Annotated in this window: 50 protein-coding genes (1 of these 50 cut by a window edge); 32 read left to right on the top strand and 18 right to left on the bottom strand. The window is 60.5% G+C overall.

Going from position 1 to position 57,080, the window contains the following annotated elements:
- Positions 1-610, bottom strand: partial view of a choline ABC transporter substrate-binding protein gene (locus tag BSY240_RS21070; RefSeq protein WP_371418488.1) — the 5' portion only. It extends 281 nt beyond the left edge of the window; the window shows 610 of its 891 coding nt (coding positions 1-610); its start codon is at positions 608-610; the stop codon falls past the left edge of the window.
- Between the two features lie 323 nt (positions 611-933).
- Between BSY240_RS21070 and BSY240_RS21075 the strand changes: the two genes are divergently transcribed.
- The 8 genes from BSY240_RS21075 (at position 934) to BSY240_RS21110 (ending at position 8,876) form a co-directional block, all read left to right on the top strand.
- Complete coding sequence (locus BSY240_RS21075; RefSeq protein ID WP_069043619.1) at positions 934-1,320, top strand: c-type cytochrome; 387 nt, start codon at positions 934-936, stop codon at positions 1,318-1,320.
- Positions 1,321-1,524: 204 nt separating this feature from the next.
- Positions 1,525-2,613, top strand: a complete 1,089-nt coding sequence (locus BSY240_RS21080) for a hypothetical protein (protein WP_069043620.1) — start codon at positions 1,525-1,527, stop codon at positions 2,611-2,613.
- 79 nt (positions 2,614-2,692) lie between these two features.
- Positions 2,693-3,844 (top strand): hypothetical protein, encoded by a 1,152-nt coding sequence (locus tag BSY240_RS21085; RefSeq protein WP_069043621.1) that lies wholly within the window; start codon positions 2,693-2,695, stop codon positions 3,842-3,844.
- Between the two features lie 2 nt (positions 3,845-3,846).
- Entirely contained in the window at positions 3,847-5,760 is a 1,914-nt protein-coding gene (locus tag BSY240_RS21090) for an AAA family ATPase (RefSeq protein ID WP_069043622.1), read from the top strand.
- A gap of 51 nt (positions 5,761-5,811) precedes the next feature.
- Complete coding sequence (locus tag BSY240_RS21095) at positions 5,812-6,072, top strand: type II toxin-antitoxin system RelE family toxin (protein WP_083229691.1); 261 nt, start codon at positions 5,812-5,814, stop codon at positions 6,070-6,072.
- On the top strand, positions 6,072-6,482 hold the full coding sequence (locus BSY240_RS21100) for a helix-turn-helix domain-containing protein (protein WP_054148478.1): 411 nt from the start codon (positions 6,072-6,074) through the stop codon (positions 6,480-6,482). The genes BSY240_RS21095 and BSY240_RS21100 overlap by 1 nt, the downstream gene beginning before the upstream one ends.
- Positions 6,479-7,774 (top strand): DUF6638 family protein, encoded by a 1,296-nt coding sequence (locus BSY240_RS21105; RefSeq protein WP_069043623.1) that lies wholly within the window; start codon positions 6,479-6,481, stop codon positions 7,772-7,774. The genes BSY240_RS21100 and BSY240_RS21105 overlap by 4 nt, the downstream gene beginning before the upstream one ends.
- Complete coding sequence (locus BSY240_RS21110) at positions 7,767-8,876, top strand: DUF2333 family protein (protein ID WP_069043624.1); 1,110 nt, start codon at positions 7,767-7,769, stop codon at positions 8,874-8,876. Before BSY240_RS21105 ends, BSY240_RS21110 begins: the two co-directional genes overlap by 8 nt.
- A gap of 37 nt (positions 8,877-8,913) precedes the next feature.
- Here BSY240_RS21110 and BSY240_RS21115 read toward each other — a convergent pair whose 3' ends face one another.
- Together BSY240_RS21115 and BSY240_RS21120 are read right to left on the bottom strand one after the other, a co-directional pair.
- The gene (locus tag BSY240_RS21115) at positions 8,914-9,606 is read right to left on the bottom strand and encodes a helix-turn-helix transcriptional regulator (RefSeq protein WP_054148539.1); all 693 of its coding nucleotides are present in this window, start codon (positions 9,604-9,606) and stop codon (positions 8,914-8,916) included.
- 179 nt (positions 9,607-9,785) lie between these two features.
- Positions 9,786-10,250 carry an Lrp/AsnC ligand binding domain-containing protein gene (locus tag BSY240_RS21120; protein WP_069043626.1) on the bottom strand — a complete coding sequence of 155 codons (465 nt, stop codon included), beginning with the start codon at positions 10,248-10,250 and terminating at the stop codon, positions 9,786-9,788.
- Positions 10,251-10,357: 107 nt separating this feature from the next.
- Here BSY240_RS21120 and putA point away from each other — a divergent pair, with 107 nt between their 5' ends.
- The 3 genes from putA to BSY240_RS21135 all read left to right on the top strand — a co-directional run bounded on the left by putA (position 10,358) and on the right by BSY240_RS21135 (position 17,963).
- Positions 10,358-13,477, top strand: a complete 3,120-nt coding sequence (gene putA / locus BSY240_RS21125) for a bifunctional proline dehydrogenase/L-glutamate gamma-semialdehyde dehydrogenase PutA (RefSeq protein WP_069043627.1) — start codon at positions 10,358-10,360, stop codon at positions 13,475-13,477.
- Positions 13,478-13,817: 340 nt separating this feature from the next.
- Entirely contained in the window at positions 13,818-15,491 is a 1,674-nt protein-coding gene (locus BSY240_RS21130) for a formate--tetrahydrofolate ligase (RefSeq protein WP_069043628.1), read from the top strand.
- Positions 15,492-15,725: 234 nt separating this feature from the next.
- Complete coding sequence (locus BSY240_RS21135) at positions 15,726-17,963, top strand: TonB-dependent hemoglobin/transferrin/lactoferrin family receptor (RefSeq protein WP_069043629.1); 2,238 nt, start codon at positions 15,726-15,728, stop codon at positions 17,961-17,963.
- A gap of 56 nt (positions 17,964-18,019) precedes the next feature.
- Here the strand turns inward: BSY240_RS21135 and BSY240_RS21140 are convergent, their stop codons facing one another.
- Entirely contained in the window at positions 18,020-18,925 is a 906-nt protein-coding gene (locus BSY240_RS21140) for an extensin family protein (protein ID WP_069043630.1), read from the bottom strand.
- Positions 18,926-19,211: 286 nt separating this feature from the next.
- Between BSY240_RS21140 and BSY240_RS21145 the strand changes: the two genes are divergently transcribed.
- From BSY240_RS21145 to BSY240_RS21185, 9 genes are all read left to right on the top strand, one after another.
- Positions 19,212-21,401, top strand: a complete 2,190-nt coding sequence (locus tag BSY240_RS21145) for an anthranilate synthase (RefSeq protein ID WP_069043631.1) — start codon at positions 19,212-19,214, stop codon at positions 21,399-21,401.
- A gap of 170 nt (positions 21,402-21,571) precedes the next feature.
- Positions 21,572-21,832, top strand: a complete 261-nt coding sequence (locus BSY240_RS21150; RefSeq protein WP_069043632.1) for a CopG family ribbon-helix-helix protein — start codon at positions 21,572-21,574, stop codon at positions 21,830-21,832.
- A gap of 50 nt (positions 21,833-21,882) precedes the next feature.
- Positions 21,883-22,212, top strand: a complete 330-nt coding sequence (locus tag BSY240_RS21155) for a hypothetical protein (protein WP_150127511.1) — start codon at positions 21,883-21,885, stop codon at positions 22,210-22,212.
- 275 nt (positions 22,213-22,487) lie between these two features.
- A complete protein-coding gene (locus tag BSY240_RS21160; RefSeq protein ID WP_069043634.1) occupies positions 22,488-24,749 on the top strand; it encodes a TonB-dependent receptor in 2,262 nt (753 codons plus the stop codon).
- A gap of 205 nt (positions 24,750-24,954) precedes the next feature.
- Entirely contained in the window at positions 24,955-25,863 is a 909-nt protein-coding gene (locus tag BSY240_RS21165) for a cation diffusion facilitator family transporter (RefSeq protein WP_069043635.1), read from the top strand.
- Positions 25,864-25,881: 18 nt separating this feature from the next.
- Positions 25,882-26,346 carry a preQ(1) synthase gene (gene queF / locus BSY240_RS21170; RefSeq protein ID WP_069043636.1) on the top strand — a complete coding sequence of 155 codons (465 nt, stop codon included), beginning with the start codon at positions 25,882-25,884 and terminating at the stop codon, positions 26,344-26,346.
- 76 nt (positions 26,347-26,422) lie between these two features.
- Positions 26,423-26,773, top strand: a complete 351-nt coding sequence (locus tag BSY240_RS21175; protein ID WP_069043637.1) for a hypothetical protein — start codon at positions 26,423-26,425, stop codon at positions 26,771-26,773.
- A 932-nt stretch (positions 26,774-27,705) separates the two neighbouring features.
- Entirely contained in the window at positions 27,706-28,383 is a 678-nt protein-coding gene (locus BSY240_RS21180; protein WP_069043638.1) for a hypothetical protein, read from the top strand.
- Positions 28,384-28,479: 96 nt separating this feature from the next.
- Positions 28,480-29,547, top strand: coding sequence for a hypothetical protein (locus BSY240_RS21185; protein WP_150127512.1), 1,068 nt, complete (start codon positions 28,480-28,482; stop codon positions 29,545-29,547).
- Between the two features lie 51 nt (positions 29,548-29,598).
- On the opposite strand, the gene BSY240_RS21190 is transcribed toward BSY240_RS21185, so the two are convergent.
- Positions 29,599-30,015 (bottom strand): hypothetical protein, encoded by a 417-nt coding sequence (locus BSY240_RS21190; RefSeq protein ID WP_069043640.1) that lies wholly within the window; start codon positions 30,013-30,015, stop codon positions 29,599-29,601.
- A gap of 249 nt (positions 30,016-30,264) precedes the next feature.
- Here BSY240_RS21190 and BSY240_RS21195 point away from each other — a divergent pair, with 249 nt between their 5' ends.
- Together BSY240_RS21195 and BSY240_RS21200 are read left to right on the top strand one after the other, a co-directional pair.
- On the top strand, positions 30,265-30,603 hold the full coding sequence (locus BSY240_RS21195) for a hypothetical protein (RefSeq protein ID WP_069043641.1): 339 nt from the start codon (positions 30,265-30,267) through the stop codon (positions 30,601-30,603).
- A gap of 10 nt (positions 30,604-30,613) precedes the next feature.
- A complete protein-coding gene (locus tag BSY240_RS21200; protein WP_054148495.1) occupies positions 30,614-31,492 on the top strand; it encodes a CsgG/HfaB family protein in 879 nt (292 codons plus the stop codon).
- Positions 31,493-31,616: 124 nt separating this feature from the next.
- On the opposite strand, the gene BSY240_RS21205 is transcribed toward BSY240_RS21200, so the two are convergent.
- Complete coding sequence (locus BSY240_RS21205) at positions 31,617-32,120, bottom strand: hypothetical protein (RefSeq protein WP_069043642.1); 504 nt, start codon at positions 32,118-32,120, stop codon at positions 31,617-31,619.
- Between the two features lie 449 nt (positions 32,121-32,569).
- On the opposite strand from BSY240_RS21205, the gene BSY240_RS21210 reads away from it, so the two are divergent.
- On the top strand, positions 32,570-34,066 hold the full coding sequence (locus tag BSY240_RS21210) for a protein adenylyltransferase SelO (RefSeq protein WP_069043643.1): 1,497 nt from the start codon (positions 32,570-32,572) through the stop codon (positions 34,064-34,066).
- A gap of 14 nt (positions 34,067-34,080) precedes the next feature.
- On the opposite strand, the gene BSY240_RS21215 is transcribed toward BSY240_RS21210, so the two are convergent.
- Positions 34,081-34,968 carry an SDR family oxidoreductase gene (locus BSY240_RS21215; RefSeq protein ID WP_069043644.1) on the bottom strand — a complete coding sequence of 296 codons (888 nt, stop codon included), beginning with the start codon at positions 34,966-34,968 and terminating at the stop codon, positions 34,081-34,083.
- A gap of 106 nt (positions 34,969-35,074) precedes the next feature.
- On the opposite strand from BSY240_RS21215, the gene BSY240_RS21220 reads away from it, so the two are divergent.
- Entirely contained in the window at positions 35,075-35,890 is an 816-nt protein-coding gene (locus BSY240_RS21220) for a helix-turn-helix transcriptional regulator (protein ID WP_069043645.1), read from the top strand.
- Between the two features lie 61 nt (positions 35,891-35,951).
- Here BSY240_RS21220 and BSY240_RS21225 read toward each other — a convergent pair whose 3' ends face one another.
- Positions 35,952-36,485: a DUF992 domain-containing protein gene (locus BSY240_RS21225; protein ID WP_069043646.1), complete on the bottom strand. Its 534-nt coding sequence runs from the start codon at positions 36,483-36,485 to the stop codon at positions 35,952-35,954.
- Positions 36,486-36,723: 238 nt separating this feature from the next.
- On the opposite strand from BSY240_RS21225, the gene BSY240_RS21230 reads away from it, so the two are divergent.
- Positions 36,724-37,155: a pyridoxamine 5'-phosphate oxidase family protein gene (locus tag BSY240_RS21230; protein WP_069043647.1), complete on the top strand. Its 432-nt coding sequence runs from the start codon at positions 36,724-36,726 to the stop codon at positions 37,153-37,155.
- Between the two features lie 228 nt (positions 37,156-37,383).
- Positions 37,384-39,945, top strand: coding sequence for a GcvT family protein (locus BSY240_RS21235; protein ID WP_069043648.1), 2,562 nt, complete (start codon positions 37,384-37,386; stop codon positions 39,943-39,945).
- 74 nt (positions 39,946-40,019) lie between these two features.
- On the opposite strand, the gene BSY240_RS21240 is transcribed toward BSY240_RS21235, so the two are convergent.
- Positions 40,020-41,801, bottom strand: coding sequence for an ATP-dependent nuclease (locus tag BSY240_RS21240; protein ID WP_069043649.1), 1,782 nt, complete (start codon positions 41,799-41,801; stop codon positions 40,020-40,022).
- Between the two features lie 1,609 nt (positions 41,802-43,410).
- On the opposite strand from BSY240_RS21240, the gene BSY240_RS21245 reads away from it, so the two are divergent.
- Positions 43,411-44,850 (top strand): coniferyl aldehyde dehydrogenase, encoded by a 1,440-nt coding sequence (locus BSY240_RS21245; RefSeq protein WP_083229692.1) that lies wholly within the window; start codon positions 43,411-43,413, stop codon positions 44,848-44,850.
- A gap of 17 nt (positions 44,851-44,867) precedes the next feature.
- On the opposite strand, the gene BSY240_RS21250 is transcribed toward BSY240_RS21245, so the two are convergent.
- Positions 44,868-46,238, bottom strand: coding sequence for a putative bifunctional diguanylate cyclase/phosphodiesterase (locus BSY240_RS21250; RefSeq protein WP_069043650.1), 1,371 nt, complete (start codon positions 46,236-46,238; stop codon positions 44,868-44,870).
- Positions 46,239-46,489: 251 nt separating this feature from the next.
- Positions 46,490-47,593 (bottom strand): saccharopine dehydrogenase family protein, encoded by a 1,104-nt coding sequence (locus BSY240_RS21255; RefSeq protein ID WP_069043651.1) that lies wholly within the window; start codon positions 47,591-47,593, stop codon positions 46,490-46,492.
- 146 nt (positions 47,594-47,739) lie between these two features.
- Between BSY240_RS21255 and BSY240_RS21260 the strand changes: the two genes are divergently transcribed.
- Positions 47,740-48,171, top strand: coding sequence for an Lrp/AsnC family transcriptional regulator (locus tag BSY240_RS21260; RefSeq protein ID WP_054151446.1), 432 nt, complete (start codon positions 47,740-47,742; stop codon positions 48,169-48,171).
- An 80-nt stretch (positions 48,172-48,251) separates the two neighbouring features.
- Positions 48,252-48,749: an avidin/streptavidin family protein gene (locus BSY240_RS21265; protein WP_069043652.1), complete on the top strand. Its 498-nt coding sequence runs from the start codon at positions 48,252-48,254 to the stop codon at positions 48,747-48,749.
- 11 nt (positions 48,750-48,760) lie between these two features.
- On the opposite strand, the gene BSY240_RS21270 is transcribed toward BSY240_RS21265, so the two are convergent.
- Positions 48,761-50,104, bottom strand: a complete 1,344-nt coding sequence (locus BSY240_RS21270; RefSeq protein WP_069043653.1) for an HD-GYP domain-containing protein — start codon at positions 50,102-50,104, stop codon at positions 48,761-48,763.
- Positions 50,105-50,275: 171 nt separating this feature from the next.
- Positions 50,276-51,622 (bottom strand): HD-GYP domain-containing protein, encoded by a 1,347-nt coding sequence (locus tag BSY240_RS21275; RefSeq protein WP_069043654.1) that lies wholly within the window; start codon positions 51,620-51,622, stop codon positions 50,276-50,278.
- 196 nt (positions 51,623-51,818) lie between these two features.
- Here BSY240_RS21275 and BSY240_RS21280 point away from each other — a divergent pair, with 196 nt between their 5' ends.
- Positions 51,819-52,403 (top strand): ATP-dependent Clp protease proteolytic subunit, encoded by a 585-nt coding sequence (locus BSY240_RS21280; RefSeq protein ID WP_054151449.1) that lies wholly within the window; start codon positions 51,819-51,821, stop codon positions 52,401-52,403.
- A gap of 72 nt (positions 52,404-52,475) precedes the next feature.
- Here BSY240_RS21280 and BSY240_RS21285 read toward each other — a convergent pair whose 3' ends face one another.
- The 4 genes from BSY240_RS21285 to BSY240_RS21300 form a co-directional block, all read right to left on the bottom strand.
- A complete protein-coding gene (locus BSY240_RS21285; protein WP_069043655.1) occupies positions 52,476-52,814 on the bottom strand; it encodes a hypothetical protein in 339 nt (112 codons plus the stop codon).
- Between the two features lie 81 nt (positions 52,815-52,895).
- Positions 52,896-53,399, bottom strand: a complete 504-nt coding sequence (locus BSY240_RS21290) for a hypothetical protein (protein WP_069043656.1) — start codon at positions 53,397-53,399, stop codon at positions 52,896-52,898.
- Positions 53,400-53,471: 72 nt separating this feature from the next.
- Positions 53,472-53,786, bottom strand: coding sequence for a helix-turn-helix domain-containing protein (locus BSY240_RS21295; RefSeq protein ID WP_069043657.1), 315 nt, complete (start codon positions 53,784-53,786; stop codon positions 53,472-53,474).
- The gene (locus BSY240_RS21300; protein WP_083229693.1) at positions 53,776-54,054 is read right to left on the bottom strand and encodes a type II toxin-antitoxin system RelE/ParE family toxin; all 279 of its coding nucleotides are present in this window, start codon (positions 54,052-54,054) and stop codon (positions 53,776-53,778) included. Before BSY240_RS21300 ends, BSY240_RS21295 begins: the two co-directional genes overlap by 11 nt.
- A 48-nt stretch (positions 54,055-54,102) precedes the next feature.
- On the opposite strand from BSY240_RS21300, the gene BSY240_RS21305 reads away from it, so the two are divergent.
- Entirely contained in the window at positions 54,103-54,918 is an 816-nt protein-coding gene (locus BSY240_RS21305) for a HipA family kinase (RefSeq protein ID WP_150127514.1), read from the top strand.
- A gap of 1 nt (position 54,919) precedes the next feature.
- Positions 54,920-55,702, top strand: coding sequence for a DUF3037 domain-containing protein (locus BSY240_RS21310; protein ID WP_069043659.1), 783 nt, complete (start codon positions 54,920-54,922; stop codon positions 55,700-55,702).
- Between the two features lie 119 nt (positions 55,703-55,821).
- Here the strand turns inward: BSY240_RS21310 and BSY240_RS21315 are convergent, their stop codons facing one another.
- Positions 55,822-57,060 (bottom strand): saccharopine dehydrogenase family protein, encoded by a 1,239-nt coding sequence (locus BSY240_RS21315; RefSeq protein WP_069043660.1) that lies wholly within the window; start codon positions 57,058-57,060, stop codon positions 55,822-55,824.
- Between the last annotated feature and the right edge of the window lie 20 nt (positions 57,061-57,080).

The following is a 57,080-nucleotide window of genomic DNA, read 5'->3' on the forward strand; positions in this document are numbered from 1 at the left end:
AGACGTCATCGCCGCCGGACAGATAGGTCAGCTTGAAGTTGGCGTTCATCGGGTGCGGTTCCCAGCCGAGGAAGACGACCGGCTGGCCATCCTTTTCGGCGCGGGCGACCTGGGCCAGCATGCCCTGTTCGGAGGATTCGACGACTTCGAAGTCACCGAGTTCGAACTTGTTGGCGTCGATCATGTCGAGGATCAGGCGGTTGCCGTCATTGCCCGGCTCGATGCCGTAGATCTTGCCTTCCAGCGCGTCGGCATGCTTGGCGATGTCGGCAAAATCCTTGATGCCGAGTTCGGCGCCCTTGGCATTGGTGGCGAGCGTGTATTTCGCGCCTTCGAGGTTCGGGCCGAAGACCTCGACCGACTTGTCTTCACGGTAGGGCGCAATGTCGGCTTCCATCGTCGGCATCCAGTTGCCGAGGAAGACGTCGATATCCTTGTTCTTCAGCGAGGAATAGGTGACCGGCACGGAGAGGACCGTTGTCGTCGGCTCATAGCCGAGCGCCTGCAGCAGAACGGAGGCGGTGGCTGTGGTGGCGGTGATGTCGGTCCAGCCGACATCCGAGAAGCGGACGGTCGAGCAGCTTTCGGCTTCCTGGGCGGAGACCGGCATGGCGCTGATGGCGATCAGCGATACAGCGGCCGCAAGGGTGCGGCGACAAATGAGAAGTGACGTCATTGAAAGGCTCCCGGTTTTCTTATTGATGTTCCCAAGTCAACATTCAATACCGGAGAATTGCAAGGATGCCCGCGCGTTTGCGTCGCACCACCGTCCCTGTTTGCGACCTCTAGCCCCTACAGGGCAGGGAACTCGGGCGGCGGAAAAAAGTTCGAGTGCTTGATGGGCGTCAAAGCAAGTGCTTGCCTGTTGTGCGATGAGGTGATGCCATGGCGGCGGCGCGCACTTGCGCCAATTGGATGCATACAGGAGTTTCGATGAAGACGTCTTCAATGATCATGCTGCTCGCGCTTGCGGCCTCTCCGTTTCCGGCTCTCGCCGATGGCGATCCGGTTGCCGGTGCCAAGGCGTTCAAGGCCTGCCAGGCCTGTCATGTCGCGACCGAGGCCAAGAACAAGGTCGGCCCGCATTTGCAGGGTATCGTCGGCCGCCCGGTCGCTTCGATCGGCGACTACAAGTATTCGCCGGCAATGACCGCATTCGGTGCGGGCAAGGTCTGGGACGAGGCTCTGCTTTCCGAATATCTGAAGGCGCCAAAGGCCGTCGTGAAAGGCACCAAGATGGCCTATGCCGGGGTGAAGAAGGACGATGACCTCGCCAACATCCTCGCCTATCTCAAGGATCCTGCCGCCGGCGGTCAGTAAGATCCTCGCAACTCCTTGATGCGGCGGCCGTTTCGCGGCTGTCGCATTTCTCTGATAGCGCCTCTTGTGTGGGCGTTCGGACCCTCCATATCGGGAGAGGGCGACCGGTGCTGTGCGCTGCGATACTTTCCCGCGTCGGGAAACGCGCTATGGTGGCAAGAGACGAGACCGGCGAGCCGCCGGCATGAGGGACAGGGAGACAACATGGCGACTTTGCAAGGCTTCGACACTGAGATCGAAAAGACGCGTAAGATCGTCTCGGAGATGCGTGGAAAGATCGACCAGTCGAGCGTGGTGCTGGATACGCTGGCCAAAAGCGATTCGAAGCTGGTTGGCCAGGATTTCGACATCGAGAACGCCCGGATCTCGGATGTCCTCAACCAGCAGAAGGTTATGGAGGCGAATATCGCCGACCTGATCATCGGGCTGGAGGACGCGACCAATGTCTTCGGCGCCGAGTTCGAGAGCATGAAGAGCTTTTCCGGCATGGAAAAGTTCATCGGCATCTTCTCCAAGCAGAGAGCGCAGCGCATGCGCACCGAGCGCGTCCGCAACATGTCGCTTGCCGGCAACCTGCAGGAACTGCTCGCCAAGTCCGACAGCATCGTCGGCATCCTGAAGGAACAGAAGACGGTTCTCGAAGAGCGCTACAAGACCTCGGAGGCGAGCCTCGTGCAGGTGATCGAGCGGCGCAAGCAGACGATCGCCAATCTCGAAGAGACGCAGACGAAGATCGAAACGCTCAATCCGGCGCTGCTCGACATCGAAAACAAGATTGCCGCTTCCACAGACACCTCGGAGCGCACCGAACTCGAAGCCCAGCGCTCGAAGCTTGCGACAGATTACAATCAGGCGCAGGCCCGCGAGCAGGAGCTGCTTGCCGAAAGCCAGACACTCGAACGCTATACCTCGATGTTCCAGACCTTCGTCGACAGTCTGAACAACCAGATTGCGGCGCAGAATACGCTGATCAACAAGCTGAGCATCGATACCGAGCAGCGCATCGTGCTCTACAAGGCGCTCGAGGATTCGCTGAAGACCGCTGCCCAGCAGGAGGTCGCACACCGGATCAACACCTTGGGCTCGCAGGTCGATACGGCGGCCGAAGAAACGATGGCCGGCATCGGTGCAGCCGCCCAGCGGCATATAGGCGATCTCTTGGAACTGCACGAGAAGAACATGCTCTCGACGCAGGACATCCAGCGCCGCAAGAAGCTTGCGGACGAGGCCTTCGCCCGGCGTTTCCAGGCGGTTCTCGACAAGCACAATTCGGCCGACTACGTGAAGCCTTGAGCATGTCGTTGATGTGGACGCGGCCATCTGGCCGCGTGCCGCGTTCGCGGTGCGCGGTCCTGTCGATGGGGGGAGGGGCATGAACGCCGTCGATCGCAACAGTGCCGTCACGCACTATTTCACCACTATGGCCTCTGCATTTGCGGGGCTCGAGCAGTTCTTCGGCCAGTCCGATCGCCGCTTCGGCGAGAAAGGGCCGCCGACGCTTCACCTGCTGCCCTATCTTGATCGCCTCCGGAACTCCTTCACTTCCTGGCAGAACCGAATCGGCTTTACCGGCCAATTCAAGATCGCCCAGGCCGAGAGCGGCTTTCCGATCTTCCAGAACGTGCTGGAGCTGGAAAACGATCGCGCGGGCGCCGCCACACGGCTTTCGACCATTCCCGCCGTATCCAAGCTGCGCGAGGAAATGGTCGACTTCATCCTGCGGCAGAAGGAGTTTCCGGCAGCATTGCAGCAGCAGATTGCCGAGCGGCTCTATCTGGAGCAGGTGAGTGCCGGCGAGATCTTCTCGCCCTTCGTCCTGCCGACCACCGTTGCCGTCAGCGTCAATCCGCAGTCGCGCCGGCCCTCCTATCTTGTCAGCTGGGCCGCCTTCGATGGCGTGAGCACGCTGCCGATGATCTATCTGGCGACGGTCGAGGATTCCTCCGAGAATGTCGCAAAGATCCTTGTGACGGCTGAGGGTAAGCTCAATGACGAGGTCGAGATCCCGCTTCCGGTGGGCGGTCTGCTCAATCCCGAGCTCGCCCGCACATTCGACGATTTCTGTGCCAGGAATTCCGCCTATTCGCTGACGCCTGCGACCATCGCCACCAACATGGACCGCGATTTCCCGACACTGCATCCGAAGTCGGTCCGCCGCATTGTGCTCGGCCCGCTCTATTCGACGGGGCTCACTCAGAATTCCGGGCGGGTCACCGAGATCCTCGATCGAGTGCGCAAGCCCGAAAACGCCTGGGTGATGACCTGGACGGTGCAGGAGGTGTTCTCCAAGCGCGAACAGCCCGCGGTGAAGGGCTTCTTCTCCTCGACGCCGGCTACCCAGGAGTTCCATATCGAAACGCATGATCTCGAAGCGGCGCGCATGGGTGTCTCCACCTATGAGAAACACGCGCTGGTGCCGCATGACGCCTATCAGGCGCTCTATGCCGCCGGCGAGATCAAACCGATCTTCGGCAATTTCAAGGTTCACGTGATTTCCGGCAATCAGGTCGTGAGCGAGGTCTGAGCATGAGTGAACTGACGGCAGGCCTTACGACGCTGCGGGAAGAAGATGTCGCCAAGCATCTGGCCGTCGCTCAGGGGCTGGTGACACGCATCGTGGTGCTCGATCAGGGCGAAGGTGTTTCGGGTGCCCCGATTGCTGGTACAGGGCGGCGTTTCGTCTCGACTGTTTCAACGGGCTCCGTGCGACGCACCCGCGAAATCGAACTTTCCAAGACCATTCAGGCGACCGGCGCTGCCGATCCGCTGTTGACGCCTGCCCAGCATACCGTGCTCTACCGCGTCAGGCGCGGCGCGCAGGTGGCGCTTGCGATATCGGATGTCTTTGCCCGGCAGAGCGAGCTGGAGCCTTTGCAGGCGCGGAACATCAGCGCGCCGTTGCAAAGCGAGGAAGCCGCCCGCTTCAAGGCGTTGCTCGCGTCCCAGGCCTATGTCGCGGCCTTTGCCTTTGCCGCTTATCTGAAATCCACCGTCGCGGGTGAAGGCGAGCAGCTCGACGGCATCCGCGCGCCGGATTTCCTCTTCGATACTGCTCAGGATGCGCTGAAAAGCATGGTCGCCGGCATTGACGCAGCCGTGCAGGGGGCGGGCGACGATGTGACGCTGATCGGCCGGGTGCGCGGTGTGGCTGATCTTGCGCTCAACGGGCTTCTGACCCGCAAGGCGCGTTTCGAACATCTCGGCGTTTTCGAAAACGCCCATATCCGCGTCGATCAGGACGATTTTACTCTGGATGGCTTCGATGCCGCGCCGGGCGTGAAATCGAAGCCGCTTTCGATGAGCTTCAAGAAGCCGGAAGAAATTGTTGGCAACCATATCGCCAAGTATCAGGCGCTGAAGCTCGCCAAGATGCTGATGGCCTATGATTTCGACCGGCAGATGAACCCCTTCGTCGATCTCGGCGGCTTTCTCTTCACCTTCATCGGTGATGGCATGCCGGGTACTGGCAAGACGATCCTGATCCAGATGCTGGCGGGTCTCCTCAACGACTACTGCCGGATGGCGGGCTATGCCTTCCATTACGAGAATTTCGGCGTCGACCAGATTTCGTCCTATCAGGGCAAGTCAGGCCAGAATGCCAAGAGTTTCGTCAACAACGTGCTCAACCCGCGCGTCATCGGTTTCGGCACGATCGACGATGTCGACCAGGTGACGGCCAAGCGCTCCGACGACCGGGCTTCGGCCGGGCAGCACGAGGTGACGGCGGTGCTGATGGAGAGTTTCGCCGGTGCCTCGACCGTTGTCCGCGGCAATGCCAGCTTCGGCATGTTCTCCAACTATCCTGAGAATGTCGACGATGCGCTTCGCCAGCGCGCCGGGGCCCGCTGGCTGGTCGACGGGCCGCAGAGCCGCGAGGACTATATCGACATCTTCTCGCTGCTCGTTGGCAAGAACCATCAGATCCCGCTTGGCGAACACCAGTTGTTCGCGGGTCAGCAGATCCAGCAGGCGGTCAGCCGCTCCTATGGCGAGCATGACCGCCCGAAGGAAGACGGGCTTGTTGCGGTCTGGGAACGCTACGAGAAGACCGAAGGCAGAATAGAGACGCTCGCCGATGTCGGCGGCTATCTGCATGCGATCAAGCTCGCCGAACCGCGCTTTACCGGCCGGGCGATCAAGAACATCACCGATGCGATCAAGATGCGGGCGATGGACGTCGAACTGCCCGACGCCTGGTTCGAAAAGCCTGACGCCTTCGTCCACAAGAGCTACGACGAGAAGAAGGCGATGATCTCCGAACTGCGCGGCCCGGTGACGATGGAGATGATCCTGCAGGAGATCAACCGCTACGCCGACTCGGAATTCCGCTACGCCGACAAGTCGGATGATGCTGCGGTTAAGGAGATCATCCGCCGCGAGCGCCAGCGGGAACGGGCGATCGGCGAGATAGAGAAGATGAAGGGCGAGGGGATGTGGTGAAATTCGCTATTTGCGAATTTGGTTGTCGGGACCGGAGTAGAGGGGTAGAATGTGCGGGACGTTGTTTACAGCAAGGATGCCATTCGTAGCTTGAACCGGATGCCGGCAAACGAGGCGCGACGTATCCGGTCTAAGGTTCTTCAGTATGCCGCCGACCCGGCTTCACTCGCCAACAATGTCAAAAAGTTACGTGACAGCCGTTACCATCGCCTGCGGATCGGGGACTGGCGCGTGATCTTCCGTGAAGACGGAACCGTCGTCGACGTGGTGCGTGTGGCAGCACGCGGTGAAGCCTATGAGGGAGAGCTCTGATGACGATCGCATCATCGTTTACGACGCCAAATGGCGAAGAGATGATCGTACTCAGCCGCAAAGACTACGAAGCACTGATCGAGCGCATCGAGGATCTGGAAGACAGTCTGGCTGTCGTTGGTTTCGAGAGGAAGCTAGCTGCGGGCGAGGAAGAGCTGATCCCTGCCGAGTACGTCAACCGGATGGGTGAAGGTGAAAGCCCGATCCGCGTCTGGCGCGATTTTCGCGGTATGGCGGCCAAGGACCTTGCTGCCGCTGCCGGAATCAGCACCGCTTATCTGTCCGAGATCGAAACAGGCAAGAAGGACGGCAGTGTCGCAACACTCAAAGCGATCGCCGATGTCTTGAAGCTCGACCTCGATGACCTTTACTGGCGGCACGAGGACAGGAAGGTCACAGATACCGCATGAACCGCCTCCTCGAAGCCGAACTCATCTATGGCCGCCTGCTTGCGATCCGCGAGCCGCATCTGGTCGCGCGCTACAACAAGGCACTTGCCGCCTTCGACCTGCCCGAGACCACGCTCGCCGAATTCGACATCGACATCACCGGTTTCTCGCCACAGGTGGCGGCAGAACTGGGCGATCCCGATTATCTGGATCCGTTGAAGGTCAACCGGCGCTTCATCATCCTGACCCCGGAGCAGGACAGTCTGCCGGTGGTGCATACGAGCTTTTCCAACACCGCCGGCCTGATGCACGAGTTCTTTTCGGCCAATGCCCGCGCGATCCATGCGATCACGCTCAAGGATACGCTTTATGGCGAGATCGAGGACAGTGTTTCCGAGGTGAAGACGCTCGACGACCTGCTGTCGATCAACGAGGTAAAGTTCAAGGTGCTGTCGGCCGAGGACCTGCTCGGCAAGGCGGGGCAACTGCGGCAACTCTGCGACGCGCTGGTAACGAGCCCGGATGGCTGGCGCGACGACGCGATGCTGGAGCGCATGGTGTCGCTGGCGAAAGAGACCGGCGATATCCGGCAGAACACGCTGGTGCCGGATAAACTCGTCTTCCGCCATGATGCCTTCTGGGCCGATCATTTCGGCGGTGTCTTCGTCTTTGTCGACGAGAAGATCACCACCGTCATCTGCGATCCCGAAGCCCCTGGTTTCCGGCGGTCGCGGCCCTGGCAGGTGAGCTACATCTCGATCGATGACACCGCCCAGGTCGCCGACTTCCTGGCCCGCACCGGCCGGCTCGAACTGCCCCGGGCCAGTTGGGTGGAAAGCTCGGGCCTCTTTGCGCACCGGCTGGAGATGGCGCTTCTGTCGGTCGCCGCCACGCTCGATCCTGTCCCGGATCTCGCGCGCATCGATGCGGTCTGGATGCAGACTTTTCTGCACCGGAACGCCAAGGTGATCGGCGATCGCGGCATTTATCCGCTCTTGCAAGAGGCGTTGCGGACGCTCGCGCGCACCGGAAACCTCAGAATGGCGGATATCGATCCGAAGCTGCGGCTGTGGCTGGTACGCGCCGAGCCGGACCATCCCGATCAGTGGCTGACAAACCGGCTGATCGCGCATCTGACGGCAGACGATTTCGTCTCGCGCTTCGTCTTCGACAAGCAGGGCTTCTACCGCGCTTACGAGCGCTATCCGGAAGCCTATCGCGATTATGTTGTATCCCGCCTGTCCGACACTTATCTGAAGGACAAGGCCGCCTTCCGCAAACGCCTTTATGGACTAGGAGATGACCATGCTTGATCCCATCATCGCGTTTTTCCAGCGCGTCTTCGCCGCCATAGGGCGCGGCATCGGCATGGTGGTCGCCTGGTTCCTCTGGCCGTTCCTCGCCGCCCATGGCTGGTATCGCGACCGCAGCTGGATCATCAAGGGACCGATCCTTGCCGTCCTCGTGCTGCTGGTGATCGTCTATGGACAGTTCATCTATCGCACCCAGGTGTGGCACGCCTTCGACCCGGCCTTCGTTCAAACCTACAAGTTTGAGGAGCGCACGGTTCCGGCCGGCTCGCCGCTGCCGGGGGAGGCCAATCGTTGCCAGGACTCGGCTGTGGTGATGATGAGTGCCGCGCTGACCGACCAGAATGTCAATCAGAACAGCTGGGTCTCCTCGACGCTTCTCTACAAGCTCGGCCTGTTCGGGCTTGACTGGGATACGACGCCGTTCATGGACAACAAGGCTTCGTTCCAGCGCGGCGTGAACCAGGTGGTGCGCCGGACCGCCATTCAGCTCGCCGACAACCTGGGCCGCGTGCGCGGCACCTCCGGCATCAACAACGATTTGCAGGATGCGCGCGGCAATATCCAGTTCGACGAGGGAACCTGGTATTTCGGCACCGATCCCTTCGGCTTCAAGACGCCGACCCCGAGCTACTACAGGGCTGCTGTCGAGAGCTGGAACCGCTTTAACACCTCGCTTGCCAATTGCGAATCCGTCTTCGATACCCGCTCCGACAACCTGCTGCAGCTGCTCGACGGCATGGCCAGCGACCTCGGCAATACCTCCGACATTCTTCGCCGCCGTTCGGAAGAGTTCAACGCCGGCTGGTTCGATACCCGTGCCGACGACCGCTTCTGGTTCGCCTATGGTCAGCTCTATGCCCAGTATGCAATCCTGCGGGCGACCCGCGCCGATTTCGGCGACGTTATCCGTGAGCGCAATCTGACTGCCATCTGGACCGAGCTCGAGCTCCAGCTGCAAGCCTCGCTGCGCATCCGGCCGGCAATCATCTCGAATGGCAGCGAAGACGGCTGGATCATGCCGACGCATCTCGCGACCATGGGCTTCTATATCCTGCGCGTCCGCTCCAACATGGTCGAGATTCGCGCCATCCTTGATCGTTGAGACGGCGGGCCCTTTTGTTTTCAGTCGCTTGGTGCAATCAGTTGATGATCTTCATGCGGATCGCCTTGGCGACCAATTGCGTGCGGTTGACGCAATCGAGCTTGCGGATCGCATTGGTCATGTAGGCGTTCACGGTATGGTCGGAGAGCGAGAGGATCTGGCCGATTTCGAGCGAGGTCTTGCCCTGCGATGTCCAGCGAACGACCTCGAGTTCGCGTGCCGACAAGACGTTCGAATTGCCTGTGGTGCGGCGCAGACGGTCGAAGACATCGAAGGCCTGGATGCTCAACATCGACAGCTCGTTGATTTCGGGCATCGCAAGCGGACTGCGGTCGCCGTCATAGCGGACGACGAAGCGGCTGCCATCGACGGAATTCATCGAAAAGAGAATGCCGGTGATCAGCCGGTATTTCAGCATCAGGGCGGAGAATTCCGGCGGGCAATCAAATGTCGCCGCCTTCCCATCCGGTCCGATCGTCCAGTCATTGTGCATGATCGACCGGCTGATATGCGTGACCGTCGGGCAATGCTTCAGGAATTCGAGACGATCGAATTCCCGGCAATAATCGGCGGGAAGCGTCGTCTCCCGCACGAGCGGGCCGAACAGCTTGTCCTGAGCCGTGGGCGCTGCTGCCAAGCTTACATAGTCGAGGCCGTATTCACGCGCTGCCCGGGACCAACTGTCCATCAGCTCGGCGCGGCTCTGACAGCTCCCGATGTGCTCGCTCAAGAGTGCCTGTCTTTCTGGAAACATTTTATCAATTTCGAAAGTTGACATCAATTCGGAAGTTTAAGACCAATATATCAGTCCAAACGAAAAGCTAGCAGTTTTTCGGGGTCTGTCACGATTAATATGACTAATGTCTGACTGCTGCCGATCAAAATGGCAACTGCCTGTTATGCTGATATTTAAACGGGCAGAGCCGATACTGCCTTGACCTCTTCCATCACTGCATAGGTGTGGGTTTCGCGCACCCCGGGAAGCGGCAAAATGACCTCGGAGAGGAATTGCCGGTAAGCCTCCATGCCGGCGACCCGTGCCTTGACAAGATAGTCGAAGCCACCTGCCACCATATGGCATTCCATCACGTCGTCCGATCGCTTCACGGCCGCCGCGAAGGTGTCGAAGACATCGGCGGTGGTGCGGTCGAGCTTCACCTCGATGAAGACCAACAGGTTGCGCCCAAGCTTCTGCGGTGAGAGCATCGCCATGTAACCGGTGATATAGCCTTCCCGGGTCAGGCGGCGGACCCGCTCCGCGGTCGCGGTGGGCGACAGATTCACCCGTTCGGCAAGCTCGATATTGCTCAGGCGACCCTCGGCTTGAAGCGCGCGCAGGATCTTTCGGTCGAGGCGATCCAGTTCTTTGCTCATTCTCTACCAAACTCCATTTTCCTAGTGAATATGCCAGAGAAGTGACCAAAGAATAGTGGGAAATTCGGCAAATGCGAAGATATGTTGCCGATACCACGGAGGTGACAATGATCAAGCCAGCCACGACCGATTTCCCGCGCTTCGAAGCCCCCTATGCCGGCGACGACGACCAGCTCATCCGCCATTTTGCTTCGCGCCTGTCGCTCTCCGAGAGCCAGAACGGCGCCATCGACCGGCGCGCCACGACCTATATCGATGCCATCAGAAACAATTCCGGCTCGGTCGGCGGCGTCGAGGACTTTTTGCGCGAATACGGTTTGTCGACCCGTGAAGGTCTGGCGCTCATGGTGCTTGCCGAAGCGCTCTTGCGCGTGCCCGACGCGCTCACCCAGGACCGTCTGATCGAGGACAAGCTGAAAGAAGGCGGCTGGAGCGAACACGAGGCACACGGCGACAGCTGGTTCGTCTCGGCCTCTGCCTGGGCGCTCGGCCTCTCCGCCCGCGTCATCCGTCCGGGCGAGACGCCTGAAGGCGTCATGCGCGGTCTCGTCAAGCGCCTTGGCCTCCCGACCGTACGCTCGGCCACCAAGCAGGCCATGCGCTTCCTTGGCCATCACTTCGTGCTCGGCGAAACGATCAAGGACGCGCTGTCGCGTGCGGCCAAGAGCGAGGAGCGCGGTTATCGCCACTCCTTCGACATGCTGGGCGAAGGCGCGCGGACGGCTGAAGACGCCAAGCGCTACTTCCAGTCTTATGCCATGGCGATCGAGGCGATCGGCGCGCATATGGCGAAACACGGCAAGAGCCAGCTTCTGCCGAACCGCATGGGCATTTCGGTCAAACTGTCTGCGCTGCATCCGCGTTATCTCGCCACCCATCGCGACCGGGTGATGCGTGAACTGGTGCCGGATCTCTTGAAGCTCGCGCAGATGGCGAAAGCCCATCAGCTGAATTTCACCGTCGATGCCGAAGAGGCCGACCGTCTCGAACTCTCTCTCGACGTGGTCGCCGCCGTCTTTGCCGATCCGTCGCTGTCAGGCTGGGACGGTTTCGGTCTCGCCATCCAGGCCTATCAGAAGCGCGCGCCGCAGGTGATCGATTACATCGACGGCCTCTGCCAGCAGTATGGTCGCCGGATGATGGTGCGTCTGGTCAAGGGCGCCTATTGGGATACGGAAGTGAAGCGCGCTCAGGAGCGCGGCCTCGACGACTACCCTGTCTGGACCCGCAAGCAGGCGACGGATCTCTCCTATCTGCATTGTGCGGCGAAGCTGATGGAAAAGCGCGCCCGCATCTTCCCGCAGTTTGCCACCCATAATGCGCTTACCGTTTCGACGATCATCGAGCTTGCAGGTGCCGATCGCTCCGGCTTCGAATTCCAGCGCCTGCATGGCATGGGCGAGGCACTCTACGACACGCTGCTCTCGGGCAATGATCGCATTGCCTGCCGCATCTACGCGCCTGTCGGCGGCTACCGCGACCTGCTCGCCTATCTCGTCCGCCGCCTGCTTGAAAACGGTGCGAATTCGTCCTTCGTCGCCGTTGCTGGTGACAAGAACATTCCGGTTTCGGCACTTCTGGAGCGGCCCACGGAAAAGCTGGGTCTCGGCAATGGTCAGAGCGCCCGCCACAGCCAGATTCCCATGCCGCTCGCTCTCTACGGCGAGCGCAAGAACAGCGCCGGCTTCGAATTCGGCCATCGCGACAATCTCGAGCGGCTGATGGCCCGCATCGGTCAGCCGCTTTCCGAGATCGCGGCCCGTCCGCTGGTTCCGGGGGCAAACGGCGCGACCAGCGACGAGGTTGTGCTGTCGCCGGCCGATCGCACTCACAAGGTCGGCACGGTGCGCAATGCGACGCCGGCCGATGTCGATCGGGCCTTCGCTGCCGGACGCCAGGGCTTTGCCCTGTGGTCACGGACCCCGGTCGAAGAGCGCGCGGCAACGCTGGACAAGTTGGCCGACCTGCTCGAAGCCGATCGTGATCGTCTGCTTGCGCTTCTGGCGCTCGAAGCCGGCAAGACGCTGGACGATGGTGTTGCCGAAATCCGCGAGGCGGTCGATTTCTGCCGCTACTATGCAGCCCAAGCCCGCAAGCAGTTCGGCGAGGCCGAAGTCATGCCGGGCCCGACCGGCGAGCTCAATCGTTTGTCCTGGCGCGGCCGCGGCGTCTTCGCTTGCATTTCGCCGTGGAACTTCCCGCTGGCCATCTTCCTTGGCCAGGTTTCGGCCGCCCTGGTCGCCGGCAATGCCGTCATCGCCAAGCCCGCGCCGCAGACGCCGCTGATCGCTTTTGAGGCGGTCAAGCTTTTCCACAAGGCGGGCGTGCCTGAAGATGTGCTGATGCTGCTGCCCGGTGCAGGCGACGTTGGTGCCGCGATCGTGGCCCATCCAAAGCTCGCCGGCATCGCCTTTACCGGCTCGACGGGAACCGCCCAGGCGATCAACCGGACGCTTGCCGCCAAGGACGGCCCGATCGTGCCGCTGATTGCCGAAACCGGTGGTCTGAACGCGATGATCGTCGATGCGACCGCGCTTGCCGAACAGGTGGCCGACGACGTCGTGCTCTCAGCATTCCGCTCGGCCGGCCAGCGCTGCTCGGCGCTGCGCATCCTCTATCTGCAGGAAGACATCGCAGACGGCATGCTGGAGATGATCGAAGGTGCGGCCCGCGAGCTAAATCTCGGCAATCCGCTGGAGATCACCACGGATATCGGCCCTGTTATCGACGAGAAGCAGAAGGCGATGCTGGAGAGCCATATCGCCGAGATGAAGCGTAGCCAGAAGGTGCGTTACGCTGGGAAGGTGCCCGCGACCGGCAACTTCTTCGCGCCACATATTGTCGAGCTGGATCGGCCAGAGGCGCTGACCAGGGAAATCTTCGGCCCCGTGCTTCACGTCGTGCGCTGGAAGGCCAAGGCCCTCGACCAGGTCATCGCCTCGATCGATGCCACCGGCTACGGGTTGACGCTTGGTGTGCACAGCCGCATCGAGGCGACGATCCGCAAGGTCACCGAAGCGCTCGACACCGGCAACATCTATGTCAACCGCAACATGATCGGCGCTGTTGTCGGCACCCAGCCCTTCGGCGGCTCCGGCATGTCCGGCACCGGCTTCAAGGCGGGTGGACCGGCTTACTTGAGCCGCTTTGCGGTCGAGCAGGTTATCTCGGTGAATACGGCGGCTGCCGGCGGGAACGCGAGCCTGATCGCGATTGGCGAGGGGTGAGGTTTGCGACGGCTGTCGCAATCGCTGCGGTCTGAGGGCACCCCCCGCTCTGTCACTGCGTGACATCTCCCACACACTGGGGGGAGAGTGGGTGCCCGCCGCCGGCTCGGTGTAACGTCACAGCTCGATTTCGGAAAGCTGCGAGGTCAGCCGCATTCCGAAATCGCCCCGTGTATGGGAGATGCCCGGCAGGGCAGAGGGGCCTTGCCGCTAAGCGGGAGCGCGAGGTCTCATGTCGCATTCAGCCCCATACTCTTCGCTGTGAAAAAAGTCCTCTGCCCTGCTTGCCAGCCGGGCTGCGCCGTCCGATCTTCTCGGCACACATAAGGGGCAGGGACACATGACCGTACCATCCGACATCGAGATTGCGCGCGCAGCCAAGAAAAAGCCGATCCAGGAGATTGGCTGCAAGCTAGGCATTCCCTCCGAAAACCTGATCCCTTACGGCCACGACAAGGCAAAGATCTCCGCCAGCTTCATCAAGGGGCTTTCGGATCGGCCGGACGGCAAGCTGATCCTGGTGACGGCCATCAACCCGACACCGGCAGGTGAGGGCAAGACAACCACGACCGTCGGCCTCGGTGATGGCCTCAACCGGATCGGCAAAAAGGCCGTGATCTGCATCCGCGAACCCTCGCTCGGTCCCTGTTTCGGGGTGAAGGGTGGGGCCGCCGGTGGCGGCTATGCGCAGGTCGTGCCGATGGAGGACATCAATCTCCATTTCACCGGCGATTTCCACGCGATCACCTCGGCCCATAATCTGCTCTCGGCGCTGATCGACAATCACATCTACTGGGGCAACGAGCTCAACATCGACACGCGTCGCATCACCTGGCGCAGGGTCATGGATATGAACGACCGGGCGCTGCGCCAGATCGTGACGTCGCTTGGTGGCGCCTCGAACGGTTTTCCCCGCGAGGCTGGCTTCGACATCACAGTTGCTTCGGAAGTCATGGCGATCCTCTGCCTTGCGACCGACCTCGAAGACCTGGAGCGGCGGCTCGGCGCGATCATCATCGGTTATCGGCGCGACAAGAGCCCTGTCTTTGCCCGCGATCTGAAGGCCGACGGCGCCATGGCCGTGTTGCTCAAGGAGGCCCTGCAGCCGAACCTCGTGCAGACGCTCGAAAACAATCCGGCGCTGGTGCATGGCGGCCCCTTCGCCAATATCGCCCATGGCTGCAATTCGGTGGTGGCGACGAAGACGGCGTTGAAGCTCGGCGACTATGTCGTGACGGAAGCGGGCTTCGGCGCCGATCTCGGCGCAGAGAAATTCTTCGACATCAAGTGCCGCAAGGCGGGGCTCACGCCCTCGGCCGTCGTCCTCGTCGCGACCGTGCGGGCGCTCAAGATGAATGGCGGCGTGGCGAAGGAGGATCTTGGCCGCGAGGATGTCGCGGCTGTCGAACGGGGCGCCGTCAATCTCGCGCGCCATCTGGACAACCTCGCCAAGTTCGGCGTGCCGGCGGTGGTGGCGATCAACCATTTCACCAGTGATACCGAAGCCGAGATTGCCGCGGTCAAGGCGGTCGCTGAAGGCCTCGGAGCAGAAGCCGTGCTCTGCCGGCACTGGGCTGACGGCTCGGCGGGGATCACCGAGCTTGCCGAAACGGTGGTCCGGATTGCCGAGACACCGTCCGCCTTTCATCCGCTCTATCCCGATGCCATGCCACTCTTTTCCAAGATCGAGCGCATTGCGGCCGAGATCTACCGGGCCGGCGAAGTGACCGCCGACAAGGCTGTGCGTGAGCAATTGGCCGATTGGGAGCGGCAGGGCTATGGCGAGCTGCCGGTCTGCATGGCGAAGACGCAGTATTCCTTCTCGACCGATCCGACGCTACGCGGCGCGCCGGAGGGGCATGAAGTGCATGTTCGCGAGGTGCGGCTCTCGGCCGGCGCCGGTTTCATCGTTGCGATCACAGGCGAGATCATGACCATGCCAGGCCTGCCACGCGTTCCCTCATCGGAACGTATCCGGCTCAATGACGTCGGAGCGATCGAGGGCCTGTTCTAGCCCGAATTTGCACCCGGAATTTGTGATATTTTCGCCACGGTGACGGCGATCACAATTCATGATGAAAGTGATCATGTTTTATATGTTGACTCAGAACATCATGTTTTATACGGCGTGATTACGGCGGAATAAATCTCTCCGCCGCGTTTTTGACGCAATCACATCAGGCCGACCTGCTTCCGTCCCCCCGGGAAGCGGGACACCCTTTCTGCGGCCATTGAAAGGACGACACGCATGCGCTCCCGGTCCCTCCGCCCCATCCTGCTGGCCTGCACGGCCCTCGCAGCCATCTCCTCGCTTGCCCCCGCAAAGGCCCAGACCGCCGCAACGACGACGACTGCCAATGGCGAGACGCAGCTGCAGACGATCGTGGTGAAGGGGAAGCGGGTGCCGGTGGGGTCGGTTGCGGATACGCCGCTGGCGACGGAGACGACGGCGGAGGAGATTGAGGCCAAGCAGATCACGAGCATCGAAGATCTCGGTCGCGTGGCAGAGCCGGGTGTCAACTTTAACCGCTCCAGCGGAGCCGTGAACATCAGAGGTCTCGAGGGCGCGCGCGTGCTCACGACCTTAGATGGCATTCCTGTACCGTACATCTTCGACGCGACGCGTGCCGCAAGCGGGGGCGTTGACGCGTTCAACTTCGCGGCACTTTCGGCAGTTGATGTCATGCGTGGAGCCGACTCGAGCCGAGCCGGATCGGGTGCGTTGGGGGGCGTTCTAGCCCTCCGGACGCTTACGCCTGATGACCTTATCTCAGATGATAAGGATTGGGGCGGGGTTGCCAAAACGACCTATGACAGTTCCGACAACAGCTGGGAGGGATCCGCCGCCGTCGCGAAGCGAGTGGAGAATACCTCGGTTATGTTCCAGGGATCTTACAAAAAAGGTCATGAGCGCAAAAGCAATGGTACCGTTGATACCTTCGGCACCACGCGGACCAAGGCTGATCCTTCCGAGTACGACCAGCACAATCTCCTGTTCCGTCTGGAACAGCAGCTGGAGGGTGGGCATACACTTGGTCTAACGGCGGAGCGTTTCCGCAAGGATCGTGTAACTGATTCCAGAAGCCTACAGAACACCACCACCTTCCGGCCTGGAAACTATACTGGCAAAAAAGACACCGATCGCGATCGCGTCTCGTTGGACTACCAGTATGAAGCCCAGTCACAGGACGCCATAGTTTCCAATGCATGGGCATCCTTGTACTGGATGGATCAGCGGACCATGGACGGCTATGATGCCATCCGGCAGACCACTCCGATCGGCGCGATTGGGCGCGAAAACGATAACAACGAGCGGACGATCGGGTTTATTGGGGCCGCGCAATCCGAGCTTACGACTGGTCAGCTGAACCATACCTTCAATTATGGTCTGGACATTGCCTTCGGTGTTTCGGATCAATATTCAAGCGGTTACGATAACTGCACAACGCCTAGAACCGGAACGTGCCTAAACTTGCACACCAACCAGGCCGATACGCCGAAAGTCAACAGCAGCAAGGTTGGACTGTATTTTGATGACGAGATCGAGGTCGGTTCGTCGGGTGTGACCGTAACTCCAGGCTTGCGTTTTGATTGGGTGAAGCATTCTCCGGAAATGACACCCGAGTATGACCGCAACTATCTCAATCCGGCACTGCCGAACGGCTTCGAGGATGCGGGATTGTCACCGAAGTTGCGTCTGGCATATGACCTGCAGCCTGACGTGACGTTTTACGGTCAGTGGGCGATGGCGTTTCGTGCGCCTACGGCCAGCGAACTCTACAGCGCGTTTGGCGGATCCGGCACTTATCTGCGCGTTGGCAATGCCGATCTCCAATCCGAAACGAGCAATGGCTTCGAGTTCGGGGTCGATCTCGGTGACGAAGAGATGGGCGCACGTGCCTCAGTGTTCTACAATCGATACAAGAATTTCATTGACGTCACCTCGATCACTGCTGCCGAGGCCGCCGCACTTGGTTTCACCGGTACTTACCCTCAAGGCAGGACCCGCTATTCCAATATCTCCGATGTTGAGATGTTCGGCGTAGATCTTTCAGCTCATAAAGTGTTCGACAACGGTTTCCGCGTTTCGGGCGGCCTTGCCTATGTGAAGGGCAATGATCTTGATCGTGGCACCTTTATCCGTTCGGTTGCGCCGCTTAAAGTCGTGGCCAGCATTGGCTACGACACTGAATTCTGGGGAGTTGGTGCCGATTTCGTCGCGGCGCAAAAATCGAGAGCCGACGACGGTAAGGGCACGGCTGGCACTTCCTATTTTAGGACTGCAGGCTACGGTGTCGTTGACCTCAATGCATGGTGGGAGCCGGAACAGCTGAATGGCATGCGGATCACCGCCGGGGTTTATAACGTCTTTGACAAGACCTACTTCGATTACGCATCGGTCCGTACAAATTCATCGACGCAGGCGCGGGACTTCTACTCTGAACCCGGCCGTACCTTCAAAATTTCGCTCACCCAGAAGTTCTGAGCTGAGCTAAATCCACAACAAAGGCGGCGCAGCGATGCGCCGCCTTTTGCCTTGCGTCACCGGCAGTAGCGGTAGCCGCTCTTCCGCTTGATGACATCCAGATGCATGTGATCCTGATGTGTCGCGTCGCTGCCGGGGGAAAGCACCGTGGTGAAATAGAGGCAGGCGATGGCATTGAAGGCGCGCTGGAAGGCGGCTTCGGCCGTACCGTTATCTTGGCTTGCAATCATCACCGCCATGTCGTCGTTGCCGAAACGCAAGCCGGCAATGTCGATCGCATTACCATAGGCGTGCTCCGACACCTTGCCGGTCTCTACGCTGTTTCGGTTGCGGCAGACATAACCCGAGGCGTGGCGGATGGCGGCAAGCTTCGGCTTGTCGGGGAAGGCGGCTTCTGCTGCCGGCTTCAGCATGTCGCGTGTCATGCGCGCCAGTTGCAATGCCGTCTCGCAGCGAAGCGTCGCCTCCGGCTCCAAGGCGACGTCCGGGAGGAGCCTTGTCAGCGTGATCGGGGCCGCGATGCCGCAGCCATCGGCGTCATCGATGGCTTTGTCCGTCTCGAAGCGCGCACCGAGCGCCTTGAGATCCGCGAGGCATGCGGCAAGAGCCTTTGGGTCCTCGACCGGCGGGGGCGGATCAAGGGGAGCGGCTTTCTGCTCATCCCCATCAGGCTTGGTCTCTTCACTCGCCTTGTCCTTTGCTGCCTCCGTTTCCGCAGGCCTTGACGGCTCTGTGCCTTCCTCTGCATCGGCCGCCGTCTCGGGCTTGCTCTGCGGTGTGGGAGCCTCGAGGGGAGCGGATGCTTGGGCGCCGTCGTTCGCTCTCGCCTCTGCGTCCGGTGCCGGCGTTGCCACCTGTGGTCTCATTTGCGGCAGGGGGCCGCGCGAGGGAAGGGTAAGGCCGGTCACGATCGACCAGGCCAGCAGGAGACCGACCAGTGCCGGCGTTCTCGTCTTCTTCATCTCGTCTCCCTGTTCCCCAGTCCCGGGGTCAAAAGGCGCGAGCCGTCAAAAAGTTCATCAACAGAGCCCAGCAAAACGCCCTTGCTAAGGCAGCGGCTCCACGGTATTCGTTGGCCCATGAAGATCGTATCGAAGACCTTTGCTTGGTGGTGGGCACGCTAACGCGGCCTTGACCAGTCATGTCTTCAGACGATTGACCCCAAAGCCGCCCGGAAACTTTCCTGAGGCGGCTTTTTCGTGTTCAAGGCCTCAGGAGACGGGCCTCGAAGAGTGGAGAAGGACGGATATGTCGACGATTTTGCAGGAAGACGGCTCGGAAGCCTATCAGACGCGCGGCGGCGTGACCGTCACGCGCAGGCGCCGGCCGACGCCCTATGGCGATGCCATCTCCACCTATGTCGACAAGCTCGACGAGCGGCGCGGCGCTGTCTTCTCGTCCAACTACGAATATCCGGGTCGTTATACGCGCTGGGATACGGCCATCGTCGATCCGCCGCTCGGCATTTCCTCCTTCGGCCGCAAGGTGTGGATCGAGGCCTACAACGGTCGCGGCGAAGCGTTGCTGTCGATGATCGCCGACGCTCTGGCCTCCGTTGACGATCTGGCGCTGGGTGCCCGCACCGCGACCCGCCTTGATCTCGACGTCAAGCTGCCGTCACGCGTCTTCACCGAGGAAGAGCGCTCGAAGATGCCGACGGTCTTCACGGTTCTGCGCGCCATCACGGCGCTGTTTTATTCGGAAGAAGACGCGGCCATCGGCCTGTTCGGCGCCTTCGGCTATGATCTCGCCTTCCAGTTCGACGCCATCGACCTGAAACTCACCCGTCCCGATGACCAGCGCGACATGGTGCTCTTCCTGCCGGACGAGATCCTCGTCGTCGACCATTATTCCGCCAAGGCCTGGATCGACCGCTACGACTTCACCAAGGGTGACGTCACCACCACAGGCCAGTCGGAGGATATCGCGCCGGAGCCCTTTGTGCACACCGACACGATCCCGCCGCGCGGCGATCATCGTCCCGGCGAATATGCCGAGCTGGTTACCAAGGCCAAGGAAAGCTTCCGTAAGGGCGACCTGTTCGAGGTCGTGCCGGGTCAGAAGTTCATGGAACGCTGCGATTCAAAGCCGTCGCAGATCTCCAAGCGGCTGAAGGAAATCAATCCCTCGCCCTATTCCTTCTTCATCAATCTCGGCCATCAGGAATATCTCGTCGGCGCATCGCCGGAGATGTTCGTGCGTGTCAATGGTCGGCGCATCGAAACCTGCCCGATCTCGGGCACGATCAAGCGCGGCGCGGACCCGATCGAGGATTCCGCCCAGATCCTGAAGCTGCTCAACTCCAAGAAGGACGAGAGCGAGCTCACCATGTGCTCGGACGTCGACCGCAACGACAAGTCCCGCGTCTGCGAGCCGGGCTCGGTCAAGGTCATCGGTCGCCGCCAGATCGAGATGTATTCGCGCCTCATCCACACAGTAGACCACATCGAGGGTCGCCTTCGCGACGGCATGGACGCCTTTGACGGCTTCCTGTCGCATGCCTGGGCTGTCACCGTGACCGGTGCACCGAAACTGTGGGCCATGCGTTTCATCGAAAAGCACGAGAAGAGCCCGCGCGCCTGGTATGGTGGTGCGATCGGTATGGTCGGCTTCAATGGCGATATGAACACGGGGCTTACGCTGCGCACCGTGCGCATCAAGGACGGCATTGCTGAAGTGCGTGCCGGTGCGACGCTGTTGAACGACAGCGACCCGCAGGAAGAAGAAGCCGAAACCGAACTGAAGGCCTCCGCCATGATTGCAGCGATCCGTGACGCCAAGAGCGGCAATGATGCCTCCTCCAAGCGTGGCGTGGCGCGGGTGGGCGAGGGCGTCAACATCCTGCTCGTCGACCATGAGGATTCGTTCGTCCATACGCTGGCCAACTACTTCCGCCAGACGGGTGCCACCGTGAACACCGTGCGCACGCCGGTGCCGGAGGAGATCTTCGACAGCCTGAAGCCCGATCTCGTTGTGCTGTCGCCCGGTCCCGGCTCGCCTGCCGATTTCGATTGCAAGGCGACAATCAAGAAGGCGCGCGCTCGGCAATTACCGATCTTCGGCGTCTGCCTCGGTCTGCAGGCGCTGGCGGAAGCCTATGGTGGCGAACTCCGCCAGCTCGCGGTTCCCATGCATGGCAAGCCGTCGCGCATCCGCGTGCTCGAACCCGGCCTCGTCTTCTCAGGCCTGGGCAAGGAAGTGACCGTCGGTCGCTACCACTCGATCTTCGCCGATCCGGCAACGCTGCCGCGCGATTTCATGATCACGGCAGAAAGCGAAGACGGCACGATCATGGGTATAGAGCACACCAAGGAACCGGTCGCCGCCGTCCAGTTCCACCCGGAATCGATCATGACGCTCGGCGGCGATGCCGGCATGCGAATGATCGAGAATGTGGTGGCGCATCTGGCGAAACGGGCGAAGGTGCAAGCGGCTTGAGGGAATAAGCGGGGCGCTTCGGCGCCCCGAATTGTTTCGGCGATAGACGCAGATCCGTGTCCGGGGGGCTAACGGCTCTTCCGACGGAGCTGCCGTTAGGTTGCTGTTTGACAGCATGTACACTCCGTAACACTATTCCTTGAAGCCAAGCCGCAAGGAGCAGTGATCTGATGACCAAGGTCGTTTTGACCACTGAAATCGACGCCGGTCTCAATCAGGCGCTTCAAGAGATCGCGCGTTTCGACAAACGCTCGGCTTCCGACCTAGCAGATCAGGCTATCCGAAATCTTGTGGAGGAGCGCGTCGCGACGCGTGAACTGGTACGTCATGGACTTCGTCTCGTTGACGCAGGTGACGTCAAGGCCGTGGACAGTGCAGAGGTGCACCGCTGGCTGATGTCTGACGAGGACGATTTTCCGGCGGCGCGCTGAAGTCCATGCATCTCCGCTACCTTCCGACTGCCGAGCCTGGCCTTCGATGGATGCGCGACTACTACAAGCGTCATCCGCAACTGGACATCGTGGCGGCGTCGGCAGCCTTGGCCACAGCGGAGCGGACGATCGTCAATCATCCCGAGAGCGCTCCACGCTTCGAGGATTTCGAGCGTGTTCGAGAATACCACATCCGCGGGACGCACTTTGCATTGCTGTATGTGGTGACTGCTGGCCAGATATTGATCATCTATGTTCGCGACACCGTGGACAGAGAAGCGTGGATAGGCTTCGCAAGTTCCTTGCTGATCAAGCCACGCTGTTTTCCGAGAAGTGACTGTCTGGTTTTCGTTATCTTCGCGAACGCGCGGGCAACCTGAGTACCGGCGTCTTCACCCGTCCTTCTCGAATAATGATAAAAACTCTCAAGATTTTTTCCTCCCCCTGAAAAATCCTGCTGACCCGATCGTTTTTCCGTTGGCAGCCTGCGTCTGAGCCGGTGGTCTCAACGCTCATGGTCCCGTCGTTTGACGGCTTCGGTGAGCGTTGAACCCGGTGAAGCGGCCGCATGCGCGCGCAGCCTCGGTTCGAGGGACTGCGCTTTGCGGCAAGGCTTAGACGCTGCTGATCGTGTATTGGTAACAGGGGACTTTTTATGCACATGTCGAGGGGAACTCACACGCGAAGCCTGAAGGCGAGCAGGCGGAGCATTGTTGCAGGCGTTTCGCTTCTGGCGATCTCGGTCGTTTCGGCGCATGGCCAGGATGCGACCAGCGAAGACGGCGCTAACGAGAACGGTGATACGAGGCTTGCGCCGATCGTGGTGACGACGACGGCCGAAGGCCAGCCGCCGGCCTCGGGAACGGTCGGTCAGCCGCCGGAAGCCTATGCCGGCAACCAGGTGGCCAAGGGTGCGCGCCTCGGTTCGCTCGGCAATCGTTCAATCATGGAAACGCCGTTCAGCATCACGGCCTATACGGCAAAGCTGATCCGCGACCAGCAGGCGCGCACGGTCGCCGACATCACGCTCAACGACCCCTCCGTGCGCTCGGATGCGCCTGCGTTCAGCGAACGCGATTCCTTCTTCATCCGTGGCTTCTCGGTGGTCAATCTGGACGTGCTCTATGACGGGCTGCCCTATATCGCCAATCCGCGTCGAAGCTACCTTGAAGGCATCGAGCGGGTCGAGGTTCTCAAGGGACCGACCGCCTTCGTCAATGGCGGTATCGGCCGTGTCGGCGGTACCGTCAATCTCATCCCCAAGCGCGCCGGCGACGAGCCGCTGACCCGCCTGACAACCACCTATATCAGCGACGGCCAGTTCTGGAACCATCTCGACGTCGGTCGCCGCTACGGCACGGCCGGCGAATGGGGCATTCGCGCCAATGGCTCCTACCGCTTCGGCGATACCGCCATGGACAGCAACGAGATCAAGGTCGGCGTTGCCTCGCTCGGTCTCGACTACGAGGGTGAAGACGTGCGCGCCTCGCTCGATCTCAGTCATTCTGACCAGCAGATCGATGCACCGACATCGCTTTTCAATGCGGCAGCCTCCGGCATTGCGATCCCGGATGCTCCCGATGGCCGCATCAACACGGCAAGCCCGTTTGAGTATCACGACAGCACCCACAGCATGGCGGCTGCCCGTGTCGAATATGATTTGCTGGACAATACGACGCTTTATGCTGCCGTGGGCGCCAGCCGCTATCGCGAGGACTTCCTGACCTCGTCCTATACGATCAACAATGCGAACGGCAATGCGACCTCTGAGCTTGCGATCCAGCCGCAGCAGATCGACGGCTATTCCGGGGAAATCGGCATCCGTTCAGAGTTCGAGACAGGCCCGGTCAACCACAAGGTCAATCTCTCGGTGCAGACGAGCCTCAACGAGAACTACCGTGGCGGCTTTGCACCCGGTGCACTCGGGCTGCCCGGGTCCTATTCGATGAACATCTACAATCCGAGCTATCTGCCCGCTAGCGCCGTGAGCAATCTCAATCTGCCGACATCGGACAACCTGCCGCTGTTTGCCGACCTCTTGTCCACCAGCGTCGCGTTTTCGGACACGCTGGGTTTCTTCGACGAACGTCTCGAGGTCACGCTCGGTGGCCGCTACCAGGAAATGCGCCAGAGGGGCTTCAACACCCGGCCCGATCGCGGGACGGTTGGCGTGCAGAACTACTACTATGACGAAGCGCGGTTCAGCCCGGCCGTCGCCGCCAATCTGCGCCTGATGGACGGCCTCTCGCTCTATGCCAACTATGTCGAGGCGCTGACGGAAGGGGCGATTGCCCCGGCCGCCGCTGCCAATGCCAACGAGGTGTTCCAGCCCTTCGTCAACGAGCAGAAGGAAATCGGCTTCAAATACGATCTCGGCAGTGTTGCGTTTACCGCCGCCCTGTTTGAGATCCGTCAGGCCAGCGGCTATACCACGGCAGCCACGAACATCTATTCGGTTGACGGGCTGCAGGTAAACCGTGGTGTCGAACTGTCAGCCTTCGGTGAGCCGATCGACGGCTTGCGGCTCCTGGGCGGTGTCACCTTCCTCGATGCTGAGTTGGCAAGAACCCGGAATGGCGCCTTCGACGGCAAGGACGCGCCGGGGGTACCGAAGACGATGGTCAGCCTTTACGGCGAGTATGACCTGCCATCGATCGAGAACCTGACGCTCACCGGTCGGCTCGTCTACAGTGGCAGTACCTTCTACGACCAGGCCAACACGCAGAAGGTCGATGGCTGGACCCGCGTCGATCTCGGTGCGCGCTACAAGTTCGAACGCGAGAACGGCAAGCCGATCGAAATCCGGGCGAATGTCGAGAACGTCTTCAACGAGAACTACTGGGCATCGTCCGCGCGTGGTTTCCTCGCGGCCGGCGCACCCCGGACATTCATGCTCTCCGCCTCCTTTGATTTCTAGGCGTTGATAACATCCTGACGAAGGAATTGGCCGCGCCGTTCACGGTGCGGCCTTCCGGTTGTGTGCAGAGAGCATCTCCTGCCTTGACCTTTCCTCAACCCTTCGGCATTACGCTCACACTTCAACGAACCGCCCGCTTTGCCGGGCGGTTTTGTCGTTTCTGGAATTGCGTCTGCAATTCACTCGCATCTGCAGGGAAAAGGCCATGGTGGCTGACAACAACACGTTCGTTCGGCGGCTCGCCCTCTTTGGCATTCCGCTCGCCTTCGGGGTCATGGGGCTGAAGCTTTGCGCCTGGTGGGTGACGGGTTCGGTCGCGCTGCTGTCCGATGCGCTGGAATCGACCGTCAACGTGATTGCCGCCTTCCTTGCCTATTTCGTCATCCGCTATGCGCAGAAGCCAGCGGATGACGATCATCCCTATGGCCATCACAAGGCGGAATATCTTTCGGCCGTTCTCGAGGGCGTGCTGATCGTGGTGGCGGCACTGCTCATCATCCGCGAGGCGATCCCGGCCCTTCAGAACCCGACCTTGCCCGACGCACCCTTCCTCGGGCTCGCGATCAACGGCCTTGCCGCCGTCATCAACGCGGCCTGGGCAACGCTTCTGATCCGCGTTGGCAGAAGCCACCGTTCGCCAGCGCTTTCGGCCGATGGTCAGCACATCATGTCGGACGTTGTCACCTCCGTCGGGGTCATCATCGGTCTCCTGCTGGTGCTGGCGACCGGCTATGCGATCCTTGATCCGGTGCTCGCGATCCTTGTTGCGCTCAACATCATCTGGCAGGGCTGGAAGGTGATCGCACAGTCCGTCGCCGGGCTGATGGATGTCGCCGTCTCTACGGAGGAAGCCGAGGCGATCCGGCAGGCGATCAAGGAGAATTCGGAAGGGTCGCTGGGCGTCCATTACCTGCGCTCGCGCCGGGCAGGGGCTGCAACCTTCGTCGCCTTCGATCTGGTCGTGCCCTCGAAGATGAGCGTGCGCGATGCCCATGTGATCTGTGACCGGCTGGAAATGGCCGTGCACAAGGCTGTGCCCGGCACGCGCGTTACCATTCACGTTGAACCCGAAAACGAGATGGCGCATGGCGCCGGCATCGAACTCGGGCGCTAAAATTCAAAGGATCCTATCATGAGCAAGACCGATACTTCAGGGCTGACCCAGCTCGGCCAGAGCGTCGATGCGCCGACCAGCCCCGAGACTGCCGTTCTCGAGCGCGTGCCGAACGGCAATGCCGGCACTGACTATGTCGTGCGCTTCACAGCACCCGAATTCACCTCGCTCTGCCCGATGACCGGCCAGCCGGATTTCGCCCATATCGTCATCGACTACATTCCCGGCGACTGGCTGGTGGAATCGAAGTCGCTGAAGCTCTTCCTCTTCGCCTTCCGCAATCACGGTGCCTTCCACGAGGATTGCTCGGTTTATATCGCCAAGCGCATCGTCGAACTTCTGGATCCCAAGTGGCTCCGCATCGGTGCCTACTGGTATCCGCGCGGCGGCATCCCGATCGATGTCTTCTGGCAGACCGGCGAGCCGCCAAAAGGCGTCTGGCTCCCCGAACAGGGCGTCGCCACCTATCGCGGACGCGGTTGATCTCAAACGCTTCGGATGACTTCCCGCGCCCGAAGCGCTAGCCTCCGGCCCGTTGCATCCGGATCGGAGGCCCTACATGCCAAAGTTTCTTGCCGTCTATACGATGAAGCACGAGGACTTCGCGCGTTTTCGCAACCTGCCCAAGGCCGAGCAGGATGCGATCGATGCCGAGGGGATTCCGAAGTGGATGGCCTGGGAGGAACGCAACGCTGCCGCCATCGTCAATCGAGGCGGCATGGTTGGCAAGACCACGCGCGTCACCAAGGATGGCATTGCCCCGGCGACAAATGGGATCTGCGGCTATCTGATTGTCGAAGCGGAAACGGCAGAGGCGGCAGCCCGGCTTTTCGAAGACCATCCGCATCTCACCGTCTTTCCCGGTGATGGCGTTGATATCATGCCCTTCGTCACCGATCCGCCGGAATGAGGCCAGCCTCTGCGGTAGTCCTGTCAGCACACATACCTAAACACGGCGGCCAAGGTGCCGCCGTTCGCATCTGCGCCTCTTGGAATGGGTCGGGATCAGCCGAAGACGATCAGAGCGTCGCTGGCGACCGTCACCAGACCAAGCCTGCTGTGTCCCTCTTGCTCGGTTGAGCCAGAGCGTCCGGATATTCGGTCCCGCCGATCGGCAGTTGGCGATGATGGACGACGTTCGCGCAAGTGGTTTGCCGCTGTCCAAGGGAAACACAGCGCAAATCTACGTCGGATAGCGGAGGTCACATCCCAAATCTCAATGATCGCAACCCACTTCTCGTTGTCACTGAGACTGGGCGCCACCGCCCTGTCAGAGCCCCCTCCGGCCTGAAGTAAAATGTCACAAATACTTGAAACCGATCGTCTACGGTCGCGGCTGGGGGCTCTGGGTGCCGAAATGCCGGACCTGTGCCACGCCAAATTTGGGGATGTTTGCCGAAGGAATGGTGGCTCTTGCAACCATTGGTATTCAAGCATCTGATTCGAAAACCGTTTTTGACCGTCCGCCAGTGTCATTAATCATCACTAATTTTGTGTTAATAAAGTATTGATCGAAGCAACGAGGGTGTGGTTCTATCTCGTTGGGTTGGTTGTCTCCTAGGCTTTAGTATTGCGCTACATATATAAATATAATTCGATATCTATCGTGGCGTTTGTAACGGCTTTGGGGGCACTCGGCGCTGCTTCTATATCGAGAGATATGTCGTTTAATTGTTTCCGTTGATAAACGGCGACTTTGTGTGAATCAAAATATACATCGTGATTCTCCAGAATAGTCTGGAGGGTGGTAAGCTCTGTTGTCTTGTACGGCCTAATCTCTGTCTGAGGTGGTTGAGTACGGATTGAAATCGGGGCGATAGATTAAAACAGAGGAGAGAGACTATGAAAACTATTCTCGCAGCTTCGGTCATTGCATTGATGGCCACTTCCGCAATGGCGCGTGGCGGCGGTGGCTACACTCCGCCGCCGCCGCCGCCGGCGCCTGAGATCAACATGAATCAGGTGTTCCAGGGTATCCAGGCCGCGCTGAACAAGATCGAAGGTGGCGAAGACGTCAGCGACGTCACTCAGACGGCTCTGAATGCTGCCAACCTGATCAACCTTCCTGATGAAGAGCTCGATGTTGTCACGCAGACAGCAGCTGGCGCACAGCTGGCGGCCAACTATGTGAACTTCTCCGAAGACCTGTCGGATGTCACGCAGTCGGCGACGAACGTCCTGAACTCGCTGACCGTCGATTCCGTGACGGGCTCGATCACACAGACGACGACCGCCGGCCAGGCCGCGTTGAATGCGGTTGAGGGTGTCGGTTCCTATGGCTGGAAGCATGGGAAGGGCGGTTACGGCAGCGATGACATCTATGATGTCACGCAGACGGCCCTGAATGCCGCAAACCTGGTTTCGCTCGGCAGCGTCAGTGACGATCTGAACATCGTTCAGACCTTCACCACCGGCCAGCTCGCTGCGAACTATGTCGGTGCGCTCGACAACGTATCGAAGATCACTCAGAGCGCGACGAACGTCGCCAACTCGATCGGTGCAATCGCCGCGGGTGAGTGACTTGTTTGGATGGGGGCGAGTGTCAACTCGCCCCCGTTTCTTTCCAACAGTTGTCTGAGGGGGTCCGGTTCATGATGAGCCGGGATGCGTGTTTTCATGTTCCGGAGTTTGCGAGTTTCCCTCGCAGTTGCCTGTGGGGTCGCCATGGTGGTGCCCGGCTTTCCGGCCGCGGAACCTCTCGAACTGCTCGCGTCTGACGAGGCTGCGCGCTCGACCCAGATCATTCAGCGTTTCGCGGGTCAGCAGGATGCGACGCAGGTGCTGAACTGGACGGCGCCGTCATTAGCGGTTGGGGTTCGGCAGACAGCCAGCAATGCGGGCAATGTTGTCGACATCGATGACAAGGCGCTTGAGAGTGTGCGTCAGGATTTTGACGGAAAGCAGCTTTCGCTGAATGAAATCGTGCTGAACACCGTTGCTGCCCTGGAGTCGATCGAGCAGGATGCCTCCAATATTGGCAATGCCGTGATTGGCGGCGATATCGGCAATGTCGAGCAATACTTCGCTGACGGTTCCGTGCAGCACGCGATGAACCATCTGATCCTGCCTGAATTGCCGAACACGGTGCGGCAGTCTGGCCTCAACACAATGAACCTCGTCTATTCCGAGCAGTCGGTGGCGCTGAGTTCGCAGAATTTCACCAAGCAGGCCGAGCAGGTCGTCGACAACAGACTGAACATCACCGGGGCCGGTGGCGGCGGAGCGATTGTCCAGGAGGGCACCAATCTTGGCAACATCATTATCGCGCGCAATGTCGATGAGGTGGTGCGCGATTTCTCCGGCGATCAGGTCATCAACAATGTCGTGACGCTCCAAAATGGCGCGCGCTGGGGTTCGATCAGCCAGAACGGCATCAATATTGCCAACTATATCGAGGCCGAGAGCATCGGTTATCTCCGCCAGACATCCAGCAATGGACGGCAGATCGTCAACAACCGGGTCGAGCAGGTCACGCTCGATGGTCTGACGCAGACGATCACTTCGCCGAACATCACCCAGAATTCGAACAACTATGTCAACGTGATCGTCTTGAAGAAAGCTTTGCCGGACGGCACGTCGCAGGTGGTCGATGTGCTGCAGTCCGCCGAGTATGGCCAGACCGTCCAGGGGGCAAATGCCGGCGCCGTGTCTCAGACCGGCAATGCGGTCGTGATCGAGCGCTAATCGCTCAGCAATCGCGCGTCGTCCAGGCGGTGATCTACCATTTCAGTGAGATCAATAATCCGCGCAGGCCGGGTCCTGGCACCATTGCGGGAACTCGATCCATGGTGCGTCGGGCCATTGTGTCGGCTTCGTCTCCATGTAGGACGCGGCCGCACGGAGGTAGTTATTCTGCGCCTTCACCAGTTTTGTCGAGCAGATATAGGCGGCATGTTGCTTGATCAGCTTGCCTATACTGTCCTTCGCGCCCTGATCCACGGTATTCGGCACGGGCTGGTTAAGGGCGGTAAAGTAGGCGTCTATCCCGGTCATGACGCTCTGCGGCGAGCCGCGGACGTAGGTTTCGCAGGTCGCGCCGGTTCGCTTCAGCTCCACCATGGCACGCACCATGTTCTCCACTGCGTTCGTCTCGGACGCTGCCGGTGAGGCCCCAAGGACCACTGCAAGTGTCAGATATGCAAATTTACGCATTGGAATCGCCTATACAATCGCTTGTCGTTTAAAGATTCTTGCTTCATCCATCTTCTATTGTCCAGCGTTGTGATTCGCGTGTCCGTTGTTGTGCGGCGGTGTTGTCTTTAAGCAACGAACTTGCGGTCACTTAACTGCTCTGTTGTTTTTTATGTAGATTTCCGCTGTCTCTCGCTGGCTTTAGTGCTATCCAAACCCTTGGTTATTGGGTGGAATGAGATGGGTAACCTATAAATTTATGGGGGTTTTATGATCAATTCTCGGCATGTCGCCTGGCTTCTTGCGCTGGGTCTCATAAGCCCTGCTGCTGCCGTCGCGAACGGCCTCGGTGAGGATCGCCCCTACCAGTTTCGAACGCCCAACGAGCGCCAGGTGCTTCTCAATCTTGAGCGCACCCGCCTCGAACTGCAGGGCGAGTTCCCGGCGACCGGCGTTGGATCGGCTGCCGGTCTCGGCACGCAGCAGACCGGCAATGCCACGACCATCACGATCAATGGCTCTGGAAATACGATTACTGTCGATCAGGACAATTCCGGTGATCAGACGATCACCCAGACCGACAGCAACAATTCCATCCTGAACAATTGAGGCTTGGGGCATGACTTTTGGTAAATTCCGCAGCCTCTTGCTTGCTCCCGTCCTGTTGCTCGCCGCATGCCAGTCGCAGACGGCCGAGAAGGCCCCGAAGGAACCTTTCCTCGGGCCTGTTCCGATTGCGACGCGCACGCCGGTCGACGCAGCGCTTGAATGCCTGAGTAAGACGCCCGAGGTGCAGCGCTATCCGCGCATGTTTGCCGTGCACGTCATCACCGACCAGACTGGTCGCTATTCCTCCGAAGAAGCCGGTAACTACCTGCCGCGCGACAGCGCCGGCATGATGGTCTCGCTGCTGCAGAAGGCTGGCGTAAAGCAGGTCAACCGATCGAACACGGCCGTTTCCGAATGGGAAATTGCCCGAGCCCGAGAGCAGATCCTGGGCGACGGCGGCAATGTCGTCGTCGGCGATGAGAGCCTGCCGTTCCGCCCGCTCGTCAAGGGTGCGCTGCGCGGCTCCGATTATGTCATCGATGGTGTGATCACGCAGCTCGACTTCAACACCTATTCCGATGGCATCGAGGCAACCGTGGGTGGCGGCGGCGGTGGCGCCCGCCGGTTTGCCGTGACGGCGGCCGTCGACATCCGGGTCACCGACACCAAGTCGACGCGCATCGTCAGGGCCAAGTCCTATTCGAAGCAGGCCGTCGGGCGCGAAGTCTTCGCCTCCGTCTTCCGCTTCTTCTCCGACGAATTGTTCGACATCAAGATCGGCACGAAGTCACAGGAAGGCCTGCAGGCCGCGGTTCGCTGGACACTCGCCGATGCAACCTATGATCTGGTCAAGGAGTTGACCGGCCACAAGGGCGCCTGCGACGTCTATCTGCCCAAGGCGTCCCAGGACGATCGGGCCGAGACGACAGTGGTCGCCTCGGCCAATTGAGCCCTTTCCGACTGCATCAGGAGTGGCGCCGCTGCGGCGCCGTTCGCCATGACCCGACAGTCAGGCCTTTCAGTTGTTTGTGTTCAATAATTCCACTCGATCCGTTGAAGACGCACGCCCGTCTTCACTTCTCCACGCCCAGCACTTCCGCGCAACGCGACAGGCTGAAGCCGTCGCCATCGGTGTCGTTGCTTGCACGGATGCTGGTGATTGCGCCCGAGGCGTCACTGTTGATCTGCAACTCACAGAAGAGCCGCTGATACTGCGGCGGCGTGATCATCTCGGGTTCCCAGAAGGGATCACGGGTCATGACGCGTGTCTGGGTCACGACCGTCTGGCCGGATCCGTCGGTGCGGGTTTCCGTACGCACGATGGTGCGGTCCGGTTCCGGGCTTGAATAAGTCGGCGGGATGTAGCGTGTCTTGTCGCCGCCGCGCCAAGTATAGATCTTGCCGGATGACAGCGGATATTCGCTCTCCGGCGGACCATAGGCTGCGAAGAAGCGCTCGACAGGCTGGCCGATCCAGCGCGACTGCAGGGCGCGATTGGCATCCTCCGTCGTCGTGCAGCCGGCAAGCAGCGTAAGCGGCAGAAGAAAAGCGGCGATCAGGTTTCGGGCGGGGCGCATTTGGTTCTCGCAAGACGGGTGCGTGGTGAGGTCTTCAGTCGTACTGCGTCGGGGGCATGGCCCGCAAGATGGTGTGGTGCCCTGTCGGGCAGAAGCTCTGGTCCAATCCTGGTCGTGTCGACTGATGGGGCTGGACCGCCTGCGTTTTCCCCGACAGCTGCCTCTTCTATGCCGATTTTCGCATGGCGAGTGTTCTGCCCTTCAATCACGTCGCGGGGACGTTGCGGGGCTGCAGTCCATCGACTATCCGGCCGTTTTCGCTTGGTCCCGGCGGTTGGCGGCTTGCCGGCCTGGGCCGAGCCCTTTCTCGGCCTGAACGCGCCGCTCCTTCCCACCGGCACCGCTCTCCGCGGAAAGACCGGCAGCGCCCCGGTCAGAACCCGCGGGCTGAGCCGCGGTTCGGCTTGTCTCGTGACAGGGTAGTCCCATATCAGAGGAAAGCCAAACACATGTCCGCTCCTTCGCGGACAAGGAGTGCCATCTTGTTTTCCTTCGACAACAGTTATGCCCGCCTGCCGCAGACCTTCCACCGGCCGGCCAGACCCGCTGCCGCGTCCGCTCCGAAGCTGATCCGCTTCAACAAGGACTTGGCCGATGAACTCGGCCTCGATGTCGCTGACGCCGACGAGGGGCGGCTTGCGCAGGTCTTTGGCGGGCAGATCATTCCGGTTGGCGCCGAGCCGCTCGCCCAGGCCTATGCCGGTCACCAGTTCGGCCATTTCAATCCACAGCTCGGTGATGGCCGTGCCCTGCTGCTCGGCGAAGTGATCGACCGTGCGGGCAGGCGGCGGGACATCCAGCTCAAGGGTTCGGGGCCGACCGCCTTCTCGCGCAATGGCGATGGCATGGCGGCTCTTGGCCCGGTCTTACGCGAATACATCGTCTCGGAAGCTTTCGCCGCGCTCGGCGTGCCGGCCACCCGGGCACTCGCCGCGGTTTCGACGGGTGAACAGGTCGTCCGCGAGACCATGATGCCCGGTGCGGTTTTCACCCGCGTCGCGGCAAGCCATGTCCGCGTCGGAACCTTCCAGTTTTTTGCAGCGCAAGGCGACGAGGCGGCGGTCCAGACGCTCGCAGACCACGTGATCGATCGCCACTATCCCGAGGCGCGCGATACGGACAATCCTTACCTCGCCATGCTGACACTGGTCGCCGAACGGCAGGCGCGACTGATCGCCCGCTGGCTCTCGATCGGCTTCATCCATGGGGTGATGAACACCGACAACATGGCGATCTCGGGCGAGACCATCGATTTCGGCCCTTGCGCCTTCCTCGATGAATACGATCCGCGCAAGGTGTTCTCCTCGATCGACCAGCGCGGCCGCTATGCCTATGCCAACCAGCCCGGGATCGGTCAGTGGAACATAGCCCGGCTTGCCGAATGCCTGTTGCCGCTCCTCGATGCGGATGAGGAGAAGGCGATCGAGGCGGCGAACGGTGTTCTCAAGGCCTTCGGCGACGTCTTTCAGGATGCGTGGCTTGAGTTCTTCAAGTCCAAGCTCGGTCTGGCGGGCGAGGGGCCTGACGATCGGCTGCTGATCACCGACTTCCTCGAACTGATGCATCAGGGCGAGGCCGATTTCACGCTGACCTTCCGCACCCTTTCGAAGGTCGCTGGCGGGGCAGCCGTCGAGACGTTCACCGATCTCTTCATCGTGCCACAGTCGGGCCTGTCCGACTGGCTCACCCGCTGGCGGGCCCGCATCGTTGATGACCGCACAGCCGCCGAGCGGCAGGCTGCGATGGAAGCGGTCAATCCGGCGCTGATCGCCCGCAACCACCGGATCGAAGAGGCCATCGCCGCTGCCGTCTACGGCGACTTCTCCTTCTTCCACCGGCTGGTCGAGGCGCTTGCCAATCCTTACGCGGAGGATCCCGACACCGCGGACCTGCGTGTGCCCCCGACGCCAGAGGAGCGGGTGACGCGAACCTTCTGCGGCACGTAAGCGCCGCAGCGATGTCAGTTTTGATGCATGGCCGCGAGGTCAGCTAGCAGCGAGGGACCCGATGGGGCCCAGCCCAGCTCAACCCGCGTCGATGCCGACGATGCCGCCATGTCCAAAACCGCGAAATGCGCCATTGCGCCGAGCTCTTCGCCGGCCTCCCCTGGCGCGATGGATCTCACCGGCAGGTTGAGGCTCTCACCGATCGTTTCGGTGATGTACCGAATGCGGATGCCTTCTTCATCCACCGCATTGTAGCGCGCGCCGGGCGTCGCCTTCTCCGTCGCCAGGCGATAGAGGCGGGCGGCATCGCCAATATGGCAGGCCGACCAGCGGGCCTCTCCGTCGGCGACATAGACGGCCTCTCCCTTGGCGCGGGCGATGTCTATGAGATAGCTCACAAGGCCTTGGCGCCGCGTGTCGTGGATCTGTGACAGGCGGATCGCCGACACATTGACGCCTTGCTCGAGCAGATCCTGTCCGGCGCGTTCGGATGCGGTACGCGGATTCCGCTGATCGAGGTTCAGCACATCTTCACGGGCCATCTCGCCGGGGGCAGGGGTGCCGATACCCACCGCCGAGGTGATCAGCAGGGGACGGTCCGATCCGGCCAGTGATGCCCCGAGCGCCGCGATCGCTGCCGCGTCCTTCCGGCAATTCGCCGCGTAATCGGAGAAATCGTGGTCGAAGGCGAGATGGATAACCGCATCGGCCTTTTCCGCGCCCCGCGTCAGGGTTTGGGGTTCCTCAAGCATGCCCTGATGCACCTCAACCCCTTGGGCTCTCAGTTTGCCAGCACCCTCTGCAGATCGGGTGAGGCCGAGGATCTGATGGCCGGCGGCCTTGAGTTCCGGTATGACGGCCGAGCCGATGAAGCCTGTCGCGCCGGTGACGAAAATACGCATGTGCTGTCCTTTGCTGTTGTATCGCGACAAGCAATGGCAGATCCGTTATCCTGTTAAAGTAGTGACTTTATCATGGTATAATCGCTTCCCGGATCGCGTTCCCGTCATGGCCACCACCACACTCGCCACCTTCCTTAAAGATCGTCGCACGCGCCTCGACCCCGCCACCTTCGGCCTTGCCGGTCGGCGCCGCACGCCGGGGCTTCGGCGAGAGGAGGTGGCGCAGCGCGCCAATATCAGCCCGACTTGGTATACCTGGCTCGAACAGGGGCGCGGCGGTGCGCCATCCGCCGACGTGCTGAACCGCATCGCGCGTGCCATGCTGCTGACCGAGGCCGAGCGGGAGCACATGTTCATGCTCGCTTTGGGCCGTCCGCCCGAGGCCCGCTGCACCTCTGTTGACGGTGTGAGCCCACGGCTGCAGCGCTTCATCGACCAGCTGGAGACCTGTCCTGCCGTCGTGAAGACCGCCACCTGGGAGGTGGTCGCCTGGAACCGGGCTGCAACGCTGGTGCTCTCCGACTACGGCAAGCTGCCCCCCGGCGAGCGCAACATGTTGCGCTTCGTCTTCTGCAATCCGGAGGTGCGTGCCAAGCAGCATGACTGGGAAACGATCGCCCGCTTCTCCATCGCCGCCTTTCGTGCCGACGCCGCGCGCGCGGGTGCTGTGTCGCAGATCGGCGCCCTGGTGGAGGAACTCTGCGAGAAAAGCGAGGACTTCCGACGGATCTGGAACGACAACGAGATCAGCGTGCCGGGCGAGGGGCATAAGCGGCTGGTGCATCCGGTCTTCGGCACCATCGAACTGGAGTTTTCCTCTTTCGCCGTTGATGGTCGCGTCGATCTGAACCTGATGATCTATACCCCGGTCGATGCCGCCGTGGCCGAGCACATCCGCAAGCGGGTGCTGGAAAGCGCCTGATGACGAACAAAAAGGCGCCCCTTTCGAGGCGCCTTTTCTCTTGTCCGACGGATGCGGCCGATCAGATTGCCGACGGCTGCAGCGTCATCGAGGTGCCGGTTGCTGCGATGTTCAGGCCGATCTGGCCGGAAATGCTGACGGGCTGCAGGTGGATCGCGCCGGAGGTGCCGCCGAACAGCACATTGGCACCGATGCCGGCGCCGACGGTCGCTTCTGCGGTTGCGCCGCCATAAAGGCCGCCGAGCGAGCCCTTGTGGTAACCGGCGGTCGGGGCGAAGACGGCCCAGATCACGCGGCTCTGGGTGGTGAAGCCGAGGTCGACGCCGAACTTCTTGATCGAGCCGGAATAGGTGTCGAGCGGCTCGCCGTCGATCACGGAGGTGAAGGCACAATCGGCTGTTTTGGCAGAGCCGAGGACATAGCCGAAGCCGCCGCCGATCTGGCAATCCAGGTAGCCGATACGGACACCGCCGACACGGTCGCTTTCGATGGCGATGGGGGCAGGGGCCGCGCCGGTCATGTCTGCGGCAGCGGTGATGCCGGCCGAGGTGAGGACGGGGAGGGCGGCGAGGGTGAGCGTTACGAATTTCTTCATGGGATTTCTCCTTCCATGTTCTGCTGCCCGCGGGGAGGTTGGCCGTTTTCGGCTTCTCGGGCAGCGTGGAACAACGCCTATCGGCAAAGATTGATCCAACTGAGGCTGAAGATAGGCGGCAAGGTGGCGATCCACCGGCTTATCGGCCCAAGGGGAAACGACGTCGCGCCGGGCTTCCCTTGCCGGAACATTCGCCCCGTTCGGCGCTTGTCCCGGACACCCAAGCAGGAGGCCTCCCATGACACTCACCCTTCCCGACCTCGCCAAGAAGATGCAGAAGATCGACTTCTGCATGATGATCACCAAGTCCGAATTCGGCGCCATCGCCAGTCGGCCGATGAGCAATAACGGCGATGTCGACTATGACGGCGACAGCTACTTCTTCTCCTATACCGACACCCGCAAGATCCGTGAACTGACCGCCGATCCGACCGTGTCCCTCACCTTCACTGCGCCGCCCAGCCTGCTCGGCAAGCCTGGCATCTTCGTCGCCGTCTCCGGGCGCGGCAGCCTGATTGCCGACAAGGCCGTCTTCGAGGCGCATTGGACCAAGGATCTCGATCGCTGGTTCCCTGAAGGTATCGACACACCGGGCCTCGTGATGATCAAGGTGCATGCCGAGAACATCCAGTATTGGGATGGCGAGGACAACGGCGTGATCCGCGTCTGATCTCCAGGTCCGTCAGCTGCGAGATGGGGCGTCGACTGTAGTCGGTGCCCCATCTCGTTCCCGACGCGACATCCTCTCTGCCCATCCCGCCGCGATCAGACGGATTTTGCAGTGCAAACGGGTCGTGCGTCTCTTGCAGAATGTCGCAGACAGGCTGCAATTGTCTTTGCCCGCCTCTTAAGATCGGCACTACATCATCCACTCCCAGACATCAGGGTTCACAAGGCTATGGCAGAGTTTCCGACCAAGGCGAAAGTCGTCATCATCGGTCTAGGCGGCATCGTCGGCGCGTCGATCGCGCATCATCTCATCGAGCGCGGCTGGGACGATATCGTCGGCATCGACAAGTCGGGCATTCCGACCGATATCGGCTCGACCGCGCATGCCTCGGACTTCTGCTACACCACGTCCCACGACTATCTCTCGGTCTGGACCACCCAGTATTCGATCGATTTCTTCGAGAAGATGGGCCATTACGCCCGCATCGGTGGCCTCGAAGTTGCCCGCACCGGCGATGACATCTGGATGGAAGAGATCAAGCGCAAGCTGTCGTCGGCCAAGGCGTTCGGCACCCGCGCGCATTATGTTTCGCCGGCTGAAATCAAGGCACTCTTCCCGCTGATCGAGGAAGACCAGGTCATGGGTGGCATGTTCGACCCGGATGCCGGCCTCGTCATTCCGCGCTCCCAGACCGTTGCCGGCAAGCTTGTCGATGCGGCGGAACAATCCGGCAAGCTCAAGTCCTTTGCCAATACGCCGGCCCAGTCCCTCATCGTCGAGGGTGGTCGCATCAAGGGCGTCGTCACCCATCGCGGCACGATCATGGCCGATCACGTCGTGGTCTGCGCCGGTCTCTGGGGCCGCCTGATTGCCGAAATGGTCGGTGAGGATCTGCCGGTCATGCCGGTCGACCATCCGCTCACCTTCTTCGGCCCCTATAACGAGTTCGAAGGCACCGGCAAGGACATCGGCTATCCGCTGCTCCGCGACCAGGGCAACTCCGCCTATATGCGCGACACCGGCGACCCGAAGACGTCTGAAGGCGGCCAAATCGAATGGGGTTATTACGAGCAGCACAATCCGCGCATGTGCCATCCGCGCGAGCTCCTCGAAAAGCACGAGGCGCGCCTCTCGCCCTCGCAGCGCGACCTCGACATGGAGCAGATCATCGAGCCGCTCGAGCGCGCCATGGAGCTCACCCCGATCCTCGGCGAACTCGGCTATAACGAGAGCCATTCGTTCAACGGCCTCCTGCAGGTCTCCGCTGCCGGCGGCCCGTCCTGCGGCGAAAGCCAGAAGGTGCGCGGCCTCTGGTACTGCGTCGCCATCTGGGTCAAGGACGGCCCGGGTTATGGCAAGCTGATCGCCGACTGGATGACCGACGGTCGCACCGAGATCGACCACAATTCGATCGATTACGCCCGTTTCTATCCGCACCAGCTGACCGAAGACTTCATCGCCGGCCGCTGCTACGAGGCCGCCCAGAAGATCTATTTCCCCGCGGTTCACACCCGCGAACCCTATGCATCCGGTCGCGGCGCCAAGCGCTCGCCGATGTATGAGCGCGAAGTCGAGCTCGGCGGCTACTTCATGGAACTCGGCGGCTGGGAGCGTGCGCATGGCTACGCCGCCAACGAGCACCTGCTGGAGAAATATGGTGATCGCGTTCCGGTCCGCGCAAACGAATGGGACAACCGCCACTTCTGGCGCGTCTCGAATGCCGAACATCTGGCGATGAGCGAGGATTGCGGCATCGTCAACTTGAGCCACTTCCACATGGTCGACATCGAAGGTCCTGACCATGTCGAGCTCCTGGAATGGCTCTGCGCCGCGAAGATCGGCGGTGACGGCAATATCGGCAAGGGCATCTACACCCACTTCCTCGACGACGAGGGCATGGTGCGCGCCGACTTCACCGTCTTCCGCCTCGCCGACCGCTGCCGCCTGGTCAACGGCGCCGATGCCGGCCCGCGCGACTTCCACTATATGAAGCGCGTGGCGCAAGATCGTGGCCTCGATGTCACCATCACCGACACCTCGGAAAAATACATCACCATCGGCATCTGGGGCCCGAACGCCCGCGTGACGCTGAAAAAGGCCGTGGCCGACCCGGCTGGTCTGGACCCCGAAAACTTCCCCTTCGCCGCGATCAAGCAAATCGAAATCGCCGGCAAGCCGGTCACCGCCTTCCGCATCTCCTATGTCGGCGAGCAGGGCTGGGAACTGCACATGAAATACGAGGACGGCCTCACTGTGTGGGATGCCCTTCGTGCGACGGGTGTGATGGCCTTCGGCGTCGAGACCTATGCCAACTCGCGGCGTATGGAAAAGAGCCTGCGCCTGCAGAACGGCGACCTGCTTACCCAGTACAACCTGATCGAAGCCGATCTCGCCCGTCCCAAGGTCAAGGAAGCCGATTTCCGCGGCAAGGCCAAACATCTCGAATACAAGGCCCGCGATAAGCAGCCGGCGATGCTCTGCACGCTCGTGATGACCGACAATGTCGACAAGTCAGGCACCGCCCGCTACCCGGTCGGTTCGATGCCGGTGATGGACCCCGCTACCGGCGAAGTCCTGATCGACAGCCTCGGACGGCGCTCCTACACGACGTCTGTGGCCTTTGGCCCGACGATCGGCAAGAACATCGCGCTGGCCTATCTGCCGGCGGACTATTGCGAGGTGGGGCGGAAGCTGAATGTGGAATACTTCGCCGAGAGCTTCCCGGTCGAGGTCGCGGCGGTGGGGTATAAGCCGCTGTATGATCCGGAGAACTTGAAGCCGCGCAGCTGAGGGCAGGGCGGTTTGTTCAGGGGGGAATGGACCCGTCGGTTGGGAGACCGGCGGGTTTTTTGTCGGGGCTTTGGTCACTCAATTTGCATTTTGCCGAATTCAGCGAGTTTGCGCACGAGCTCTTGCATGTCGTCAGGTACCTCACCGACGTGCATTGCATCAATGATCGCATTTGCTGTTACGCTCACTGAAAAGTTGTCAGAGAGATATTTGTTGACTGCGCTAAGCGCGTCTTTAGCTGGAACGAGTCTGTGCCAAGCATTCTTGTCTTTCCATTGTTCTTCAAATTCTTTTAGAAGTTGTTCATGGACAGTAGCTTGATGTCGTCCCGACGGGTTCTCCTTTTCGAAACGGCTCCGGAAGTCAAGGTATTGGGCTGATACGTAAGTTTTGCGCTCGTCACAAAACGATGAAAGTACTGCGCCAACATCCAAACGCTCCGAGTCTCGCATTGCGTTCCCGGAACGCTTTGCATGTTCCGCAAGTCGGTGGCGTGCGGCGCGCTCTATAGCGGTCGCATGGAGGACATAGCTCTCGATTTCTTTGCAGTTGTGCAATACCGCTAAGTCGCAGAATTCCATGCACTTCTCGGTTATGTGTGCACACTCGTCTGCGCTCCGATAGTCTTTGTCCAATATGGCGGCCGCTCGGATCCTGCCGCCAAGCGTTGCTTCCATGCCTGCCTTGAGATTGCGGATTCTCTCTGGATTGAAGCCATCCACGGGTACAACAGCAAAATCACGTCTATTCCCAACCGACTCTGCACCAAGTTTACGCGCGAAACGTCCTAGGATCTGGAAGTCTTTGCCTTCCACGAACAGCACCCTTCGTGTCTTGGCTAATTGTGTTAGAACAGGATTCAAACTTGACCCTATGACCGAAAATACGCTCGTTAGTTGTCCGGGGTCTTTTATGCGCCGAGCTGCGGCTTTCCCCTTGGCGACCAAAAGAATGTCGTTGGCTTCCGCCTCTGTGATCATCTCCGTCGAGTGTGTTGCGAGTAGTATATCTGGCCCAATGGATTTCAATATTTCTAATAACTGCCTCTGCAGTTCCGCATGAAGGTAAATGTCTGGCTCATCGATGAGGAAAAGTGAAACGTCCTTTGATTGTATAATGTGGGTTAGCATCTGGCACCAAACTTGGAATCCGAAGCCTGCCCAAAACAGCTCTCGAGGTTTCCGTTCTTCGGGGCAGTACATATGAAGTCGCGGCTTTTGATGGGTCCTGTCAATTTCTGGTGGATTGATGTCCATCCCTGGCCACGTTTGTCGAAGTAAATCTCTAAACTCCTCAAATCGTTCTGGGTAATGGTGCCATATATTGCGAAAATTTCGCGCCGCTGTGTAGCTGAATAGCGCTAGGCGTGCGGCTTCCTTCTCGTATAGCTGTTCGTGGTGGTCTACAGGGCCAAGAATTGGAACAAAACCAATTGGGCAGTTAAATTGCTTCGGGAAATTTGTGGGAGATCCGTAGGGCTTGCCCTGGGCGTCGGGTATCAACAAGCATACACCCTGTTCAGGAAAGTATAACGTTAAAGCGTTTCCGTTGGATAATTGAAATGTAACTGTTGCTGCCTCATCATCATCATAATTGTAAAAAATGTTCTCTTCAGCCACGGATATTGTCGAAAGCTCTATGTCGTACCCTAGAGTCAGACCGCCGGGGCCCTTCACGGCTGTCGCCTTTCGGGCATTCGCTTTGCGCATCGCTGCCGCAAGTATACGGAAGGCCGCTAGTATCGTGGATTTCCCAGCGTTATTCGGGCCCACCAGTATATTGAAGTGCCCAAGTTTCAGCGTAAATCGTTTGAATGCTTTGAAACGGACGAAGTCAACTTGCGTGAACTGATGCATGTTTGAGCCACAGTTTGTTGCATTATCCGTCGAAGGTAGTCGATGCTCGATCTGACGACAACCTGCGGGCGTTGGATTCGAGTGACGTATCGAACCTGGAAATAGCGCAAATCTTCACTTCGTTCCCAAGTTGGTGCGGCCCAAGGCTTCAAGCTCCGTGGTTTGCCTATCAAGGAAGGACGGCTAGGGGCGGCCCTACCTCCCCCCATGCGGGGGAGGACGGAAAATCGAAGGCTTAGGCGAGCGTAAGTCGCCTAAACTTCAGATTTTCCTGGAGAGGGGCACAGTTTCGTTGGTACTGACATCACCGAGCCCCCCTCTTGCGATTTCAGATGTTTAGGCGGCTTGCGCTCGCCTAATTCATCGAAATCGCTTTCTCCCCCGCAAGGGGGGAGATAGGCGTCGCGCAAGACGCCATTGCCCCTTATCCCAATCACTTCAGCCCCTCATCCGCCCTTCGGGCACCTTCTCCCCGCATGCGGGGAGAAGGCCAGAACGGCCACCGCTTGCGCCTCCCTCTCCCCGCCTGCGGGGAGAGGGTAGGGTGAGGGGCAAAGCCACAAACTCGGCATTTCCCGCAAAAAGGGGGATGAATCTCGAAAATCCCTCAACAAAATCAACAAAACAAATTTTTTTCATCCCCGCCCATTTCCCCTGTTTTACCCTAGTCCCCGTCCCGCCCTCGGATACACCTGACGATGCGATGTCAGGCGAGGCGGGGCCTGCGCCGGGGTGGCGTGCTCTCGCAGGCACAAATCCCCGGCCCGCTGCAACGGTCTCCCTCCGGACGAAGGGGTGGAAGTGATGGCGGACGGTCGGATGCCCGACGCCTGAAACCCCTGATCGGAAGGACGTGCCTCAGAGGCACACAGACAAGGCGCCAATGCTGTCGCGAACATCCAGACAGCGGGGCGAATAAAACGGCGGGGATGCGAGCCGAGGTCGATGACCAAGGCTTCATCCCCCGGGCGAGGGTCCCGGTCGGAATGGTGCACCATCCGGCGGGAACCTCCCGGGCCACCGGCCAGGCTATGGCAGACATTCCCTTGGGAAGACGCTGCCAAAGCCGGACCCGCGCCCGGTCATTCCTCGGGACGCAAGTTCCAAGGACCGTCGCCGCCTTGCCAGAGAGACGCATGCAGCGGGAATAGACGCCGAACGAGGCGCCGGAAGGAGCCACATAAACTACTTAGACAGGTTGCTTCTGGCGCCTCGTCCGAGACAAGCATGACCGACCCGGAGGGAGTTGATCCCGACCGGTGGCCGAGCATGCGTATTTTGACAGTTCAGTTCCTGGAGGGGGGAGAGCGGGCCGCAAGCGCGGAGGCCATCTCCCCCTTGGTGGGGGAGAAAGCGATTTCGATGAATTAGGCGAGCGCAAGCCGCCTAAACATCTGAAATCGCAAGTGAGGGGGGCCGTTCGTCGTGCCACCATCACCGATCCCCTCACCAACAAAATCTGAGGTTTAGCCCTGATCGGGCTAAGCCCTCGATTTTATATCCTCTCCCACAAAGGGGAGAGGAGAATTCAAAAATCATTTGTTCTCCCTTGAACAAATGGGCGTAAACTGCCCATCTTGAGAGAGAAGAAAAACGAGAGGAAACCGCCATGGACGGACAGGTGTCGCCGAAAGCAGAGATCGCGGATCCCGCAGCCCGCATCGCGTCTCTGCTCGCCGCGCAAAAGGCGGCCTGGGCGAAGGACGTGACACCGGATCAAGCCACCCGCGACGATCGTCTCGCGCGGCTCGACCGGATGATCGAGGCCTGGCAGGAGCGTTTTGCCGCGGCGATTTCTGAGGATTTCGGCAATCGGCCCGCCGTCGTTACCACGCTCACCGACATCGTGCCGGTGCGGGCCGCGATCCGCCATGGGCGCAAACATCTGAAACGCTGGATGCGGCCGCGTCGCGTGTCGCTTGCCTGGACCGGTAAGCCGGCATCGGCGGTGATCCTGCGCCAGCCGCTTGGCGTGGTCGGGATCGTCGCCCCCTGGAACTATCCGCTCAATCTGATGCTGTCGCCCTTGGTCGGCGCCCTTGCGGCCGGCAATCGGGCGATCCTGAAGCCGTCCGAGTTGACGCCTGCCTTTTCCGAGGTGCTGGCAAAAGCCATCTCCGAGACGTTCTCCGAGGACGAGGTGGCTGTCGTGACAGGCGGGCCGGATGTGGCGAGTGCCTTTACCGCTGCACCCTTCGACCACCTGATCTTCACCGGCTCGACTGCCGTCGGTCGCAAGGTGGCGGAAGCGGCGGCGAAGAACCTGACGCCTGTTACCCTCGAGCTCGGCGGCAAGTCACCCGCCATCCTCGACGCTTCAGTGCAGTTCGACAAGGCCGTGCCGCGCCTCGTCTGGGGCAAGCTTGTGAATTCCGGCCAGACCTGTGTGGCGCCCGATTATGCGCTGGTGCCGCGCGCGCGGGTTGCCGACTTCCTCGCCGCCGTGAAGGCGGAGGTTAACAGGCAATATCCTGGTCTGCCTGGCAATCCCGATTACACCACGATCATCAGCCCAAGGCATTTTGCGCGGCTCACCCGCCTCGTCGAGGAGGCGCGCGAGAAGGGCGCCGAGGTGGTCGAGCTAGGCGGTCCGCATGACGGCGAGGCCCGCGTGTTTTCGCCGGTGGCCGTGATCGGGGCGCCGGATGAGACCGCCGTCATGTCGGAAGAGATCTTCGGGCCGATCCTGCCGATCGTTGCCTATGACACGCTGGACGAGGCGATTGCGTATATCAACCATCGCGACCGGCCGCTGGCGCTCTACTGGTTCGGCGACGACAAGCAGGCGCAGGAGCGCGTGCTTTCTGGCACGATTGCCGGCGGCGTGACGGTCAATGACACGATCCTGCATCTCGCCCAGGACGATCTGCCCTTCGGTGGCGTCGGTGCGTCGGGCTACGGCGCCTATCACGGCGAAGCGGGGTTCCTGGCGCTCAGCAAGGAGAAGCCGGTGCTGAAGCAGTCGGCGATCTCTGGCGTGAAGTTCCTCTATCCGCCTTATGGGCGGATGGCGCAATGGATGCTGAAACTGCTCGGGCGCTTCGGCTGACTGATCAGGCTTGTCGGTCAGCCGGCAGCAAGGCGGGGGGACGGCCGTTCGGGGGCAAGCGCCGGCCTCGGCTTCGGGGCCCGCACCGCAAGCTCGAAATCGGCGAGCGGCATAGGCCGCCCGAAGAGATAACCCTGGAAGAACCGGCAGCCGGTCGTCTCGAGAAAGGCGAGCTGGGCCGGGGTTTCCACCCCTTCGGCCACGGTTTCGAGGCCGAGATCGGTGGCGATCGCCCTGATCGAGCGGACGAGGGCGGCATCGCGGTCGTTTTCGGCGACGGCTGCGACAAAGCTGCGGTCGATCTTCAGTTCGCTCACTGGCAGGCGGCGCAGATAGGCCAGCGAGGAAAAGCCGGTGCCGAAATCGTCGAGCGAGAAAGTGAGGCCGAGCCTCTTCAGGGACACCATTTTCTCCGCGACGGGTTCGAGCCCGGCGATCAAGACGCTTTCGGTGAGTTCAAGCCTCAGACGTGTGGGATCGATGCGGTGGCGGGCGAGCAAGTCCCGCAGCGTGGTTTCGAAATCGCCCTCGTTGAACTGGCTGGCACTGACATTGACCGAAAGGGTGAGGCGCCCGAGCCTCGGATCGGCCTGCCAGCGACCAAGTGTCGCCAAGGCCTCTTCGAGCACGAAATTGCCGACGAGCGGCATCAGTCCGACTTCTTCGGCGGCTGGGATGAAGGTGGAAGGCGGTATCGGGCCCTTGGCTGGGTGGTGCCAGCGCAGCAGGGCTTCAGCACCCATGATCTCGCCCTTCGCATCGACCTGCGGCTGGTAGGCGAGGCTGAGCTCGCCATGCCGGAGGGCTGCCACCAGATCTCGGGCGATGCCGCCTGGCGCCGAGAGCCGTTGCTGCAGGGCGTAAATGGCAGTGCAGAAGATGAGGGCGGCCATGGTCGGATTGAGCCAGACGCCGATGCGGTGCAGGTCCGGGGGAACCGGCTGGGCAAAGGGGAGCCTCAGATCGGCCGCATGCAGGACGACGAAGGAGACGAGGCTTGCGGCGATCACCGAAAGCTGGAGACGGGACGGTCGGCGCAGATAATTGATGTAGGCGAGCATGCCGAGCACAGGCAAGAAAAGATGCGTCACGCGCGGCGCGCCATTCTGCGGTACGTCGAACATCAGGCAAAAGCCGATGACAAAAATGAGAAAGCTGATCTGCGCGACAAGGAGGAAGAGATCGAGCCGGCGGCGGGTGACGAGCGCGAAGCAGACAAGGGCGGCGATAACCGGAAAGAACTCGGCCAGCGCCAGCAAGGTGTAGCCCTTGACCAGAAATATCAGCGACCAGAACAGCGCGACGCCACCCACGGCAAGTGTCACGGTCTGATAGACCCGGATGACACGATCCGCCTTGTCCTCCTGATTGGCCTTGCCGAACATCATTCGCCAAATCGTCCCTTCGGGGCCCCGGTTAGGCCTCTCTGGCACGGTGATCCAAGTGCGTCCGGAGGCTGAAATTCAGAATACCCTAACTTAGCCCACTAAAGAAACCATGTATCTCGATCATCAAGTCTTTCTGTTCGTTGCGAAGCCTGTCGGGCCGTAGAAGGTGCGGGGCGGCCCATCTGCCGATGAACCGCCCCTTTGGACCTTAACGGTCCAACCTCCCCCCGGAGACTATTCAGCAGGATTGTTCAGCCCGCCTTGGCGACCTTCATCACGTCGGGATCGTAGACGCGGCCAAAACGGTTGGCGAGGAAGGCGGGAAGGTCGATCTCTTCCTGGCGGACGAAGCCTGCCTGGGGCAGGGTGCCGTCGGCGAGTAGGTCAAGCACGGTGCAGATGCCCGCAGCCGTGGTGATCTGGATGGCGCTCATCTTCTTGGCAGCCACCACGCCGGCATAGACCTTGTTGGCATAGGTTTCCTGCAGGTAACGGCCATCCTTCCAGCCGCAGACCGTGACGAAGACGACAACCACGTCCTGCATGGTGGCCGGCAGGGCGTTTTCGAAGAGGTCCTTCAGCACGTCGCGGCGGTTCTTCAGGTTGAAGTCGTTGAGCAAGGCCTTGATGATCGCCTGGTGGCCGGGATACCGGATCGTGCGGTAGTTCATCGTGCGCACCCGGCCTTCGAGCGTCTTGGCGAGCGTGCCGAGACCGCCGGAGGTGTTGAAGGCCTCGTAGGTGACGCCGTCGAGCGAGAATTCCTCGCGCTCTTCCATGGCCGGCACCACAGTCAGCTTGCCTTCGACGATCGCCTCGCAGGGCTCGATGTATTCGTTGATCAGCCCGTCGGTCGACCAGGTGAGATTGTAGTTCAGCGCATTGGACGGATATTGCGGCAGGGCGCCGACGCGCATGCGGACCGTATCCAGCGTGTCGAAATGCTTGGTCAGATCGTTTGCGACGATCGAGATGAAACCGGGGGCAAGGCCGCATTGGGGAATGAAGGCGGATCGGGCGCCGCGGGCGAGCTCTTCCACTTTGCGGGTCGTCGCCACGTCTTCCGTTAGGTCGAGGTAATGCGTCGCGGTGCGTGCGGCACTTTCGGCGATTGCGCCGGTCAGGTGGAAGGGAGCGGCGGAGAGGACGGCGAACTGGCCGGAAAGGGCCGCGTCGAGAGCGTTCGCGTCTGATATGTCGAGTTCGAGCGTCTTCACGGCCGTATGTGCATCGAGCTTTGTCAGCTGTTCGGCGCTGCGGTCCGCGACTGTGACCGCGTAGTCGCCGGTTTCAGCGAGCATCCGGGCAATTGCGCCGCCGATCTTGCCCGCGCCGATGATGGTAATGTTCTTCATGGTTGCCCCTCGCATGCCTGATGTCCGCAATTCGGACGAGATGTCATTTGTCAAAGCAGTGTGCGGGCGGAGCCTGTCGATTCCAAGTGACGATCTGATCAGATTGCGGTATCAATATGAACGTATCGACGAGCAAAGTGGACGAAATGCAGATCACGGACAAGGATCGGGAGTTGCTCTCGCTGCTCTCGGAGAATGCGCGGATGCCGGTGGCGGAACTCGCGCGGCGGCTCAATCTGTCACGCACCACGGTTCAGGCCCGGCTGGAGCGGCTGGAAGCGCAAGGGGTGATTGCCGGCTACCAGGTGCGGCTCTCCGATGCCTATCAAAGCGGGCTGATCCGGGCGCATGTGATGATCACCATCGCGCCGAAGGCGCTGACCGCGGTGACCGGAGAGTTGAACGCGATCCGCGAGGTGACCGCACTCTATTCGGTGAACGGTCCCTACGACCTGATCGCCATTGTCGCCGCCCCGTCGATTTCCGAGCTCGACCGATTGATCGACCGGATCGGCGAATTGTCCGGCGTCGAGCGGACACTGTCGTCGATCATTCTTTCTACGCGGATTTCGCGATGAAGACCGCAACCACTCTTTCATCTGTAAACCCTTAATAAACCATATTTCGTTATCTTGTCTTAATCGTTCTGGGGGTTGGGATGAGTATTGTTACACTTCTGCTTGCATCGGTTCTCTGGCAGACCGGCCTGCCTGCAGCGCGAGCCGCCGAGGAGGGCGCGCCCCTCGAGATTGCAGGGGGCACCTCGACATGGATCAGCCGACACGGTTCAGTATTGGTCCTCGATCGCGAGCGTGACGGGGTGTTGCAAGGCTATCTCATCAACAATTCACCGGGTAAGGGTTGTCGCGGCCTTCCTTACGCGCTTCACGGGCGCATCATCGAGCGGACGATCACCTTTCAAGTTACCTGGCGAAACGGCGTTGAGGATTGTCCGAGACAGACGGAATGGCGTGCCGAGATCCGGTCGCTGGAGAATGGTAGCTTTGAGCTCCATGCGGAGTGGGAGCAGTTTTCGACAGTCATCGCGATCGGGCTCAATCATGATGAGGCACGAAGAGGTAAAGACCTCTTCACCTTGCAGATGAGCAACGAGCCGCCGCAGAGCAATGGGCCAGAGGTTTCGGTAATTCCCTAACTGGGCTTTGGCTACGCCGCCTTCAGCTCCGCCCTTGCCAGTGCCCGTTCGAGTGCTGCGATGCAGGTTTCGTCGTGGTGGCGGCCGGCCCCTTCCCAGAGGATGGCGAGTGCCTTTTCGACCGGCATGGCGGCGCGATAGGGCCGGTCGGCGGTCAGTGCATCGAAGACGTCGGCGGTGGCGACGATGCGTGTCTCGAAAGATATCTCGTCGCCCTTCAGGCCGCGCGGATAGCCGGAGCCATCGAGTTTTTCGTGATGGGTGCCGCCAATCAAGGCGAGATCGGCGAAAGCGGCGATGCGCGAGAGGATGGTCTCTGAGAATTCCGCGTGGCGCTTCATTTGCTCCCATTCCTCGCCTTCAAGGCGGCCGGGTTTGTCGAGCACGCTGTTGGAGACGCCCAGCTTGCCGATGTCATGCAGCAGGGCTGCACGCTTCAGGCGGCGTCGTTCCGGCAATGCCATGCCCATTTCCTCGGCGATCAGGTCGGTGAAGAGGGCGACGCGATCGCTGTGGCCTGACGTGTAGGGGCTCTTCGCATCGATGACGCGGGCAAAGCCTGCGGCGATATCATCGAGATAGCACTCGTCGGCCATCACCGCCTGGCGGCCCGGTTCGAGGGCCAGCACATAGGCTTCAAGATTCTCGGAGCCGAGTTCGGCAAAGAACACCGGGGTGGCCAATGCTTCGAAGATAGTGACAAGTTCCGGATCGAACCAGCCACCGGCGCGCTTCTTTACCTCGATAAGAGCTGCTTCCGGGCCCTGATGGACGAAGAAGACGTCGATCACCTGCGCCATGAGAGCGATGCGAGCAAAAAGGTGGATTTCTTCGCCCTTCAAACCTTGAGGCAGGCCGCCGCCATCGACATGTTCGTCGAGATCCAGAATGCCGCGTGCTACCTCTTCGGAAAAGCGCATCTGGCGGGCGATTTCCGCGCCGCGCTGGCAGCGGGTCTGGATGAGGCTGGTCGAGATCTCGCCGCCATTCTTGAAGATGTTGAGAATGCCGCGGAAGCGTTCGGCAAGCCCCGCTTCCATGCCGGTGTGGGAGAGCACGAATTTCAGAATCTGCGGGAAGGAGCCGTCGACCAGTTTGAAGTCGTGTTTGAACTTCAGGTCATCGGCCAGATAGAGCTCGCAGATGCGGGCGGCATTGGACGAGCAGCCGAGATCCTTCAGGAGCAGGGTGTAATAGAGATCGCGCAGCGCCTCTTCGCCAAGACCGAGCGCCTGGCCGATGCGCGTGCCGATGAAGCAGCAGCGCACGCAATGGCCGGCGGGCTGACCTTCCGTCATGTCTAGCGCGTGACTGAGTGCCTCGATCAGTTCTGCAAGCCTGATGGTCTGGGTCATGGCGCCTTCTCCTCCCGTTAGACCAATTCCGGCGAAAACGGAGTAGCATCCATGCTCTATCCTTCTGTTTTCATGCAATTCCGGAGGCAAAGCGGCTTCGCGCCTTTGCTTTGACTGCTCCAGTCTGAAGGAATGGGATTAAGAACGGGTATCGCTGCGGCGGTCGCGCGATCACGCAGCCGCGAGGGCGTTGTCCCGGGCGACTGCGCGTTCGAGGGCGTCGACGCAGAGCGGGTCATGATGCACCCCTGCGGTCTTGCGGATGACGGCGAGTGCTTCTGCCGGGGTGATCGGAGCCCGGTAGGGTCTTTCGGCCGTCAGGGCATCGAAGACATCGGCGGTGGCAACGATGCGGGTTGCGAGCGAGAGCTGGTCGCCAGTGAGCCCACGCGGATAGCCCCTGCCGTCGAGCCGCTCGTGATGGGCGCCGCCGACCTCCGCCAGTTCCGCGAAGGCGGGTATTTTCGAGAGGATGCGCTCGGAATGCGCTGCATGGGCCTGCATTTCCGTCCATTCCTCGGGATCGAGACCGGAGGGCTTGTTCAACACCCGGGCCGAGACGCCGAGCTTGCCGATGTCGTGCAGCAGGGCTGCCCGACGCAGGCTCCGGCATTCGGACGCAGAAAGGCCGAGTTCTTCGGCGATCTTCACGGTGATTTCCGCCACCCGGTCGCTATGGCCGGCGGTGTATGGGCTTTTTGCGTCGATGACGCGGGCGAAGCCCTCCACGATATCGTCGAGATAGTCGTCGTCTGCCAGGATGACCGTCTGACCCGGCTCTGCTGCCAGCACCTTCAGCTGGAGATCCGGCGCCTTCAAATCGTCCCAGACGCCAGGTTGTGCCAGCACGGCGAGGCAGGCATCGACGACTGCGGGATCGAGCCAGGTGCCCCGGCGGGCGCTGAGCTGACGCAATGCCTGTTCCGGGCTGCCATGGCTGGAATGAACATCGACCACCTGGGCGGCCAGTGCGATGCGGGCGAAGATATGGATCTCTTCGCCCTTCAGGCCGTCTGGTCGGCCGGTGCCGTCATGATGCTCGTCGAGCTCGCGGATGCCGGCTGCGACATCCTCGGAGAATCGCATCTGCCGGGCGATTTCAGCGCCCCTGCGACAGCGGATATCCACCAGTTGCGCGGCATGTTTGCCGGCACGCAGCGCCTTGAGGATGGCCTTCAGCTTACCTGCCACGCCGCGACGGGCGCCGGCATGGCGGAAAACCTGTCGCAGCAGGCTTGGCAGCGTGCCATCGACACGGCGGAAGTCGCCCTTGAACCGGATATCGTCCGTATCGAAGATCTCACACATGCGCACCGCATTGGCCGAGCAGCCGAGATCCTTCAGCATCAGGGTGTAATAGAGATCGTGCAACTGCTCTTCCGGCAGGCCCAGGCGGCGGCCTATGGCCGTACCGATATGGGCGGTGCGAATGCAGTGTCCGGCAATCTGTCCGCCGGTCAGGTCGAGTGCGTGGCTGAGGGCACCAATCAGTTCAGCGAGGCGTATCTGTGCGAGCATGTGTATCTCCGTCGCTGCCAGATTTAACCCTTAAGAGTTAAGGGGTCGTAGATAATTCGGATATCCTCACATACGAAACGCCTGTGATGGCAACCTCCTGTTCACTCCTTCCATGCTTGTCTTTTTCCCGCATTGTCTTAAGCCATGAGACGCACTATGTGCGGATAAGCCAAACCAACGAGGACTGTCCCCTGTGATGAACGAAGACGAAGACGACAAGAGCAAGGAACTGCCGATCGGCAAGGAAACGGAAGCGAACCTCTTCAAGTCGCGTTCGATCTTCATCTATGGCGGCATCACCATGGAGCTGGCGCAGAAGGTCTGCACGCAGCTCGTCGCGCTTGCTGCCGCCTCGGATGAAGACATCCGTGTGTTCGTCTGCTCGCCGGGCGGCCATGTCGAAGCCGGTGATGCGATCCACGACATGATTCGCTTCATCAAGCCGAAGGTCTTCATAATCGCGACCGGCTGGGCCGCCTCTGCCGGCTCGCTGATTTTCGTAGCGGTTCCGAAGGAGCGCCGTCTGGCCCTGCCGAACACCCGCTTCCTGATGCACCAGCCGTCTGGCGGCACCCGTGGCATGGCCTCCGACATCGAGATCCAGGCCCGCGAAATCATCAAGATGAACGAACGCCTGATCAAGATCTATGCGAAGGCCACCGGCCAGAGCCAGGAGAAGATCGCCAAGGATATCGACCGCGACTACTGGCTCTCGGCCGAAGACGCCGTCACCTATGGCCTGGTCGGCCGGATCATCGAGAGCCACGCCGACATCGGCTGAGGCTTTCGCCTGAGATTGACCTGAAAAAGCCGCCGGAGCGATCCGGCGGCTTTTTCGTTTGAGGCTTTTCGATCAGATCAGCGGGCAACCGCGGCGATTGGCAAAACGCAGCTGTCCAGGCCCGCGACGGGTAAAGCCACGCACCGTGATGCTGCGATCGGTGACGCGGACCACTTCGGCGCGGCGCAGACCCTCTTCGGCCGCCGCACGCTGGGCTTCACGCGGGCTGCAGCCGCGATTGCGGTCGCGGCGGTCACGATCACGGTCTCGGATGATCGGGCGCACCCCATCCGGGCCGATGCGCAGTTCAATCCCTTGTGCCGAAGCCGGGGCGGCAAAGGGGGCGGCGAGCGGAAGGCCGGCGAGGGCGAGCGTGGTGACGAGCGCTGCGCGCAGGAACTTGGCGGACATTATGGGGCTCCTTTGATGTCTTGGCGAGGAAAGTCGCACGGAGCCCGAAAGTTCCTTCGTCTCAGGCGGATGAGCCGGCTTTCAGCGCCACTCGTGCAGCCTGTCAGCCATCAGCGGCCTGGATGTCACCAGCGGCAGGGTGCCCTCCGCACGCTCCGCATAGGCGATCGCATCTGCCTCGTCGTTGAAGCCGATAAAGATCATCGACAGCGACTTCGCCTTCGGGGCGCCCTTCTTGCGATAGGCGAGCTTCACCGCGCAATGCGGAAAAGCTTCGTCCAGCACAGCACCTTCGGGAAGCGCATCCGACAGCGCCAGATGGGCGCCGAGGCCGAGGAAACGATCGATGGCGGCAAAGGCGGTCGCGTCCGGCAGCTGCCTGTTCTCGGTCGAGCCGGGCGCGCGGCCCCAGAACAGGCTGTCGACCAGCCCCTTCGCCCGCTTCGACTTCACCACGACAAGACCGCCGGCCGCGACAAGCTCCAGATGGGCGTCCCAGGTCTGGAAGAGGCCCGGGGACTGGTGGAGTTCGGTGAGGAGAGGGCGGAGGGCGGCGGTGAGGTCGGTGTGGTGGGCAGGGGGCATGGGCGGGTGTCTCGGCGAGTGTGGGATGGTGTGTGGCGGCCTCGTAGCATGGTGGGGGCGGGGTGGATATGCTCAGTTCGGCTCTGGCGTCAGATCGACACGGCTTTCCTTGCCATCCGGCGTCTTGAGCACGAGTTCGACGCCGCCGCCGATGGAGCGCATGTAGCGCACGACGGAGGAGAGGAGCACGTCGTCGGCGCGTTCGATCTTCGAGACGGTGTTCTGCGTCATGCCGGCCCGGGCGGCGACCTCCTGCTGGGTGGCCTGCATGGCCTTGCGGACCTCGGCCAGGGCCTTGCCCAGCCGCCGCTCGTTGCGCTTGGCGTCGAGGCGTGCGCGGACGTCGTCGGGCAGTTCGGCGCGCAGCGTTTTCCAGTCAGTGTCCATTGTGGTTGTCCTTCAGCCAGGCTGAAAAGCGGGTATCGGCCTTGCGGATCAGGGTCTTGTAAAACAGCGTCTGACTCATGCCCTGCTTACCGCCGCCGCAGAGGATGATGGCGCTCTGGGCCGGATCAAAAGCGAAGGCGAAACGCCAGACCTGTTTGCCAAACCGCACCCGAATCTCCTTCATGTTGGCATGGATGGAGCCTGTCAGCGTGTCCACTTCGGGACGACCAAGGAAGGGGCCGTCGTCTTCGAGAGATTTGGTCGTCATGTTGAAGTTGTTCCGACGTTGAGATACCAGTTTTGCGATGGGGGCGAAATGGCGACGGGTAACAAGTGGCAGCCAACGCGAATAAATCGCGTAAACAGAGTGCTTGGCACGAGCACAAAGCCTTTGCTTGCGATGACTGATGCTGGCGCCGCCCTCGTGAAGTACCTTGGTAACCCCCAAGGAAATGATGCACTCGTTAGCGAGCTGGTCGCAGCGCAGCTAGCCAACCGAGTTGGCTTGCTAACGCCCGAATTCGCAGTCGTGCGGATCCCGCATATTGAGGTCTTAGATCCTTTTGTAGATGTTCAGGAGGGACCAGCCTTTTTCTCTCGCTGGGAGCAAGCTGCGTCATTGGCACCGAATTCCAAACTGTTGGCACAGCTACGTGCTCCCAGCGACGTTTCCCTTCTTGTGGTCTTCGATACGTGGATCCGGAACAAAGACCGCTTTACGGGAGATCCCTATGGCGGCAACTTCAACTATGACAATCTCTTGTTCAAGCCTGATAAGCGCAAGACTCAGCTCTTAGTGATCGACCACAGCCATGCATTTGCTGAGACAACGTTGGAGGGTGAAATTACGGCGGATTGGGCTACTGAACAGAATGTTTATGGATTGTTTAATGAGTTCGCCCCAATGCTGACGCGGCATGATGTACAATCGGCCTTGGATACCATATGCGCGGTACCCATCCACGAGCTAAGAGCTATCTGCGCGTCGGCTCCGCCAGAGTGGGGGTTTGGCGGAGTTTTGGCAAGCCGCTTGGGCGATCTTCTGGTCGAACGTGCGCACTTGATGAGAACGTGGTTCGCGGACGCTGTATTCGATCAAATGGAACTGGATTTCAACGGGAAGGAGGCATGAGATGGAAGCTGTAAAGATATTGTACTCGATCGTGCAGTTTAGCCCGTTTCCAGATCGGTTCGAGTACGTCAACGTCGGTGTGATTGTATTCGATGCGGCGCGTAAGAGATTGTCGATAAAGTTGTCGAATGACTTTTCTCGCGTCAGAAAATTCTTCGGCGATATCAACGCAATTTTTCTGAAAAGCGCCCTTCATGATTTTTCTGAGCGAGTAAGTCTGCGCTTCCATAAATCGGATATGTCGTCGCAGTCTCAGATTGAGGAGTTTAACTCCAAACGGGCCGATCTTTTCCGTCTGACGTCCTTGAATGCTGTAGCAGGCTCCGATGTGGATTCGATCGCGGACAAACTTTTCGGCGAACTCGTTGTTTGGGAAGCGCACCCCAGGAAGATTGAACGAATAAACACACTGCTGACTAGTGCATTTCGCGAAGCTGGAGTCCTCTCACTTCTTGACAGGCGCCCTGAGCCGATTCACCTAGAACAGTATGGAGTAACGCTGCAAGCAGACTACGGATATCAGAATGGTGTCTATAATCTCATCGATGCAGCAAGGTTTGACAATCCCCAGCGTGGCTTGGCTGAAGCGGGAAAGCGTGTTCTGGAAGGTAAAGCGCTATCGGAGATGATTGGTAAGCGCTTGATCGTGGTTGGTGATTTTGGAAATCAACCAGACCGGTTCGTAGATAACCTTCGTGAAGATTTTGAAAAAGTTGGTTCAAAGCTATTTCGTTTGGAAGAGGTGGACGAGTTGTCGGCCGAAATACGAAGGACTGCGCACTAGAGCGTTTCCGGTGATCACCGAAAACGCTCTCTAGGCTGTATAAACTCTAGTAAGAAACCCCGCCGGATCGCTCCGGCGGGGTCCGCATTCCCTCAATCCTCAAGCGCTTCCCCGCGCTCTTAGAACTCCACAGCCCGATCGCCGTTCTCGTCCTGAATGCGCGTCGGCAGGCCGATCTTGTTCAGGAGGTTGATGAAGGGTTTCGGTGGCAGTTCTTCGACGTTGGCCATCTTCTTCACGTCCCATTCGCCTGTCGCGACCAGCATCGCGGCTGCGACCGGGGGGACGCCGGCGGTGTAGGAGATGCCCTGGCTGCCCACTTCGTTATAGGCTTCCTTGTGGTCGGCGACGTTGTAGATGAAGACGGTCTTTTCCTTGCCGTCTTTCAAACCCTTCACGTAGTCGCCGATGCAGGTCTTGCCTTCGTATTCCGGGGCGAGCGACGACGGGTCGGGCAGGCAGGCCTTGACGACCTTGAGCGGCACGACTTCGGAACCGTCTGCAAGCTTGACCGGCTGTTCGGAGAGCAGGCCGATCGACTTCAGTACGGTGAAGACGTTGATGTAGTGATCGCCAAAGCCCATCCAGAAGCGCACGTCGGCGCCGTCCATGTTCTTCGCCAGCGAATGCACTTCGTCATGGCCGCAGAGATAGGCGCGGCGGGTGCCGACGACCGGCAGGTCGTAGTCCTTGCCGATCTCGAACATCTTGTTGACCTTCCATTCGCCGCCCTGCCAGGAATAGACGACGCCGGTGAATTCGCGGAAGTTGATTTCCGGGTCGAAGTTGGTGGCGAAGTACTTGCCATGGCTGCCGGCATTGATGTCGACGATGTCGACGTCGGTCACCTTGTCGAGATATTCGTCCTTGGCGAGACGCGCATAGGCGTTGACCACGCCCGGATCGAAACCGGCGCCGAGGATGGCGGTGATGCCCTTTTCCTCGCATTCGCTAGCACGCTTCCACTCGTAGTTTCCGTACCACGGCGGGGTTTCGCAGATCTTGTTCGGCTCTTCATGGATCGCGGTGTCGATATAGGCCACACCGGTGTCCATGCAGGCGCGCAGCACCGACATGTTGAGGAAGGCAGTGCCGACATTGATGACGATCTCAGTGCCCAGCTTCTTGATCAGGGCCTTGGTGGCTTCGATGTCGAGGGCGTCGAGCGCATGGGCTTCGAGAACGCCCTCCTGCTTCATCGCCTTCTTTTCATGAACCGAAGCGATGATCGCGTCGCACTTCGCCTTGGTGCGCGAGGCGATATGGATGTCGCCGAGCACGTCGTTGTTTTGCGCGCATTTGTGGGCAACCACCTGCGCGACGCCGCCGGCGCCGATGATGAGCACGTTCTTCTTCATAATGGGACCAACTCCTATGT

The sequence above is a fragment of the Agrobacterium sp. RAC06 genome, assembly GCF_001713475.1.
Taxonomy (GTDB): domain Bacteria; phylum Pseudomonadota; class Alphaproteobacteria; order Rhizobiales; family Rhizobiaceae; genus Allorhizobium.

What these genes read in the sequence shown, in the direction of transcription:
- putA (WP_069043627.1), top strand. Translation starts at nt 10,358, where the DNA reads ATGATCAAGCCAGCCACGACCGATTTCCCGCGCTTCGAAGCCCCCTAT.
- BSY240_RS21135 (WP_069043629.1), top strand. Translation starts at nt 15,726, where the DNA reads ATGCGCTCCCGGTCCCTCCGCCCCATCCTGCTGGCCTGCACGGCCCTC.
- BSY240_RS21205 (WP_069043642.1), bottom strand. Translation starts at nt 32,120, where the DNA reads ATGCGCCCCGCCCGAAACCTGATCGCCGCTTTTCTTCTGCCGCTTACG.
- BSY240_RS21130 (WP_069043628.1), top strand. Translation starts at nt 13,818, where the DNA reads ATGACCGTACCATCCGACATCGAGATTGCGCGCGCAGCCAAGAAAAAG.
- BSY240_RS21255 (WP_069043651.1), bottom strand. Translation starts at nt 47,593, where the DNA reads ATGAAGAACATTACCATCATCGGCGCGGGCAAGATCGGCGGCGCAATT.
- BSY240_RS21275 (WP_069043654.1), bottom strand. Translation starts at nt 51,622, where the DNA reads ATGCTCGCACAGATACGCCTCGCTGAACTGATTGGTGCCCTCAGCCAC.
- BSY240_RS21220 (WP_069043645.1), top strand. Translation starts at nt 35,075, where the DNA reads ATGGCCACCACCACACTCGCCACCTTCCTTAAAGATCGTCGCACGCGC.
- BSY240_RS21300 (WP_083229693.1), bottom strand. Translation starts at nt 54,054, where the DNA reads ATGACGACCAAATCTCTCGAAGACGACGGCCCCTTCCTTGGTCGTCCC.
- BSY240_RS21110 (WP_069043624.1), top strand. Translation starts at nt 7,767, where the DNA reads ATGCTTGATCCCATCATCGCGTTTTTCCAGCGCGTCTTCGCCGCCATA.
- BSY240_RS21150 (WP_069043632.1), top strand. Translation starts at nt 21,572, where the DNA reads ATGACCAAGGTCGTTTTGACCACTGAAATCGACGCCGGTCTCAATCAG.
- BSY240_RS21075 (WP_069043619.1), top strand. Translation starts at nt 934, where the DNA reads ATGAAGACGTCTTCAATGATCATGCTGCTCGCGCTTGCGGCCTCTCCG.
- BSY240_RS21225 (WP_069043646.1), bottom strand. Translation starts at nt 36,485, where the DNA reads ATGAAGAAATTCGTAACGCTCACCCTCGCCGCCCTCCCCGTCCTCACC.
- BSY240_RS21260 (WP_054151446.1), top strand. Translation starts at nt 47,740, where the DNA reads ATGCAGATCACGGACAAGGATCGGGAGTTGCTCTCGCTGCTCTCGGAG.
- BSY240_RS21210 (WP_069043643.1), top strand. Translation starts at nt 32,570, where the DNA reads ATGTCCGCTCCTTCGCGGACAAGGAGTGCCATCTTGTTTTCCTTCGAC.
- BSY240_RS21185 (WP_150127512.1), top strand. Translation starts at nt 28,480, where the DNA reads ATGTTCCGGAGTTTGCGAGTTTCCCTCGCAGTTGCCTGTGGGGTCGCC.
- BSY240_RS21265 (WP_069043652.1), top strand. Translation starts at nt 48,252, where the DNA reads ATGAGTATTGTTACACTTCTGCTTGCATCGGTTCTCTGGCAGACCGGC.
- BSY240_RS21295 (WP_069043657.1), bottom strand. Translation starts at nt 53,786, where the DNA reads ATGGACACTGACTGGAAAACGCTGCGCGCCGAACTGCCCGACGACGTC.
- BSY240_RS21280 (WP_054151449.1), top strand. Translation starts at nt 51,819, where the DNA reads ATGAACGAAGACGAAGACGACAAGAGCAAGGAACTGCCGATCGGCAAG.
- BSY240_RS21165 (WP_069043635.1), top strand. Translation starts at nt 24,955, where the DNA reads ATGGTGGCTGACAACAACACGTTCGTTCGGCGGCTCGCCCTCTTTGGC.
- BSY240_RS21195 (WP_069043641.1), top strand. Translation starts at nt 30,265, where the DNA reads ATGATCAATTCTCGGCATGTCGCCTGGCTTCTTGCGCTGGGTCTCATA.
- BSY240_RS21285 (WP_069043655.1), bottom strand. Translation starts at nt 52,814, where the DNA reads ATGTCCGCCAAGTTCCTGCGCGCAGCGCTCGTCACCACGCTCGCCCTC.
- BSY240_RS21160 (WP_069043634.1), top strand. Translation starts at nt 22,488, where the DNA reads ATGCACATGTCGAGGGGAACTCACACGCGAAGCCTGAAGGCGAGCAGG.
- BSY240_RS21190 (WP_069043640.1), bottom strand. Translation starts at nt 30,015, where the DNA reads ATGCGTAAATTTGCATATCTGACACTTGCAGTGGTCCTTGGGGCCTCA.
- BSY240_RS21215 (WP_069043644.1), bottom strand. Translation starts at nt 34,968, where the DNA reads ATGCGTATTTTCGTCACCGGCGCGACAGGCTTCATCGGCTCGGCCGTC.
- BSY240_RS21100 (WP_054148478.1), top strand. Translation starts at nt 6,072, where the DNA reads ATGACGATCGCATCATCGTTTACGACGCCAAATGGCGAAGAGATGATC.
- BSY240_RS21245 (WP_083229692.1), top strand. Translation starts at nt 43,411, where the DNA reads ATGGACGGACAGGTGTCGCCGAAAGCAGAGATCGCGGATCCCGCAGCC.
- BSY240_RS21080 (WP_069043620.1), top strand. Translation starts at nt 1,525, where the DNA reads ATGGCGACTTTGCAAGGCTTCGACACTGAGATCGAAAAGACGCGTAAG.
- BSY240_RS21145 (WP_069043631.1), top strand. Translation starts at nt 19,212, where the DNA reads ATGTCGACGATTTTGCAGGAAGACGGCTCGGAAGCCTATCAGACGCGC.
- BSY240_RS21240 (WP_069043649.1), bottom strand. Translation starts at nt 41,801, where the DNA reads ATGCATCAGTTCACGCAAGTTGACTTCGTCCGTTTCAAAGCATTCAAA.
- BSY240_RS21230 (WP_069043647.1), top strand. Translation starts at nt 36,724, where the DNA reads ATGACACTCACCCTTCCCGACCTCGCCAAGAAGATGCAGAAGATCGAC.
- BSY240_RS21200 (WP_054148495.1), top strand. Translation starts at nt 30,614, where the DNA reads ATGACTTTTGGTAAATTCCGCAGCCTCTTGCTTGCTCCCGTCCTGTTG.
- BSY240_RS21315 (WP_069043660.1), bottom strand. Translation starts at nt 57,060, where the DNA reads ATGAAGAAGAACGTGCTCATCATCGGCGCCGGCGGCGTCGCGCAGGTG.
- BSY240_RS21085 (WP_069043621.1), top strand. Translation starts at nt 2,693, where the DNA reads ATGAACGCCGTCGATCGCAACAGTGCCGTCACGCACTATTTCACCACT.
- BSY240_RS21175 (WP_069043637.1), top strand. Translation starts at nt 26,423, where the DNA reads ATGCCAAAGTTTCTTGCCGTCTATACGATGAAGCACGAGGACTTCGCG.
- BSY240_RS21155 (WP_150127511.1), top strand. Translation starts at nt 21,883, where the DNA reads ATGCGCGACTACTACAAGCGTCATCCGCAACTGGACATCGTGGCGGCG.
- BSY240_RS21090 (WP_069043622.1), top strand. Translation starts at nt 3,847, where the DNA reads ATGAGTGAACTGACGGCAGGCCTTACGACGCTGCGGGAAGAAGATGTC.
- BSY240_RS21180 (WP_069043638.1), top strand. Translation starts at nt 27,706, where the DNA reads ATGAAAACTATTCTCGCAGCTTCGGTCATTGCATTGATGGCCACTTCC.
- BSY240_RS21140 (WP_069043630.1), bottom strand. Translation starts at nt 18,925, where the DNA reads ATGAAGAAGACGAGAACGCCGGCACTGGTCGGTCTCCTGCTGGCCTGG.
- BSY240_RS21120 (WP_069043626.1), bottom strand. Translation starts at nt 10,250, where the DNA reads ATGAGCAAAGAACTGGATCGCCTCGACCGAAAGATCCTGCGCGCGCTT.
- BSY240_RS21270 (WP_069043653.1), bottom strand. Translation starts at nt 50,104, where the DNA reads ATGACCCAGACCATCAGGCTTGCAGAACTGATCGAGGCACTCAGTCAC.
- BSY240_RS21235 (WP_069043648.1), top strand. Translation starts at nt 37,384, where the DNA reads ATGGCAGAGTTTCCGACCAAGGCGAAAGTCGTCATCATCGGTCTAGGC.
- BSY240_RS21310 (WP_069043659.1), top strand. Translation starts at nt 54,920, where the DNA reads ATGGAAGCTGTAAAGATATTGTACTCGATCGTGCAGTTTAGCCCGTTT.
- BSY240_RS21305 (WP_150127514.1), top strand. Translation starts at nt 54,103, where the DNA reads ATGGCGACGGGTAACAAGTGGCAGCCAACGCGAATAAATCGCGTAAAC.
- BSY240_RS21290 (WP_069043656.1), bottom strand. Translation starts at nt 53,399, where the DNA reads ATGCCCCCTGCCCACCACACCGACCTCACCGCCGCCCTCCGCCCTCTC.
- queF (WP_069043636.1), top strand. Translation starts at nt 25,882, where the DNA reads ATGAGCAAGACCGATACTTCAGGGCTGACCCAGCTCGGCCAGAGCGTC.
- BSY240_RS21250 (WP_069043650.1), bottom strand. Translation starts at nt 46,238, where the DNA reads ATGATGTTCGGCAAGGCCAATCAGGAGGACAAGGCGGATCGTGTCATC.
- BSY240_RS21105 (WP_069043623.1), top strand. Translation starts at nt 6,479, where the DNA reads ATGAACCGCCTCCTCGAAGCCGAACTCATCTATGGCCGCCTGCTTGCG.